Annotated in this window: 46 protein-coding genes and 1 pseudogene; 13 read left to right on the top strand and 34 right to left on the bottom strand. The window is 37.6% G+C overall.

Annotated features, from left to right (window positions below; all coding sequences use genetic code 11):
* Together DD627_RS05810 and DD627_RS05805 are read left to right on the top strand one after the other, a co-directional pair.
* Nucleotides 1-449: SDR family NAD(P)-dependent oxidoreductase (locus DD627_RS05810; protein WP_286984595.1), on the top strand; the 449-nt coding region annotated here is incomplete at its 5' end.
* A gap of 35 nt (nucleotides 450-484) precedes the next feature.
* Nucleotides 485-1,213, top strand: a complete 729-nt coding sequence (locus DD627_RS05805; protein WP_260275037.1) for an SDR family oxidoreductase — start codon at nucleotides 485-487, stop codon at nucleotides 1,211-1,213.
* Nucleotides 1,214-1,439: 226 nt separating this feature from the next.
* Here the strand turns inward: DD627_RS05805 and DD627_RS05800 are convergent, their stop codons facing one another.
* Together DD627_RS05800 and DD627_RS05795 are read right to left on the bottom strand one after the other, a co-directional pair.
* A complete protein-coding gene (locus DD627_RS05800; RefSeq protein WP_260275038.1) occupies nucleotides 1,440-2,159 on the bottom strand; it encodes a TMEM175 family protein in 720 nt (239 codons plus the stop codon).
* Between the two features lie 266 nt (nucleotides 2,160-2,425).
* A complete protein-coding gene (locus DD627_RS05795; RefSeq protein ID WP_260275039.1) occupies nucleotides 2,426-2,977 on the bottom strand; it encodes a sugar O-acetyltransferase in 552 nt (183 codons plus the stop codon).
* Between the two features lie 200 nt (nucleotides 2,978-3,177).
* On the opposite strand from DD627_RS05795, the gene DD627_RS05790 reads away from it, so the two are divergent.
* Nucleotides 3,178-3,393, top strand: coding sequence for a DUF378 domain-containing protein (locus DD627_RS05790; RefSeq protein ID WP_057784884.1), 216 nt, complete (start codon nucleotides 3,178-3,180; stop codon nucleotides 3,391-3,393).
* 402 nt (nucleotides 3,394-3,795) lie between these two features.
* Here DD627_RS05790 and DD627_RS05785 read toward each other — a convergent pair whose 3' ends face one another.
* Both DD627_RS05785 and DD627_RS05780 read right to left on the bottom strand, forming a co-directional pair.
* On the bottom strand, nucleotides 3,796-5,550 hold the full coding sequence (locus DD627_RS05785) for an ABC transporter ATP-binding protein (RefSeq protein ID WP_286984593.1): 1,755 nt from the start codon (nucleotides 5,548-5,550) through the stop codon (nucleotides 3,796-3,798).
* Nucleotides 5,551-5,579: 29 nt separating this feature from the next.
* Nucleotides 5,580-6,134, bottom strand: coding sequence for a MarR family winged helix-turn-helix transcriptional regulator (locus DD627_RS05780; protein WP_260266899.1), 555 nt, complete (start codon nucleotides 6,132-6,134; stop codon nucleotides 5,580-5,582).
* 190 nt (nucleotides 6,135-6,324) lie between these two features.
* On the opposite strand from DD627_RS05780, the gene DD627_RS05775 reads away from it, so the two are divergent.
* The 3 genes from DD627_RS05775 (at nucleotide 6,325) to DD627_RS05765 (ending at nucleotide 8,019) form a co-directional block, all read left to right on the top strand.
* A complete protein-coding gene (locus DD627_RS05775; protein ID WP_057784887.1) occupies nucleotides 6,325-6,645 on the top strand; it encodes an ArsR/SmtB family transcription factor in 321 nt (106 codons plus the stop codon).
* A gap of 21 nt (nucleotides 6,646-6,666) precedes the next feature.
* Complete coding sequence (locus tag DD627_RS05770) at nucleotides 6,667-7,275, top strand: CadD family cadmium resistance transporter (RefSeq protein ID WP_057784888.1); 609 nt, start codon at nucleotides 6,667-6,669, stop codon at nucleotides 7,273-7,275.
* A gap of 264 nt (nucleotides 7,276-7,539) precedes the next feature.
* A complete protein-coding gene (locus DD627_RS05765; protein WP_057784889.1) occupies nucleotides 7,540-8,019 on the top strand; it encodes a VOC family protein in 480 nt (159 codons plus the stop codon).
* A 292-nt stretch (nucleotides 8,020-8,311) separates the two neighbouring features.
* Here DD627_RS05765 and DD627_RS05760 read toward each other — a convergent pair whose 3' ends face one another.
* Both DD627_RS05760 and DD627_RS05755 read right to left on the bottom strand, forming a co-directional pair.
* On the bottom strand, nucleotides 8,312-8,629 hold the full coding sequence (locus DD627_RS05760; protein ID WP_260275040.1) for a DMT family transporter: 318 nt from the start codon (nucleotides 8,627-8,629) through the stop codon (nucleotides 8,312-8,314).
* Between the two features lie 141 nt (nucleotides 8,630-8,770).
* Complete coding sequence (locus DD627_RS05755) at nucleotides 8,771-10,090, bottom strand: MATE family efflux transporter (protein WP_260275041.1); 1,320 nt, start codon at nucleotides 10,088-10,090, stop codon at nucleotides 8,771-8,773.
* Between the two features lie 210 nt (nucleotides 10,091-10,300).
* Between DD627_RS05755 and DD627_RS05750 the strand changes: the two genes are divergently transcribed.
* Nucleotides 10,301-10,651 (top strand): DUF2200 domain-containing protein, encoded by a 351-nt coding sequence (locus tag DD627_RS05750; RefSeq protein ID WP_068805577.1) that lies wholly within the window; start codon nucleotides 10,301-10,303, stop codon nucleotides 10,649-10,651.
* Between the two features lie 106 nt (nucleotides 10,652-10,757).
* Entirely contained in the window at nucleotides 10,758-11,411 is a 654-nt protein-coding gene (locus tag DD627_RS05745; protein WP_260275042.1) for a TetR/AcrR family transcriptional regulator, read from the top strand.
* Between the two features lie 23 nt (nucleotides 11,412-11,434).
* Here the strand turns inward: DD627_RS05745 and DD627_RS05740 are convergent, their stop codons facing one another.
* From DD627_RS05740 to DD627_RS05655, 18 genes and pseudogenes are all read right to left on the bottom strand, one after another.
* A complete protein-coding gene (locus DD627_RS05740; RefSeq protein ID WP_198145813.1) occupies nucleotides 11,435-12,901 on the bottom strand; it encodes an FAD-dependent oxidoreductase in 1,467 nt (488 codons plus the stop codon).
* Between the two features lie 227 nt (nucleotides 12,902-13,128).
* Nucleotides 13,129-13,503 carry a nuclear transport factor 2 family protein gene (locus DD627_RS05735; RefSeq protein WP_057784895.1) on the bottom strand — a complete coding sequence of 125 codons (375 nt, stop codon included), beginning with the start codon at nucleotides 13,501-13,503 and terminating at the stop codon, nucleotides 13,129-13,131.
* Between the two features lie 95 nt (nucleotides 13,504-13,598).
* Nucleotides 13,599-14,072: a flavodoxin family protein gene (locus tag DD627_RS05730; RefSeq protein WP_260275043.1), complete on the bottom strand. Its 474-nt coding sequence runs from the start codon at nucleotides 14,070-14,072 to the stop codon at nucleotides 13,599-13,601.
* A 57-nt stretch (nucleotides 14,073-14,129) separates the two neighbouring features.
* Nucleotides 14,130-14,735, bottom strand: coding sequence for an NAD(P)H-binding protein (locus DD627_RS05725; RefSeq protein ID WP_057784897.1), 606 nt, complete (start codon nucleotides 14,733-14,735; stop codon nucleotides 14,130-14,132).
* Between the two features lie 30 nt (nucleotides 14,736-14,765).
* Nucleotides 14,766-15,602: a cation:proton antiporter gene (locus DD627_RS05720; protein ID WP_286984591.1), complete on the bottom strand. Its 837-nt coding sequence runs from the start codon at nucleotides 15,600-15,602 to the stop codon at nucleotides 14,766-14,768.
* A complete protein-coding gene (locus DD627_RS05715) occupies nucleotides 15,603-16,352 on the bottom strand; it encodes a cation:proton antiporter domain-containing protein (RefSeq protein WP_229923064.1) in 750 nt (249 codons plus the stop codon).
* 132 nt (nucleotides 16,353-16,484) lie between these two features.
* Complete coding sequence (locus DD627_RS05710; protein WP_260275045.1) at nucleotides 16,485-17,324, bottom strand: SDR family oxidoreductase; 840 nt, start codon at nucleotides 17,322-17,324, stop codon at nucleotides 16,485-16,487.
* Between the two features lie 30 nt (nucleotides 17,325-17,354).
* Nucleotides 17,355-17,771, bottom strand: a complete 417-nt coding sequence (locus DD627_RS05705; RefSeq protein WP_260275046.1) for a MerR family transcriptional regulator — start codon at nucleotides 17,769-17,771, stop codon at nucleotides 17,355-17,357.
* Nucleotides 17,772-17,893: 122 nt separating this feature from the next.
* Entirely contained in the window at nucleotides 17,894-18,451 is a 558-nt protein-coding gene (locus DD627_RS05700; RefSeq protein ID WP_057784437.1) for a DapH/DapD/GlmU-related protein, read from the bottom strand.
* Between the two features lie 41 nt (nucleotides 18,452-18,492).
* Nucleotides 18,493-19,857, bottom strand: a complete 1,365-nt coding sequence (locus tag DD627_RS05695; RefSeq protein ID WP_260275047.1) for an MFS transporter — start codon at nucleotides 19,855-19,857, stop codon at nucleotides 18,493-18,495.
* Between the two features lie 188 nt (nucleotides 19,858-20,045).
* Entirely contained in the window at nucleotides 20,046-20,879 is an 834-nt protein-coding gene (locus tag DD627_RS05690) for an aldo/keto reductase family protein (protein ID WP_057784435.1), read from the bottom strand.
* A 30-nt stretch (nucleotides 20,880-20,909) separates the two neighbouring features.
* Nucleotides 20,910-21,638 (bottom strand): RibD family protein, encoded by a 729-nt coding sequence (locus tag DD627_RS05685; RefSeq protein ID WP_068805565.1) that lies wholly within the window; start codon nucleotides 21,636-21,638, stop codon nucleotides 20,910-20,912.
* A 61-nt stretch (nucleotides 21,639-21,699) separates the two neighbouring features.
* Complete coding sequence (locus DD627_RS05680; protein WP_057784433.1) at nucleotides 21,700-22,335, bottom strand: NAD(P)H-binding protein; 636 nt, start codon at nucleotides 22,333-22,335, stop codon at nucleotides 21,700-21,702.
* Between the two features lie 182 nt (nucleotides 22,336-22,517).
* Nucleotides 22,518-23,189, bottom strand: coding sequence for a flavodoxin family protein (locus DD627_RS05675; RefSeq protein ID WP_260266912.1), 672 nt, complete (start codon nucleotides 23,187-23,189; stop codon nucleotides 22,518-22,520).
* A 188-nt stretch (nucleotides 23,190-23,377) separates the two neighbouring features.
* Nucleotides 23,378-24,028 (bottom strand): NAD(P)H-binding protein, encoded by a 651-nt coding sequence (locus tag DD627_RS05670; RefSeq protein ID WP_057784431.1) that lies wholly within the window; start codon nucleotides 24,026-24,028, stop codon nucleotides 23,378-23,380.
* A gap of 24 nt (nucleotides 24,029-24,052) precedes the next feature.
* A complete protein-coding gene (locus DD627_RS05665) occupies nucleotides 24,053-24,448 on the bottom strand; it encodes a MerR family transcriptional regulator (protein ID WP_057784430.1) in 396 nt (131 codons plus the stop codon).
* 138 nt (nucleotides 24,449-24,586) lie between these two features.
* Nucleotides 24,587-25,351: pseudogene (locus DD627_RS05660) on the bottom strand (aldehyde dehydrogenase family protein); the annotation flags it as partial.
* Nucleotides 25,347-25,496 carry a flavodoxin gene (locus DD627_RS05655; protein WP_260275053.1) on the bottom strand — a complete coding sequence of 50 codons (150 nt, stop codon included), beginning with the start codon at nucleotides 25,494-25,496 and terminating at the stop codon, nucleotides 25,347-25,349. The pseudogene DD627_RS05660 and the gene DD627_RS05655, both read right to left, overlap by 5 nt.
* A 268-nt stretch (nucleotides 25,497-25,764) precedes the next feature.
* Between DD627_RS05655 and DD627_RS05650 the strand changes: the two genes are divergently transcribed.
* Nucleotides 25,765-26,355, top strand: a complete 591-nt coding sequence (locus tag DD627_RS05650; protein ID WP_057784428.1) for a TMEM175 family protein — start codon at nucleotides 25,765-25,767, stop codon at nucleotides 26,353-26,355.
* 340 nt (nucleotides 26,356-26,695) lie between these two features.
* Complete coding sequence (locus tag DD627_RS05645) at nucleotides 26,696-28,021, top strand: replication-associated recombination protein A (protein ID WP_260275048.1); 1,326 nt, start codon at nucleotides 26,696-26,698, stop codon at nucleotides 28,019-28,021.
* A 55-nt stretch (nucleotides 28,022-28,076) separates the two neighbouring features.
* Here the strand turns inward: DD627_RS05645 and DD627_RS05640 are convergent, their stop codons facing one another.
* The 5 genes from DD627_RS05640 to rnz all read right to left on the bottom strand — a co-directional run bounded on the left by DD627_RS05640 (nucleotide 28,077) and on the right by rnz (nucleotide 33,159).
* Nucleotides 28,077-28,595 (bottom strand): adenine phosphoribosyltransferase, encoded by a 519-nt coding sequence (locus DD627_RS05640; protein ID WP_068805549.1) that lies wholly within the window; start codon nucleotides 28,593-28,595, stop codon nucleotides 28,077-28,079.
* On the bottom strand, nucleotides 28,596-30,941 hold the full coding sequence (gene recJ / locus DD627_RS05635; RefSeq protein ID WP_057784425.1) for a single-stranded-DNA-specific exonuclease RecJ: 2,346 nt from the start codon (nucleotides 30,939-30,941) through the stop codon (nucleotides 28,596-28,598). It abuts the gene before it with no gap.
* Nucleotides 30,942-31,048: 107 nt separating this feature from the next.
* Nucleotides 31,049-31,390, bottom strand: a complete 342-nt coding sequence (locus tag DD627_RS05630; RefSeq protein ID WP_057784424.1) for a lipopolysaccharide assembly protein LapA domain-containing protein — start codon at nucleotides 31,388-31,390, stop codon at nucleotides 31,049-31,051.
* A gap of 11 nt (nucleotides 31,391-31,401) precedes the next feature.
* The gene (locus DD627_RS05625) at nucleotides 31,402-32,217 is read right to left on the bottom strand and encodes an SDR family NAD(P)-dependent oxidoreductase (RefSeq protein WP_260275049.1); all 816 of its coding nucleotides are present in this window, start codon (nucleotides 32,215-32,217) and stop codon (nucleotides 31,402-31,404) included.
* A gap of 15 nt (nucleotides 32,218-32,232) precedes the next feature.
* Nucleotides 32,233-33,159: a ribonuclease Z gene (gene rnz / locus DD627_RS05620; RefSeq protein ID WP_260275050.1), complete on the bottom strand. Its 927-nt coding sequence runs from the start codon at nucleotides 33,157-33,159 to the stop codon at nucleotides 32,233-32,235.
* A 177-nt stretch (nucleotides 33,160-33,336) separates the two neighbouring features.
* On the opposite strand from rnz, the gene DD627_RS05615 reads away from it, so the two are divergent.
* Together DD627_RS05615 and DD627_RS05610 are read left to right on the top strand one after the other, a co-directional pair.
* A complete protein-coding gene (locus DD627_RS05615) occupies nucleotides 33,337-33,609 on the top strand; it encodes a hypothetical protein (protein ID WP_260275051.1) in 273 nt (90 codons plus the stop codon).
* Between the two features lie 14 nt (nucleotides 33,610-33,623).
* On the top strand, nucleotides 33,624-34,412 hold the full coding sequence (locus DD627_RS05610; protein WP_057784420.1) for a hypothetical protein: 789 nt from the start codon (nucleotides 33,624-33,626) through the stop codon (nucleotides 34,410-34,412).
* Nucleotides 34,413-34,553: 141 nt separating this feature from the next.
* Here DD627_RS05610 and DD627_RS05605 read toward each other — a convergent pair whose 3' ends face one another.
* From DD627_RS05605 to DD627_RS05585, 5 genes are all read right to left on the bottom strand, one after another.
* Nucleotides 34,554-36,566: an acyltransferase family protein gene (locus DD627_RS05605; protein ID WP_260275052.1), complete on the bottom strand. Its 2,013-nt coding sequence runs from the start codon at nucleotides 36,564-36,566 to the stop codon at nucleotides 34,554-34,556.
* A gap of 27 nt (nucleotides 36,567-36,593) precedes the next feature.
* Nucleotides 36,594-37,889: a GTPase ObgE gene (obgE, locus tag DD627_RS05600; protein WP_057784419.1), complete on the bottom strand. Its 1,296-nt coding sequence runs from the start codon at nucleotides 37,887-37,889 to the stop codon at nucleotides 36,594-36,596.
* 128 nt (nucleotides 37,890-38,017) lie between these two features.
* Nucleotides 38,018-39,811: an excinuclease ABC subunit UvrC gene (gene uvrC / locus DD627_RS05595; RefSeq protein WP_057784418.1), complete on the bottom strand. Its 1,794-nt coding sequence runs from the start codon at nucleotides 39,809-39,811 to the stop codon at nucleotides 38,018-38,020.
* 150 nt (nucleotides 39,812-39,961) lie between these two features.
* Nucleotides 39,962-40,705, bottom strand: coding sequence for an amino acid ABC transporter ATP-binding protein (locus DD627_RS05590; RefSeq protein ID WP_057784417.1), 744 nt, complete (start codon nucleotides 40,703-40,705; stop codon nucleotides 39,962-39,964).
* The gene (locus tag DD627_RS05585; RefSeq protein WP_057784416.1) at nucleotides 40,695-42,173 is read right to left on the bottom strand and encodes an ABC transporter substrate-binding protein/permease; all 1,479 of its coding nucleotides are present in this window, start codon (nucleotides 42,171-42,173) and stop codon (nucleotides 40,695-40,697) included. Before DD627_RS05585 ends, DD627_RS05590 begins: the two co-directional genes overlap by 11 nt.
* A gap of 188 nt (nucleotides 42,174-42,361) precedes the next feature.
* On the opposite strand from DD627_RS05585, the gene DD627_RS05580 reads away from it, so the two are divergent.
* The gene (locus DD627_RS05580; RefSeq protein ID WP_186806965.1) at nucleotides 42,362-42,511 is read left to right on the top strand and encodes an SPJ_0845 family protein; all 150 of its coding nucleotides are present in this window, start codon (nucleotides 42,362-42,364) and stop codon (nucleotides 42,509-42,511) included.
* The last annotated feature ends 156 nt before the right edge of the window (nucleotides 42,512-42,667 follow it).

Raw genomic sequence — 42,667 nt, 5'->3', positions numbered from 1 at the left:
CTAACTTGATTATAAAATTAGCGGGATTATTTTCATTCCCAACTCTTTCGTTTTATCATGGCTCAAAGTATGCCGTCGAAGGTATCAGTGAATCGTTAGCCAAGGAAGTTGCCGACTGCAATATTAAAGTAATGCTAATTGAACCGAGTGGCTTTCGTACAGACTGGGCTGGCCGATCCTCAAAGAAAATTTTGCCCCAAATTGCCGATTATCAACAATTTAAAGACTTCATAGAAAATAATAAAAATGGGGCGCATCACGAGGCTGGTGATCCAAACAAGGCTGCCGAAATTATTTACGATCAGGCAACTAATCATATAAATGATTTGCCTTTACGCCTCCCTCTTGGAAGGTTTGCTACCGACACTGCAATAAAAAAATATTCAGACACTTTAGCACAATTCAAGAAACACCATGATATTTCCGTATCGGCTGATCAACCAGAATAAAATAAATTAAAATTTTTAAGAAAGAGGCTCATATTATGGGAAAATTAGATGGAAAAGTTGCGATTATTACTGGTGCAAGCTCAGGTTTTGGCCGGGGAACTGCTCTTGTTTTTGCCGCAGTTGGTTGTAACCTAGTTTTGACAGCACGAAGAAAAGATCGACTTCAAGAAGTTACCGACATGTGTAAAAAGATGGGTGTTAAGGCTGTCTACTACGCTGGTGACGCTAGAGAAGAACAAACAGCAACCAAAACCGTTAAGTTAGCAATACAAACCTTTGGCAAAATTGACATTCTGGTAAACAATGCTGGAATTGGTCGTACGCTTTCAATCACCGATACCACAATGGCGGATTACGATTTAGTCATGGATACCAACGTAAGAAGTGCCTTTGCCTTCACAAAACAAACCGTCCCTACAATGGTAAAACAACATGATGGTCAAATCATTATGGTCTCATCTGTAACTGGAGTTGTGGGCCATGCTGATGAAACTGCCTACACTTGTAGCAAGTTTGCCCTGCGAGGCCTAGGACAAGCATTAGACAAAGAATTATTAGATAAAGGTATCAGAACCTGTGTTTTCTATCCTCATGCTGGTGCCACCGAATTTGAGGTTGGCTTTGGTAGAACCAAAAAAGGTGTTGCTAAATCTGGCTTTTTGACACCAGAAGATGTTGGCCAGGCTTTATTAAGTGTTTGCACACAAACTAAAAACTCACGCATCGTTGAATTACGATTAGCATCAAATAACGTCAAGTATTAAAGCAGAATGAACTATTGGGTACAGCGTTCTGTCCTCTGGTTTCAACCCTTGCTAATAGGGTTTACAAATTAAATAAGGAGAGGAAAGTTTTTTTGAATTCTTTCTTCTCCTTATTTTTTTAGCCTTTTCGATTCTGCTGAGAACGCACACTATAACCCCGTTTCATGTTACTAACATCCATCCCGCTATCCTTAAAAAGAACTCGCATTTCATGCGCCATTTCTTCTTACCAGTTGGGATTAGTTCGCCTTTGATGCGCATACTTTTGCCCAATTTCACGTTGTTTTTTCCGAAATTCACGTAAATCACCACTTGAAAACTGCAAATACTTATCCTGATTTGTTGGTGAAAGTTGCGTAACTTCTTCCAAATCTGAATGATCATCCCGATTAAACACAAATGAAATCAAAGGTAAGGTTAAATAACACCACAAAGCCCACTCAGGCTTAAAATACGCCAAGACTAAGACGATAACATTGATTAATCCTAAGAAATTGCTATGATTCAAATAGATTTTATCAAATATTTTTCGGATGTCATTCATATCACTGTATTTTTGATGAATGACCGCATAACTAACTAGCATAAATAATCCATTTACAATAAACGTCAAAATTCCATAAGCCATGACCGTGTGTCGATTAGTATCCACCGTAATTAATTTAGTGAACGTTGGTGTCAGAGATAGAAAAGCTAAGAAAATAAATTCTAAGATAAAAACATGATTGTTCATAGTCTGTGCATCATTAAATAAAACGGAATGCTGATACCAGATATTTGCGACAAAACAAAAGCTAATGAAAAAAATTCCGATGGCTTTACCAAATTGCAGATATTCCGTTAAAGAATCATGTTGAGGCATTGGTAATTCCAATACCATAATTGTAATGATAATTGCAATAACTGCATCGCTGAACGCATCAAGTCGTTCCTTCAGTTTTTCCATAACAAAAACTCCTCGTATTAATCCAATAAAATGATACATCAAACCTATCCAGAAAACTAGTTGTTACATAAGTCAATTTTTTTGTAGAGGCCGGGTCAAAAATTATATTTTTATTGCGTTTCATTATATCTTCCGAATATTATTTCTAAACCAAAAAAAAGCAGATTCTTTCGCCTAGTTACGACTAACAAACCAAAGTACGGATCATTTGTTAGTCTAAGCTATGCTCAGAATCTAACCGCCTTTTTCCCCACTCTCTATTAAAATTAGAGTGATTTAATCTTTTTGGCTGGCACACCACCAACTAAAACATTATCAGGAATATTCTTGGTCACAACTGCTCCAGCAGCAATAATCACATTATTACCAATTGTCACTCCTGGCATAATTGAAACTTTGCCACCAATCCAAACATCATTACCAATCGACACGGGAGAGGCTTTTGCAAGATACATACGGCGGCCTTCCGCTGTCATAGGATGATTAACCGTGTAAATATCGACATTTGGTCCAATCATAACATTATGGCCCATATTAACTGGCGCAATATCAAGGATTGTCAAATTGTAATTGCTTAGAAAATCTTCACCAACATGAATATTTTTTCCATAATCACAATTAAAATTGGCTTGAACCGAGACTCTTTTTCCTGTGGATCCAAAAATCTCTTTGATTTTATTTGTTTGCGCCTGTGGATCGGTTGCTGAAATTTCATTAAATTCTTGGCACAGTTTTGCCGCCCTGGCCTTTCGTTTGGCAACATCCTCGTCTAAAAAATAGCATTCTTCTCCAGCCATTAATTTTTCTAATTCAGTCATATCTTTCACCTCACAGATCAGAATACCACTTAAACTAAGGTTTAAGTCTAGCCTATTTTGAAAAGTCGTTTCTATTCTTTCAAGCTTGTTTAAAATAAAACAATTTTGAGTTTTTAACTTTATTTTTGCAACAAGAAATTGTTAAACTTAAGTTGTTCCATAAAGATCAATGCTAAAAAACAGAAAGGAGAGACTTCGTTATGAAAACTATTGATAGCATCGCACTGGGATTATTGATTGTTGGTGGTCTAAATTGGTTATTAGTTGGACTATTCAACTTTGACTTAGTGGCAACTATTTTTGGTGGTCAAACCGCCATCCTCTCTAAAATTATCTACATTGTCGTTGGAATTTGTGCATTATATGCATTGAAATTCTTCCCGCTGATTATGAATACTGTTAAGCGTGAAGGCTAAAAAGGGCTAGATTAGTGAAGTGCAAAAATTAGACGTTTGCATAAATTTTAAGTAACTACGGCTTGTTTCCGATAATGAATCGGCGATAAGCCTTTTGTTTTTAAAGAAATCCTTTCATAATTGGCCACAAATTAGTCCTTGGGTACGTTAAACTAAATATCGTTTGATAGTGATAAAGATTTTTCTTAGTTCTATATCTAAAATACATAAATTGATTACCTTCAAAAACTCGGCAGTTAGATAGCTCAGATCCTCCAATTATAACCTATTTTGTCTAATCTCAATCCCAGTTGAAATCTTTTCTTTACGGCTTCAATTCCTGGATTTAAATTAGTTAGCGATTCAGATTGTTGTGGCATGACTCAGCCTCCCCATCTTCAATAAGTTTGTTTTGAACCTAATTTAACCTGTAAACTGATTTTCTACATATTCGTGATATAACGGCAATGTTTTAATCAATTCTTGGTGGGTACCATGTCCAGTAACTTCGCCATTTTCAATAAAATAGATCTGGTTAGCATCTACAATCGTACTCAATCGATGTGCAATCACAAGTGTGGTTCGATTATGCATAAGTTTTTCTAATGCTTTTTGAACCATCATTTCCGATTCTGAATCTAAACTTGCCGTTGCTTCATCAAGCATTAAAATCTTTGGATCTCGAAGAAATGCCCGTGCAATGGCAATCCGTTGTCGTTGACCACCAGAGATTTTAACACCCCGTTCGCCAACTTGGGTATCCAACCCCTTTTCCATTTGAGAGACAAATTCCTTGGCATACGCCATTTCAAGGACATGCCAAAGCTGATCATCGGAATATTTTCCGTTAAGCCCATAAGTCAGATTGTATCGAATGCTGCCACTCATTAATTCTGCATTTTGACTAACTAAGCCAATTTGATTTCGCCAATCGGTTAAACTGATATCTGCAATTGAAACGTCACCAATCCTGATTTCACCAGAATCAGGTTGATAATAACGTTCCAGCAAGCTAAAGATAGTCGATTTACCACCTCCAGAAGGTCCCGCAAATGCAACGACCGTGTTTGGTCTTGCCACAAACGATACATCTTGAATAGCCGCCTTCCCTTTTTTATAGGCAAAATTCAGGTGACTCACCCTTAAAGATTTCCCCTGCGCATATAGTGGCTGTCCTTCATTTTGAACCTCCTCATCAACGGTTAAGAGCTCTTGAATACGGGCCGTCGAGCCACTGGCTTTAGCCATACTGGTGAAAAATTGTCCCATAGTCGCAAATGGACCAACCATTTGAACCAGATACATAAAAAATGAAATCAAAGTCCCAAAACTAATCGTTCCCTGGGCAACCCGACTAGCTCCATATACGAGAATCCCAATCATCATTCCCATCATCACCATTTGCATCACTGGTCCAGAAATAGAATCATAAATAGCTTCTTTCAACCCAATATTATAAAGTTTCTGGATTTTTTGATTTCCAGCGTTTTGCTCAACCGATTCGGCAGTGGAAGCTTTGACTAACCGAATCTCACCTAGTGTTTCGCTAACTTCACCATTAAAATCTGCCAAAGTGTCTTGACGCGCATGGGAAATTTTTCGTGCTTGATTCGCAATTGGCATAACGCACAAAATAACCAAAGGCACACCAATAAACATAATTAAAGTCATTTTCCAGTCCATTATTAGCATTAAAACTAATGCTCCAACTAATTGAAGAATTGAGGTCACCATGTTGGGAACCGAATTAGCGAGTAAATCCTTAACCTGTGAAGTATCATTTACCACCCTAGAAGAAATCTCACCAGATTTGGTTTCGTCAAAATAGTTTACTGGTAGCACCAGAATTTTACGCCATAAAAACTGCCGCAGGTTGTTCACAACATTTTCGCCGAAGAATCCTAAAACAGCACCTGATCCAGAACTAACGAGTGCACTCAAAACAAACAGGACAATCGTCCAAACAACTAATTGCATGTTAATTCCACTTTGCAACTGATTGATCAATCGTTGGGCAACTTTTGGCACAATCAATTGCATCCCAGTTGCAATTAGGCCAAGAAATAGCCCTAGCCCTAGTTGCCAAAACCGTGGTTTGATTTTAGCAATTAATTGCACAAAATTTTTAAAATTAAATTTTTGAGAGTGTCCCACAAGGTTTGTATTCATGTTTCGCATTTTGTTATATCTCCATTTATATAGTAATTTTAATCGTGATTGTAAAAATCAAAACCGTGCGGAAATCTAGGATGACCCATTCCCTTAAAGCTTCGTCTCGTGTTAAGAAAATCATTACGACGTTCTTCCCACTTTGGTTCCTTACTTTTTAAGTCACTAACTAATTTTTTTAAAGAATTACTTAGCTGTTGCTGGTCATTGTCTGACAATGATTCAAATAATGAATCAAAGAAATCGTTTTTAAGTTGCCGCGACTTGATGATCGATTCACGACCTTCATCAGTGAGTGAAATAAAAGTAACCCGTTTATCATCAGGTGACTCCGCTTTTTTGACCATGCCACTTTCTTCCAACTTGCTGACTAGCACACTGGCAGAACTAGGACGAATATCTAATTCCTCTACAATCTGTGAGTTCGTTAATTGATCTTTCTCCAACAAGAGCCGCATGACACGCTGTTGTCCTCGTTGATTAAATTGTGGATTATTCTCTTCTTGTGTGCTTCTAATTGCCGCTGCAACAAATACTTTTTGTTGAAATAAATGGCCAAATAAATTTAATAACTCTTGTGTATTTTTTTTCATGTTCAATACCTTCTTTTTTATTTAGTTAGTTTGTGTTACCAATTAACTAACAAAATACAGTCTAACTACTTAGTTAGTACATGTCAACAATAAACTAACTAATAAAAATTTTTTTTCATATTAAACGATCGCCAATTGGATTTGCTGTACACAACATATTAGGATACACTAATATGTAGGAGATGATCCCATGACTATTACCCAACAGAAATTGATTCATGCCTTAAATAATGAAGTTAGATTAGCAATTCTAGAAACTTTAAAATCGGGTTCCAAAAACGTAACTGAGTTGACGGAAAAAATTAATTCTAGTCAATCTAATATTTCTCAACATTTAGCCTGCCTTCGTGACTGCAAACTAATTACCCAGAATCGACGCGGAAAATATTACTATTATCAATTAGCTACTCCAGAAATCACCCATCTTTTAGCCGAAATGGATTTGGTTATTAAAAGTTTAAACTGGAAAAACAACGAGGTTTCGGTGGCTTGCAAAAGTGACATGCCCTAGTCCACATGAAAGGAATTTTGAATGTTAACATTAATTTTTTCTGGAGCGACTGCATACATTTCAACCAGCATTGATTATTTAGTTATTTTAATGCTCATTTTTTGCCGAGCAAGTTCAAAAAATGAACGGTTAACTGTGTATCTCGGTGATTTACTTGGAACCTCCGTTTTAGTAATAATTTCTCTTATTCTAGCCTTTGTCCTGCATTTTATTCCCGCTACTTGGCTGCTTGGAATTTTGGGACTTATTCCAATAATTATGGGCATGAAATTAATAGTAAATGGCGAAGAAAATACAGATACAGTTGTGAATCAAAAACTGAACGCACGGCGAGGTTTTCTCTTAAATGTAGCCATGATCACCATTGCCACATGCGGTGCTGATAACATTGATATTTATGTGCCTTTCTTTGTGACGTTGTCAGTTTCAGGTATACTGATCGTATTACTCACATTTACTGTAATGCTAACTATTTTTTGTTATCTTGGCTATTTGCTGGTAAAAGTTCCCGTTATTGCCAAAAGTTTAGAAAAGTATGGCCGATGGATTACTGCAGCTGTATATATTCTGCTTGGTCTTTACATCATGTTTGAAAGCGGTACTTTTAATAAACTGTTCTCAATTTTGTAACTATTTTTAGTGAGATTAAAACGGTCACCTAGGTATGTACAAAACTGCCTTGATGGCTTTTTTGATGTCAATTCGCACATTGAATTTTTAAGCGTACCTAAAAGTGATAAGGCTCTTTACTTATTTTTTGTATGAATGAATACTTGCTTCATCAAATTAATAATTAATTTACCTGCCAAGGAGGTAAACATTATGAATAAAAACTTAATTGGACTACATCATATAACAGCAATTACTTCCAGCGCACCAAAAATATGAAATTTCATGATCGAAATTTTAGGGTTACATTTAATTAAGAAAACAGTAAACCAAGACGATATTCGCACCTATCATTTATATTTTACAGATGACATGGTCAAAGCCGGCACTGATATAACGTTCTTTGATTTTCTTGGAATTCCTAAAGGTAAACAGGGTAAAAATGGAATTACCCGGCTCGGTTTCCGCGTTCCTAACGATAAAGCATCGGAGTGGTGGCAAGACCGTCTCGATAAATTTGAAATTAGCCATGATGAAAGTAAAACGCGTTTTGGTGCCAAATATTTTTATTTTTACGATTTTGATGATCAACAATACCAATTAGTTTCCGAAGAAAAGCCATGGTGTTGCTGGGGGAGATCCTTATCGACACAGCCCAGTGCCCGGAGAGTACGCAATTCGTGGTGGTTTAGGACCTTCGTTTGGCACCATAGACTATCCCGAAAAACTAAATCAAGTTCTTACCGAAGTTATGAGCTTTACTAAAATAGCCGAAGAAATAGGTAAAACTTTGTATGAGTTACACGACGGAGGTCACGGTTCGCAAATCATCACTGAGACAAGTGTCGTGCTCCCCGATCAATTCCAAGGGTTTGGTACCGTTCATCATCTGGATTTGTTGATCGCTTTTACTTTAAATCAGAATATTTTCGTCCTGGCCGAGGCATCCTTATTAGAAAGATCTTGTGTATGAATATGGAGCATATTTGCCAACTCTCTTATATAATGAAAGTAAACTTACACTATTCTCTTACCTAGATGGCAAGTAACTCATTTCTTACGCACTAGTAATTTTGATACCAATAATGCTGACAACTAGCAACCCAACAAATAGCCAAGTTAATGGTGTTAAACTATCATGAAATAAAATAACTCCTATCACAATACTACCAACCGCACCAATCCCCGTCCAAATTGGATATGCCAAACTGAGCGGTAATATTTTCGTGACTCTAGCGAGAAAGTAAAAACTTAATAACATTCCAATTACGGTTGCAATGGTAAAACCAACTTTAGTGAATCCCTGACTAAATTTCATGGTTGTCGCCCAGACCGTTTCAAAAAGTCTAGCAATTAATAATTCTATCCAAATCATATTTTCCCTCCAAAAAACGCAACCCTAAACTTCTTCAATTGACCTTACGAAGTTTAAAATTGCGTTTCTGCACCCGGTGGCACTTTTATTTTATTTGTGTATTCAGTGTAACATGTCAGCCGCCTAATCAAAAATAAATTGTTACGCTAAAATTTGTTTGTAGAGCCAAAAACCAATTCCAAAGGTCAAAATGTCGGCAACTGGTTGAGCCGCAATCACACCATTATAACCAAATATCCCTGCTAACAAGATAATGACTACTGCAAAAACGATTCCTTGACGTGAAATGGACATCACTAACGCTCCCATCGCTTTGCCGGCTGATTGAAAGATCGTTGTAAACACCAAAACGGCCCCAATAAATGGGGAAGTAATCAAAAGTAAACGCAACATGACCGTCCCCATTTTGATAATTGTAGTATTATGCATGAACAGCGCCATCAACTGTGGTGCAAAAATCATCAAAATAGCCGCACAGATTAAAGCGTACACAACTTCAACCATAAAATCGAATCTTACCACTGCTTTAAAACGAGCCTGAGCACCAGAACCATAATTGTAACCAATTAATGGCTGAGCACCAAAAGCAAATCCCACCATAATTAGCATCACAACCATGTATATTTTTAAAACAATTCCCATGGCCGCAATTGCAGTTGCCCCATAAGGCGCTAAGTAATTGTTTAACAGCATCACTCCAAAACTCTGCATAAAATTAGTTAAAGAGGCTGGAATCCCAATACTTAAAACATCCTGAACTGCTTTTTGGGGAATATGAATCTTTTTAATTGAAAGGGAAAGAATCTGACAATCTTTTACCATGAAATATACCAATAGCGAGGTATTCAGAATATACCCAATTACGTTGGCTAGCCCAACACCTAGTGCTCCCCAATGAAAGACAAAAAGAAAAAGAGGATCCAAAACAATTGTCAAAATGGTCCCAGAAAGTGTAGCCACCATTGATTTGGTGGCTAACCCTTCCGTTCGGATAATGTTACCTGGAACTAATGAAACAATGATGAAAACTGATCCTAACGCAAGCATTCGGTAAAAATCGGCCGCATATTGATAAGTTTGGGAGGTCACACCCATTAAACCAAGGATAGGACGTTCAAAAATCAGCATTAGAATTGTTAACACAAGACTAAACAGGATAGAGCTGTAAAAACAAAAGCTGCTTAGATGAGCACTATCTTCGTGCTGTTTTTTACCAAGCATTCTGGAAATTGCCGCACTCCCACCTAAACCGAAAATATCGCCAATGGCAAGCATAAACGAAAATAAAGGCGTTCCTAAAGCAATTCCCGCAACTAAATTTGCATTACCAGTTTGAGCCACAAAGAAAGTATCGACTAAATTATATATCATGCTTGCAACCATCCCTAAAACAACTGGAAGTGCAAGTTTCATATAAACCTTAGGTATTGGTGCATGCGCAAATAAATAGTCTAAATTCATAAATTCTTCCCCAGTTTCATAAAAAAATCCCCAGCCAAATTGGCTCAGTACCTTGCCAACTGTCTTGGGGTCACTTATTTTATTGTCTTTTTCAGGTTAACACCTCATTTTTCGTTTGTCCATTATTTTTGAAACCGTTTCAAATGCAGTTAATGCTGGAATATGTTAAATTTAGAGTGCCAAATTTGCAAACCCAGAGGGAGGTTTAACATGAACAATAACCGCTTATTTCAAATGCCGTTTAGTAAAATTTATGCTTTGTATAGTCAGAAAATCGGAAAAAAGGGACGTCAACAATCTGAACTTGATGCCGTTATTTTTTGGCTAACTGGTTATAATCCCAATACGCTCCAGCATGTCCTTGATTCCGACATTCCTTTAAAAAGCTTTTTTGAAGACTCACCAAATTTCAATCAAAATGCTAAGTTAATTACTGGATTAATTTGTGGGTATCGTGTGGAAAATATTGAAGATCCCTTGCTTCAAAAAATTCGTTATCTTGATAAGCTTGTCGATGAACTTGCCAAAGGTAGAAAGCTAGACACTGTTTTGCGGAAATGATTTTCAAATTTGAATTTGGTGAAATTTAATTGGATAATCGGATTCAAATATTGTAGCATGGGAACGGAGCCTTAAAAGCAAAATCACAGGAATTGAGTTGAATGACATGAACACAAATGTTTTTTCGAATTATCGCAACTGGCTGGACGCACAAAAAATACCTAAGGGGAAGAAAGCCGTTTTACTTTCTGCTTTAACCCTCTTCGCAGAATTTGGCTTTAATGGCACTTCAACTGCTAAGATTGCTCAAACTGCAGGCGTTAGTCAGGCTACAATTTTTAAATATTTCAAAACCAAACAAGATCTACTAATCGCAATTTTGCAACCAATCATCCAAAACTTCTTTCCGGTTTATCGCGATGATTTTTTGGCCGAATGGCAGAATTTTAATACTCTGCGTGAATTAGTTCATTTTATCATTCATGATCGCTATCGTTTCCTAAAAGAAAATTCAGATGCATTTACAATTCTTTTGTCCGAAATGTTGACCAACCAAACGATTCGTCGGTTATTTCAAAAAATACTTCAGTCTTCTAAACCAATCTTCGTCAAGCAATTTCAAAAAAAACTCCTTCAAAATGGTGTGCGCAAGGATCTAGACAGTTTGGCCGTCTTTCGAACCCTTTTGGGTCAACTGCTCACCTACTTTTTACAGCAGAAATTTGCCCCCCAGATTAAGGTTAATGAAGAAAACGATCTAAAAGAGATTGAAGATCGAATTATTCGCGCAATCAGCGACCAAAAAAGAGAAGCCAATTGACTTCTCTTTTCATTTTGTATTTTTTATTTTCCTAAATACTTGATGACAGATTTTCCTGCCAAACGTCCCGAATTCCAGGCAAACGCACAACTAATACCTTCCAATGTTGGATAAGAAGTGTCATACATACCACTTGCATCATTACCAGCAACGTAAGCACCCTTAATTGGCTGCTTATTTACTTTTAAGGCCTCCATTTTGGCATTTGTTTCAATTCCACCAATTGTACCTAAGGAAGTTGAACGGGCTTTAAGGGCATAAAACGGACCCTTTCGAATCGAGAAACGCAGATAATCAGATGATTTATAAAAATCAGGATCTTCTTTTTTGTCGACATGCTCATTGTACTGTTTAATCGTGTTTTCAAAATCCAGTTCCGACACGTGCAATTGCTGCGCCAAATCTTGTAACGATTCCGCACGCCACCCGGCTTCTTTTTGAATCGCTTCTTCCAAATCAGCATCAATTTGTGGAAATGGGCCGACTTTATGGGTCATCACTTGATGATCTAAGCTCTTAAAAGTGCGTTCAAACGAATCTGTCCAATCAAGTGATTGCGCTGAAATATAGTCAACAAACTGTTGATCTAGAATAATGTAATAGTAGCCGCCTGCCGTATAGGTTGCGTTGCCCCATAAAGCAAAATCGTAGCAGACACTTTCATCTACAAATCGGTTACCAGCGCTATCAACCCACAAAAATGGTAAATTTGTTAGTGAAAAAATTGTCCCGTTGTGCCATTTATGATTTTGTGGTGAAATCACCGAAGCCGCATGATTTTCAAACACCCCCATATGGCGAGTGTCTGCCCCTAACTCGGCCAGCATTTTGATACCATCACCAGTTGCCTTACGTTCTCCCATGCTATATAGATTATCAGGATTTATGGCTAAATATTCTTTGACGAGATCCGGATTGCCAATAAAACCACCATCAGCCACGACCACTGCGGAACAATCAATCACAAAATCGTGTTTATCTTGGTGAACCTGAACACCTACTATGTTGCCATCCTTTTGAATAATCTTAGTACCTGCTGTTTTAAGTAAGAGTTGCCCACCATGATCCTTAAACCTGTGGATGAGGCGATCAAACGCAGCAAATTTATCAATGTATTGGTGGTAAACCTTTGGATGCTGTTGATGGACCTCTTGTGTATTATTTACAAGTTCAGTTTTTAATCCTCGCTCATCAAGCCAGTCAATGGTAGATGCTGATTCCTTTAGGATAGCTTTTGTTAAATTCAAATTACTGCGATAATGGGTGTAGCTCACCAGCTCTTGATAGGCTTGTTTGAGGGAATATTGCACACCCGCTGCCCTTTGTTGACTACTTTCAACTGCAAACAGTCCCTGAGCACCAAACATCCCAGCCCCACCAAATTTATCACCTTTTTCAAGCATGATAACTTGTTTTCCTGCTTCCGCTAACGTTACACCAGCAGCAATCCCAGCAGCACCAGCGCCAACAACCACAACATCCGCTTCCATGATTTAAAAATCTCCTTTTCAAAAGCAATTCAGCAATTTCTTTTTCGATACATCTAATTAAGTTTACCAAAGTTCAATGATGAAAGCGATTAATTACAACCCACCTGGTCTCGAAACAGTTGATAAAGTCAGAAAATCACGGCAAACCGACACTAAAAAAAGCCTTAATCTAGAGAGTGAATGAACAGCTTCACTCCCAAACTATCAAGACTTTTTTAAATCTAGTTTTAATACATGGCTGCATTAATATTCATGATTTTCCAGTCATCAGCAAATTTTTCTACGTGCAAGGTCAACTGAAGTGGCCATATATTTCGCCCACCATGAATACTAGCATCGACTCGGCTTTGACCAATTAGATCTGCCTGATGATCATTTTTCATCTGAACTTCTACATTTTCTTCAGTTGAAGAAAAATAGTTCATTTGTTTTGTATCAATGTCTTGTAACCATTTTTGTTTACTCTGGACCATTCCCGTCATATGGACTAAATGGAAATTAGCATCTAGTAATACGCCTAATTTCTTAGTATCTCCGGCCACCATATAACGATTATGGTCTCGGTATAATTGGACAATTCGTGCTTCTTCATCATTACCCATCTATTCTGCCCCCCCTGAAATATCCTTATTGACAAGGTCCGCCATGCAAAGTCTATAAAATAGTTCAATTGATTTTGACTTTCCGTTTCAAAAAATTAGAAATTTTCTGACCAGTCCACAACCGCTTTTTCAGCTGTATCCCAATCGCTGCCGGTCAAGCCCAAACCCTTTACCACCTGAGACGTTCCAACAAGATGCTTGAAATCTTTTTCATAGGAATCAGCCGAACCTGTATCCGTATAAAAAGGCGCTAATTTGGTTTTTGAAGGTGTAATTTGTTGCAAGAAACTACGAACTGGCGTTGAAACTTCACCAGACCAAACTGGCCCACCAACCAAAACTAAATCATAATTACTTACATCTGGCAACTCGCCAACCAGTTTTGGTAATTGATTTGTTTCCAACTGTTTTTTGGCCCGATCTGAAGTATCAAACATATCAGTCGAAAATGTACCATCTGCTACCTTCATTGCAAAGACTTTTCCATTTGTCACTCTTTGAATAATTTTTGCCAGTCTCTCAGTATTACCAGACCAAGAATAATAGGCAATTAACATCTTTTTTGCCATCTTTTGTCTCCTAAATGTTTTTAACACTCTAACCGAGTTATCAATATCCTAAACTTGTTACTTACGATTAATCCCCAAACTATCTCGTGAGCCTAATTTTTCATCATGAGCTAAACGCACAACCAAGTCCGCAATACTCTTTCTTGATACATCGTGGCCACCAAATGGCTCACCTTTTTTTGTCACTTCATAACTTGTATCATTACCATTATCGAACCATCCTGGTCGAATAATTGTGTAGTTTAAATCAGAAGCCTCGATCACATCTGCTGCATCTCGATAATTCTGTAATACCGGATTAGAAGCCAAATTGCCACTAGCACCCACGGAAGCGGGAATTTCATTATAAATTCCCATCGAAGTAATAAACAAAAGGCGTTTTACGTCCGAATGATCCATTGCATTCACCAAGGAAGAGGCCATTGAACGTAAGTTACCACTTAAAGCAGCAAATACGGCATCTTGTCCCTTCAAAGCCTCAAGTAAAGTGCTTGTATCTGCCACACTGCCAGTTAACGCCGTTTCGCGCTCCTCATTTATGTGTCCTAAACGACGAGTATTTCTCGCCATTAAAGTTAATTTATCGGTTGTATTCTCTAAAAAGTAATTTCTTGTGACACTACCAACTGAACCAGTTGCACCAATAATTAAAATATTTGCCATTTTAAATTTCTCCTCTTTACTTTATAAAAACTAAATAACCTGATTTTGTGGATCTAATACCAACGATTCAGATAACAAAATTTCACTAAATAAATCATAAATATATTCGGAATTAACCATGTGATTTTTAGCAAAATCATAAAGAAAATTACGTTCTTCATCAAATGCTTGCATCAAGGCCCGTCGTTGTTCCACACTTTGGATACTTGTCAAAGTGGACTTGTCAGTGGTCACAGAACGCCATTGATTGAAAAATGCTTTTAACGTATTTTTTTGCACCTGATCACGCAAATCATAAATCACGATTTCGCGTACTTTGTTACTCAAAGTCATCGTTTCCACATGCTGAACGCCAACAATTACCATTTCATTTCGTAAGATCTTTAACTGAGTTGTCTTATTTAAAGTATCTGCATCTAAAGGAAGAATTACTTTAAAAACGATCGTCGGAATTAACATGCTCAAAATAATCACAACCGTTTCAATAAGAACTATTTCGTTAAAAAGAGATCGCGAAACCCCATTACTTAACACAGAAAATGTCATGGCTAACGTCACTGTCCCATGAACCCCGCCAAGGGCAAATAACAGTGCAGATCTGTTTGTCCGATCCGAAATAAAAAAACGACCATAGATAAAACGCACAATCAATAATAAAACGTAAACCAGAACGCCTATCGCCAACCAACGCAAGGAAATCCCAATACTGCGGCGCTGTTCAAAAATAATTCTCTCCAAACTAAGTCCCAACACTACAAAGACAAAACTGTTTAACACACTATTGGAAAAATTAACCAGCTGTAAACCCAGATGCATCTGGCGTGGTGATGAAAATCGACTCCGCGTTGTTTCGCTATTATGAATCAATCAAGCAGTCACGACCGCAATAATTCCAGAAACGCCTACTTCTTCTGCAATGAAATAGATACAAAATGGCGTTAATAGGTAAATTAGGGTTTGCGATGAAATCACATTGACTGATGATCGAACTAAAAATTGACGAAAGGCCATCACAATCAAGCTTAGAATTCCGCCCAAAATAATTCCACCGCCTGCTGAAAATAAAAACAATAACACATTTTTTCCAAACGCGACCTGACCGGTTTGTAACCAGAGGAAGGCAGCTTGCAAGAGAATTATTCCGGTCGCATCATTAAATAAAGATTCTAACTTTAAACTTTTTCTTATCCCACTTTGAATGGTTCGTCCCTCAATCACTGAATCAAAAGCTGTGGCATCAGTTGGAGTACTGATGGCAGTCACGATCAATGCCAATGGAATCGCCAAAGCAAACACTTGATGAACCACAATTGCCACTATAATTGCCGAAACGGCTGCTAAACCTACAGCCGTTCCCAAAATATTATTAATCTTTTTTCTTACCAACAAAGCCGGTGTGGCCTGGCCTTCGAAAAACAATAATGGTGCAATAATAAAAATCATAAAAATTTTATCATCAAAGCTCAAAATCAAATGATTTGTAAATGGAATTATTCCCAAAATAATTCCCATGACCAAATTAATATACGTACTTGACACATGACTGACAGTTTTGGCAATAATATCGCTAATTGCAACAGCAATCAGAACAACAAAAGACGACAACATTAATGACATTCAACAAACTTCCTTTCGGTCCTCAAACCAGGCTAAATTCCACCTTCAGTATATCAAGTTTTAAACTATTTTAGAAAAATTTGCCAAAAATCATCAATTTAATCCAAATCGTTATTCAAATTTAGCAGTGGTCTACTCGCCATCTGGAAAATCAGTTGATGCTGCCAAATCCTTTTGTTTTTTGTAATCATCCAATCGCTTTGTTAGCACATCAATTGTGTTTTGTACGGCCGCTGATCCAAGCATCATCCGTAAAGGAGCAGGATTTTGATCTACACTCTCAATAATTCGAGTTGCCATTCGTGCTGGATCTCCAGGTGCTAAACCATTAGCAAGGGCCAACATTTTTTCAAATGAACGAGCCGGATTTCCCTTATATGCTGGCATTGCTTTGGCTACTTGAGCACTTCCATATCTAAATTCCGTACGAGCACCACCCGGCTCTACGATTGTGACACCAATATTGAAAGGTGCTACCTCTTGGGCCACTGATTCTGCAAATCCTTCAATCCCAAATTTTGATGCATGATACATTGAGTTTCCTGGAAAAGCAACTTGACCACCATATGAAGAAATTTGAATAATTCTTCCATGTTTTTGCTCGCGCATTTTTGGTAAAATTGAACGAATCATTTGGATCGATCCCAATAAATCTGTTGAAAGGATTTTATTGACTTCTTCATCACTAAGCTCTTCTGCTGCACCAAACAATCCATACCCAGCATTATTAACTAACACATCAATTGTGGCATGTTCTTTAGAAACTTTGCTGACCACATTATGAATGGCGGTTACATCAGTAACATCCAACTTTTCATAAGAAAATGTCTCAGGATACTGAGCAATTAAATCCTTAATTTTTGCCGCATTTCTAACCGTCCCAATGACTGTATTTCCAGCTGCTAACAATTGTTTTGTTAATTCTAATCCAAATCCGCTACTTACGCCTGTAATTAACCATGTTTTACTCATCATAAATTTCCACCTATCTTTTAATATTTTTTACTTATCCTGATCCAATTTTTCCTGATGCTGCCGTTCAAGGGTGCGCAATTCTTCTTCACTTGCTTGTACATGATCATAAAAATGATTCAATTTAAAATGCAAATGATCAATAGCAGCCTGAAGATCATCACGTTTTTCTTCCATTTCGGCCATTTGCTCGTTTAATAAAGCAATTTGTTCTTTTGTATTGTCTTCTTGATTATCAAATAATTGAATGTACCGGCGGAGATTTTCAATACTCATCCCTGCCGCTCGCATTTGTTTCACAAAATTAATGCGGCGAATAATTCGTTCATCAATTTCACAATTACCAGCCTCGCTTCGATCAATCGCCGGAATTAAAGTTTCCTTTTCGTAATACCTAATTGTGGCCGAAGAAACACCTGTTTTTTCACTGGCTTCTTTAATGTTCATTTTAATCCTCCTTTTAAATTGATTCTTATGTTCTTAAGAACTGTCTAAAGCATAACTCTTAAAGTGCACTTGAAGACAAGCCCCAAAACTTGATTTTTTGAATTTTTTTAAACAACTGCGCTTTAGTTCAATTGTTTAATGACCTTTGCTGGAGTTCCTACCGCAATACAATTATCAGGAATATCTTTAGTTACAACTGCTCCAGTCCCAATAATTGAGTTTTCTCCAATTGTTACCCCAGGTAAAATGCTCACACGGGCACCAATCCAAGCATTTTTCTTAATATGAATTTCACCAGTTTTAATCACTCGAATATTTTTGGGCTCATGGTTGACCGTATAAAAACCAACACCCGGTCCCATCATGACACCATCATCAATGGTAATAGTGCCAACTGACATCATAGTTAAACTATGATTAGCATAAACATTTTTACCCAAGTTTACTCGATTAGCACAATCTACATGAAATGGTGGCGTAAAATAAGTGCCATCTTTCATTTGACCATGAAACATTTCGTTCTCTAGATCTTTTAAATTCTGCTTTTTAGCAGGATCTGTCATATTAATTAAATGACAATAATGATCATCACGATCAATTTCACCATGAACTTCCTTTTGATACTGTTCGTTTCGAATATCGAAAGATTTTCCGTTTCTTAATTCTTCAAAAACACTCATAATAACGCTTCTTTCTATTTTAAAATCAATTTATTGTTAATTTAATTTTTATTCTTCTTTGGCACAATCATAATAAACGTAAGGATTAAAGCAATCACAAGAAAAGCAAAGCCTCCTCGTAGTGCCCAGTCTGTTCGGATTACCAAGCTGTTGGAGTTTGCAACCACAGAACTCAAAACGACTAAAAGTGCTAAGCCCAATGAGCCACCTACTTGATGGGCCACATTCACAACTCCTGATGCTGCACCAGCATCTCTTGCATTAATCTGAGCAATTCCTGCAGTTGTTAAAGGACTCAAAACTGCCCCTTGACCTGCCCCAATTAAGATCATCGGTAAAGCAATTGCAAGCACATAATTACTGCCATTGCCGGCAAAACTCGGCCAAAACATGCCAATAATTGTTAACACTAAGCCTCCAACAAGTGTCATCCCATTACCAAATTTAGCGGTTAGTTTTGAAACCTGCAGTGCACTAATAAAGTTAGCAATTGTCATTGGGAAGAAACCTAGACCAGCCATCAAGGGTGAAAAGCCATAAACTTCTTGTAAAAATTGAGTGATGAAGAACCAAGAGGCCATCATGGCACCGAGGAATAACATTCGGGCTAAATAAGCACCAGCCCGTTCAGAATTCTTAAAAACTCTTAATGGCATGATTGGTTGAGCAACTTTGGCTTCTCGCCAAATAAACAGACCCAATAAAATAACGGCCGCAATAATCCAATCCCAAGCTGTAGAACTTTCAGAAACTAACAAAATCCCATAAACTAAACTAATCATACCGAGCAGTGACAGCAAAGACCCAATACCATCAAAAGATCCTTTTTGTGACTTGCTTGACCGAACTGCTTTTGTCGCCCAGATAAACATTACAATGGCAATTGGCACATTTACGAAAAATGCATATCGCCAACTCAATAAACTTGCGAACAAACCGCCGATTACTAATCCAAGACTTGCACCAATTCCAGCAACGGCCCCGTAGTCGGCAACTGCTCTGATTCGTTTTTCCCCTGCAGGAATACTATCCATCAATAAGGCTAAAGTTGATGGTGCCAAGGCTGCAGCACCAGCGCCCTGAAAGCCACGAGCAATGATTAACCACATTGGACTATTTGCTAAGCCTACTAGTAAAGAACCTAATCCAAAGATGACTAGTCCAAAATTAAAAATATGTTTTCGCCCAATAATGTCACCTAAACGACCACCTAGGAGTAATAAGCCACCGAAAATAATTGTGTACGCATTTTGTACCCAGGTTAAATTGGCGGTTGATAAATTCAAATCAGTCTGGATTTTTGGTAATGCCGTAATCACAACTGAAACATCCAGAACCGTCATAAAATAACTCACCAAAACGATCGATAAAATTGAAAATTCGTATTTTGTAAATTTACTTTGCATGTTTGCATCTCCTCATATTCTTGTTTGACTACAATTAAGAAGTATAAAGGGTTGTAGTAACTGCAAGGCAAGCCTTTTTTCAAAAAAGTTTCATTTTTTCTGAAAGAAACCGAAACTCAGGATTTTAGACAAGAAAAAAAACCGAATAATGATTATTATTCGGGCCTTTTATACACAATTTTCAAGTTTTATCTAAAATGCCATGTAACAGAAGTATCTTTCATTTTTCGCATTGCATCCATATCAGCATCAGATATCTCAAAGTTCAGTTTTGTATTGCTTTCAATATGCGTCTTACGAGTGGCTTTGGGAAGCGGCACAATCCCATTTTGAATACAGAATTGAATTGCGAGTTGAGGTAAGTCAACGTCATACTTTTTCGCCATTGTCTTTAGACCTTTATTGTTTAATAAAGCTCCCGTGGCTAGTGGAGAATAGGCTTCAACTAAAATATTATGACTCTGGGCATACTTGGTAATGGCGTCTTCCGTATATCCCACATAGTACTGAATTTGATCAACCATTGGTTTAATCTCTGAATGATTAAGAATATTACTTAAATCATTCGCGTCAAAATTTGAAACGCCAATAGCTTTAGCTCTACCAGATTTGTAAATTTCTTCCATTGCCTTCCAAACATCACGGTTTTCCAAATCATAATTGCCGCCTGTCTGACTCCAAGGTTGAGGAGCATGGACAAGATACAGATCAACGTACTCTAAATCAAGATTACTTAATGAAGTGTTAAAATCATTTAAAGTCCCTTGGTAAGACTTAGTTTCAGCCGGTAACTTCGTTGTGACAAAGACATCATCACGCTTCATACCAGACTCCTTAACTGCTTCACCTACTTGTTTTTCGTTTCCATAAACAAGTGCAGTATCAATGTGCCGATAGCCTACACTTAAAGCATCTAAAACTGCTTGTTTTGTTTGAGAAGCTGGGATTTGCCATGTCCCAAATCCCACTTTTGGAATCGTTGTGCCATTAGTTAAGTTAAAAGTATCTGTTAATTTTGTCATTTTTTACCTTCTTTATATAACATAGAGTGCTTACTGTTTGTCAGTATTGTTTACTAAATAACGTAGCCAAACAGTATTGCCTTTTGTTTCTACACCTTTTAAAGTAAATGAAACGGGTGTTGCTTTGGACAATCCTTCACGAGCTTCGAATAAACTTGGCGTTTTGCTCGATCCATCTGCTGCCGGTGTCAAAACCAAACTTATCTCATCACACAATCCCTGCTGAATGAAAGACCAATTTAAAACGCCCCCACCACCTAACATGACGGTTTCCATATGAAATAAATTCTTCAACTTGTCGAGAGCTAGTTTAGCATCCAGTTTATCCTTACCTGAAATAATATACGGTATATTTTTATGCCTTAAAAACGCTTTATAGGCATTACTAGCTTGACCCGTAAGAACTTCTAAGACTTGTGCATGGGTCGTTTGATAAACTAATTCATTTGACTGCCAAGCTAAGCGGCCATGAGGATCAATAGAAATATAATACTTGTCAAACTTAGTCGGAATAACAAAGTCCCCAGCCGGAACCTGAGGCGCATTTTGATCAAGGTCCGGTTTTTTATAAAATGTAAAATTATCATCTGTAGTGGTTCGCCCTGAAAGCCAGCCCTGATGTTGATAATAGCCATTTTTTTCAAATGCTAAATGATAAAATAGTTGACCAGGTTCTGGTCCTGCTGCCCCATGATAAGGCCCACTAATCTTTCCATTTAACGAAGTTGCCATATGACAAAAAATATAAGGTCGGTCCATTTTTATTTTTCTCCTTTTATATTAAAGCTTTGAAAACTACTAATTGCTATTTTGAAAACACTTAATAAAACGAGGGCTTATCCCATTCTGTATCTGGTTCTACAACACCAATATTTTGCTTACTATATTTAGTTGGCTCCTGAATAATTTCGGTAACTAGTTTAGCAATTGCCTGTCGTGTAACTTGAGTACCTTTTAGTGGCTCGCCCTTGGGAACAATTTCAAATGCTTCGTTACCATCCTGATCATACAACCAAGTCATCCGCAAAAAAGTATAGTTCAACCCACTGTTATCAATCACGGCAGCAGCATTCTTGTAAATTGTATAGTCTCCCATCATGTTGGCATTCCATTCACCAAATTTACCGGCAACTTCATCATAAATACCAAGCCCACCCGCAACAATTAGCCGCTCTCCGCCAACTTTTTTCATGATTTTTACGACCAATCGATTGGTCTTCTCAAACTGAGAAGTTGCCAAATAGACAATGTCTTGCCCAGTAATTGCGCGCACAAGCTCATCACTATTACGCCAGTTACCTTTGATAATTGTGACGTTGTTAGTCTTCTGATATTTTTTCAAGACTTGTACATGACTTGAAAATAACGTTAATTGAATTTCAGGAAAAGACAATAATCTTGGAATCAAATACTGACTTATTTGGCTGGAAGCTCCTAATAAAACGACTTTTTTCATGATGTATCCTCCATATTTACAATTTAAGCTTTACAAATCCAGTTTAAATGCAACTTTGTTATACGTCTAATGCTTAATCTGAATCAATCTATGCTCATAAGGCTGATCTGTCGTTCAATTAGTACGTAAATCCAATAAAAAACTTTTCACAAATAAGAAAAGTTTTCGTCTATACCTTCATTTTATTTATTAATTTTTGCTATCCATTGTGCAACTTGTAACTTAGACCGATCAACTTTATTTCCATCAACAACCAACGCTTGGGTAAAAGTGTTTTGGCTGGCGCCTTGTTCGCGCAAAATTTCTTGAATTTGTTGAACACTGTCGCCTTGGCCATACCCACCTTCACTCATGAATGGCGCAATTCTTTTACCCGAAAGCAGTTGACCAAAAGTTGTTAAAAATGAGTTCATTGGGTGTGATAAATGCATTGCCCAAATCTGATAACCTAAAAAAATTGTGTCATACTGACTTAAATCCGGTAGTTGCATATTCAGCTCTGGATAATTATTATTTTCTCGTTCCAGATTTGCGCGTTCCAGTGTTTTCTGATAAACACCAGGGTAGGAATTTTTTACGACAACCTCTAAAATATCAGCTGAAGTTTTTTCTTCGATCATACCGGCAAGCAATTCAGTACTTCCCGACCGTGAAAAATAAATAATAAGTTGTTTTGCATCCTTAGTTAGTTTCCGAACTGGTTGATTTTTGTTGTTTGTATCTTGACCATCAGATGGTGTCCCATAACCATTTTGCCATTCACCGTTTGTTCTTCCTAATTGCGGTGCATATATTGGCTGGCCGTCAATTTTACCAACAACTTTTTGCGTCGATCCTTGTTTTTTTATTTGCAAATTTTATTCCTCCATTTTCTGAAATTCATGTCCACTAAACCCACACATTATCAAACTAACTTTTTATTATGGACCTTATATCTCACTCCAAGGCAATATCTATTAGTTACATATTTGTGCAGAAACAAGAAAAGAGCAACAAATTTTCCCTAGAGAAATTTACTACTCTTTAAAAGAACTTCTTCTATTTAATAAACCGGACGATCTGAACCCTGAGTTGCTGGATCGGCAATTCCCAAACTATCTTTTGATCCAAAAGTTGGATCAGCCACAATCTTCAAGACCACATCAGCAATACTTTGCCGTGATCCTGAGACACCATTGTACTGGTCATTTTTGTGTGTCACCACATACTTCACTTCATCACGATCATTCAACCATGGTAAGCGCAACGTTGTGTAATCTAACCCTGATTCGTCAAGAAGTTTATCTGAATTAATTGCGGCCGGTAATCCACTCATGACACTTTGACGATTCCAGCGACCAAACTCACCAGGAACTTCATCATATAATCCCAAAATATTTGTAAAGACAACTCGTTGCACATTATTGGCCTTCATTGCTGCAATCACATTTTTAGTCCACGCATTGTTGCTAGTATGATCAACAACTGCTACAAAGACCATATCTTGTCCAGAAACTGCCTTGTTCACATCATTTTCGTTATCAAGACTACCTTCAACCACAGTCACACGTGAATTATTTGCCAAATTACTCAACCGAGAACTATTCCTTAAAAATAAGGTTAGTTCGACATCTTTAAAAGCCGATTCACTTAATACACGGTCTTCAACGATTCGGGCAATCTGTCCATTTGCTGCCATAATTAATAATTTCATTTTTGTTTTCTCCTCGTATTTTATTTATTGAATGTTTCCGTCATATGCTAATTTTTCTCTTTCATAATTAAGTGTATGATCTTCAAAATGATCAATCTTATAATCAAGATACTTAATCGTCTTTTCAATTTTCTTACGTTGATCTTCTAAATCTTGCCGTTGATCAACCAACAATGACTTACGTGATCCGGCCGTTTGTTTCCCTTCACGATACAACTTCACAAACTCAATTAGGGCTTCAATCGACATGCCAGCATTTCGTAAAGCTTTGATATAGAAAACCCAGTTCATGTCGCGTTCACTATACTCACGGTAACCACTGTCATTTCGTTTAATTTCTGGTAACAATCCTAACCGCTCCCAATAACGGAGCGTATCTTTGGTTAAATCAAACTGTTTACTGACACCATTGATATTCATATTTTCTCCTCTTCCCTCATTCTTTTCTTCATCTCTTTGTTATTCTAAACCTTCGTGTGAACTCTAAGGCAAGAGAAAAACGAAAAGTTTCCCACAAATTTGTAAGAAACTTTTTTTCGAACACAATATAAGTTTTAATTATTCAGGATCAGTTGCAACCAATCCACCGGCCAAATTATCCATATTTGGTTTATCAGCCGTTACAATCAACTGTTCATTAACAAAGGCATTTAATCCTAAGCTACTCATTTCTCGGCCATAGCCAGAATTTTTTACACCGCCAAACGGTAAGTCGGGTAGAGAAGTCATGAAGTTATTCACGAAAACCATCCCTGTTTCAATCCGACTAGCTACTTTTGTTCCACGTTTAGGATCACCACTGAAAACAATCCCGCCTAAACCTAAATCGGAATCATTAGCTAAATCAATTGCTTCTTGCTCACTATTAACTTTATAAACCTGAGCTACTGGTCCAAACATTTCTTCAGAATATGCCGGATTATCTTTTTTAATGTCAGTTAAAATAGTAGGTTGGAAAAATTGACCGGGCAAATCAATTTTTTTATTACCATAGTAAAGCGTTGCCCCGGCTTCAATAGCCTCATCAACTTGACTTTGTAACTTATCTTTTGCCCGTTTAGAATTCATTGGTGCTAAAGTTGTTTGACTATCCATTGGATCTCCAGGTTTCACATTAGCAAAATTTTCCTTCAACTTTGCTAAAAATTGATCATACAAATTGGCCGCCACGATAAATCGTTTTGACGATGTACATACCTGACCTGCGTTGTAAAGACGAGCTCGCCAAGCAATATCCGCTACACTATCTATATCAGCATCATCTAATACCACAAATGCATCAGTACCGCCCAGTTCCATGGTGTTTTTCTTCAAGTTTTCACCTGTAGTCGGTTGGATACGGCTTTTCTGGTTGTAGTTGATAAATTGCAGCTCCAGTCTTTTTTTGCAATTTTTCAGCTGCAGATTTTGTATTACCTGTTAATGAAAAATAAATAATTAATGAGCCTTCATCAGCAATAATCGACACCTCCAATATAAAAATCTTTATTTTTTTGTATTATTGTTTTGGCTGGTATGCACTAAAACTTAACCTGGTGAAGTTTCTCTGTCACCATTCATTTTAGATGTTGTCATAAATATCGTTAAACCTGCCTTTCATATTCAACAAGGTCATCATAAACCTTCGTGTGTACTCTAAGGCAAGAAAAAGATTCGTTTTTTTGAAATAAGATTTCTTCAGAACATGTTATACTAAAAAAATATGCAAGAAAATATGAGATAAAGAAGGTTTTACTTTGAATAAAGAACGCTTGGCAGCTTTTACAGATGCTGTTCTCGCCATTATTATGACTATTTTAGTTTTGGAACTGGAAAAGCCAAAAACTGTTAATTTAGCTGGCCTATGGGCGTTACGCGCTAACTTTTTTGCTTACACACTATCGTTTTTTTGGATTGGTTTAATGTGGACCACGCACCACAATAATTGGCACAAAGTAAAGAGTGTTTCTAACGCAACCGTTTCTTATTCCTTAGTCATGTTATTTTTAGCTTCATTCTTTCCATATACCACAAGTTTAGTAGCATCCAATTTTAACAACGTCACAGCCCAGGCACTTTATGGCATTATCGTATTAGCTGTTTCGTTTAGTAACATGGCCATTTCTTATTCTTTAAAAAAAGTAAATCCTGCTGCTCATTTTGGCTGGTTGTATGCCTTACCCAACTCTTCAATTATTTTGGACGTTGCAATTAAATTAGTTGGGCTGATAATCACATTAACATTTTATGCACCGGCAATGATTTATGCTATTTTCATTGATATATTTATCGTGGGTTATGCAACTAGACAATCTAGTAAAAATCAGTTTCACTTAAATAAAATCTAATGGTACTAATGATTGCAAAAAGCGATTAGTTTTATAAAAATAATAAAACTAATCGCTTTTTCACTCATCATGTTTTGCATTCATACAAATTTAACTATAGTTCAATCTCACTGAATCCCGAAAAAGCACAACTTCAAGGAAAGTTTAGGCAAGGCATATTTACTATGTTAAACCCTTCAGACTCTGGACAATCAATTATGTATCCTAAACGTTCAATTAAAAAATTATGACATATACTCATAATCAATATTTATTGAAAGTAAAGCTTTTGTTTATCTTTTCTCCAAACACAGTGGTAAATTTAAAGTATCAAGTCAAATTCTTATGAAAGGCATTTATTTTGAAACAAGAATCTTTATTTGCGTCAGAAAATAATCAAAATAGCCCACTAGCCAACCGGGTACGGCCACAAACTCTTGAAGAGTTTACGGGTCAAACTCATTTACTAGGCAAAGGAAAAGTATTACGTGAAATTATTGCTCAAGATCAATTACCTTCAATTATTTTTTGGGGCCCGCCTGGCGTTGGAAAAACAACATTGGCACAAATTATTGCCAACCAAACTAAATCTCATTTTGTTACTTTTAGTGCTGTCACAAGTGGGATTAAAGACATTCGCAAAATTATGGAAGAAGCCGAAGAAAATCGGGAGCTCGGTGAGAAAACAATTGTTTTTGTTGATGAAATTCACCGGTTCAATAAGGCCCAACAAGACGCTTTTCTTCCATTTGTGGAACGAGGAAGTATTACTTTAATTGGAGCCACAACCGAAAACCCATCGTTTGAAATTAATTCCGCTTTATTATCGCGTTGTAAAGTTTTCGTACTTAAAGAATTGAGTACTGCCGAAATCAGCAGTTTGCTTCGCAAAGCTTTAAATAATGCGAATGCTTTTCCAAACTTAAAGGTACAAGTTGACGAGAATACTTTGACTCTTATTGCTCAATTTGCAAACGGTGATGCCCGTATTGCTCTCAATACTTTAGAAATGGCAGTTCTTAACGCCGATCATCAGAATAAGTCGGTCATAATTAGTGAAAACAACTTGAATCAGTTTATTAACACAAAATCACTGCGTTATGACAAGCATGGTGAAGAGCATTACAATATTATCTCAGCTCTTCATAAATCGATGCGAAACAGTGATGTAAATGCAGCAATTTACTGGCTATCACGCATGTTAGATGGTGGTGAAGATCCGCTTTACATTGCTCGACGCTTAGTTCGATTTGCGAGTGAAGATATTGGTGTTGCCGATACCAAGGCACTTGAACTGACCATTAACGTTTTTCAAGCCTGTCAATTTTTAGGAATGCCAGAATGTGATGTTCATTTAACTGAAGCAGTTGTTTACCTATCGTTAGCTCCGAAATCCAATGCCATTTATAAGGCTCGCTTGGCTTCTAAAAAAGATGTCAAAAAAACCGGCAATGAGCCAGTCCCTCTTCAAATTAGAAATGCACCCACCAAGTTAATGGACAACCTTGGATATGGCAAGGGTTACCAGTATGCCCATTCAGAAAAAGACAAATTGACCAATATGAAGACCATGCCCCCGGATCTGGAAGGCCATGAATACTATTCGCCAACTGAAGAAGGTAATGAAAAACGATTTAAACAGCGCTTAGAATATATAAAAAATTGGCATGCTACTCATGACAATTAATTAAAAAAGGATTTGCAACATCGAAAACCAATGTTGCAGATCCTTTTTCAACCGCTTAATATTGCATAAGTGAAAGCATATCATAATTTTTAATTTTATCACGCCCATGTAAATCTGTTAATTCGATTATGAAAGCTGTCCCTACGACAATTCCACCGAGTTTTTCAACTAGATCAATCGTCGCTGAAATTGTTCCACCCGTTGCAAGCAAATCATCCGTAACTAGAACCCGTTGGCCTGGCTTAACAGCATCTTTATGAAGATAAAGAGATGAGGTCCCATACTCCAAAGAATAAGTTGCCTTAACTGTTTCGCGAGGCAACTTGCCCTTCTTTCGAGCTGGTGCAAAACCAACGCCTAATTCGTATGCAACCGGACAACCCACGATAAAGCCTCGGGCTTCAGGACCCACAATCATCTCAACGCCCTTATTACGAGCATAATCAACGATTTGATTGGTCGCTTGCTTATAAGCTTTTCCGTCACCCATTAAAGGTGAGATATCACGGAAAACGACACCCTTTTCTGGATAATCTGGAATACTTGCTACATAATCATGTAAATCTATTGCCATTTATTCAGCAACTCCTTTGTTTTTATCTGCCAAACACGCTTGCATCCAAGCAGTCAGAGTAGCAGACTTGCTGTACAATAATTTTTCTTGTGTTTCAATTTGTTGTTTTCTCAATTGATAGGTCGGAGCCACACTCAACTTCTGCGGCTTGGGATTCGGAATAGACGAAACACGACCGCTTTCTATTTTAACAAATTTCAACTCAAAAAACACCTGAATTAGAAAAACTATCATGTTTTGATCAATATGCAAGTGCTTAACTACATCCGGCAATTGTTTCTTCAAGTCTATGTCTTGATGATTGGCAAAAAACTTGAACACCTTAGCACTCTGTTCTCGGGTTGGCATCCCATCCAAATAGGCATTATTTTGCTGATAGAAATAAACCGTCAAGGCATCTGGACTTTGTTTTGAAAGCCAATCTGCAAACTTTGTGATTGAGTCTGGGCAATCAACCAATGTCAAGTTGCCCTTCAGGCGCAAGTCAAAATTTTCTTGATCTTCTAAAACTGCTACTTGAACTTCTGGTTTCAAATAGGTTTGCACTTTTTCATAACTTTTTTTGTGGAAGAAAACATAGGTGGTCTGAGTTGCAAACATCTTAACACTCAAACGAGTTGTTCGTTTATCAACAATCGGTACAGCGTTAATCAATAAATCTTTTATCATGATTTGGGGCTTAGTTTGATTTCGCCAGGTATTTAACTCCAAAGTTCCCACAACTCGCACATCTTCAGGCAGTGCCTGTAAATATGGCATGAGCTTACCTTCTTTAAAATCAATTGCGTCTATTTTTTGTTTGACCCCTGCTAATTGAAATTTCAAATGATCCTGATTAGCACCAATTTGCTTTACATCAGTAACCTTTTCAGAATCAATTTCAAATTCTGGAATTGGATTATCGGTTCCAAATGGTCCTAACTTAGCCAAATCTTTAATCGCTGGAACAGTGATTTGGTCAACTTTAACCACACCATCAATGGGCAATGGCGAAACCTGATTTTTATCTAGATCGGCTACTGTTGCTGCCTCTTCTAAAGTGGTTTGTAGAGCCGCCACATTCTCTTTAGCTATCGTTAAGCCAACTGCCATATGATGACCACCAAAATTAACATATAACTCACGATTTGTATTCAAAGCCTCAAACAAGTTCAGAGCTTCCACGCTGCGACCGGAACCCTTTAAATTTGTGTCGGTTTCACTGCCACTTAAAACTAAAGTTGGTTTACCAGTAGCTTCTACTAATCGACTCGCCACAATTCCTAAAACTCCCTGATGCCAGCCAATTCCGGTAATCACCAAAGTCTTACGCGCAAGATTTTCTGGAGATTTCGCTTGCAAAATGGCTTCATTGTACACCATATCAACTAATTGTTTCCGTTGATCATTTACAGAATCAATGTGTTTGGCAATCAACTCCGCCTTTTCGTCATCGAATGTCGTCAGCAATTCAACTGCTTCTCCTGCGTTACCAATTCGACCAACCGCATTTAAACGCGGAGCCAGTGTGAAGCCAATATCTTGTTCATTGATTTGTCGGTTTTCTAACCCACTCACCTTGAGTAACGCACTGAGACCAACACGTTGACCTTCACTTAAAACTTTTAAACCACTAGCTACTAAGAAACGGTTTTCATCAGTAAGTGATACCAGATCCCCAACTGTCCCAATGGCAACTAAATCTAGAAATTCTTCTGGCACCTCATCCAACAAAGCTGAGGCCACCTTAAACGCAACTCCAACTCCAGAAAGATCTGAAAATGGATAGTGTGCGCCAGGATAGCGTGGATGCACAATGGCAGTTGCGTTGGGTAATTTTTCAGGCAACTCATGATGGTCAGTCACCACAACATCCATCCCGTGTGTCACTGCGTATTCAATCGGTTCGTTCCCCGCAATACCATTATCGACAGTCACCATTAAGTTCACGCCATTTTCAACAAATTGTTGATATTCAGCCATGTTGGGACCGTAGCCATCCTTAAAGCGATCTGGAACGAAATAATCAACGTTTGCACCCAATTCATTTAACGTTTCAAACATAATCGTGGTACTGGTTACCCCATCAGCGTCATAATCGCCGTACACCACAATTTTTTCATTCTTTACAATGGCAGACTGAATGCGATCCACGGCTTTTTGCATGTCATGCAACAAAAATGGATCATGGATAGCTTCCGGATCCAGTGTTAAAAACTTTGTTGCCTTCTCGGGCGTATCATAGCCCCGATTAATTAAAACCTTTGCCGCAATTTCACTTAACTGGCAGGCATCCATAATTTCTTTAATTTTGTCTGATGACACATCGCTTTTCGGCAATTGCCATTTGAACTTTGATTTCAGCACGATTCCACTTCCTAATCAATAAAAACAGAGTGGACGAAAGTTGATCCCTACAGAGATACTTGCTTTCGCCCAATTTTTAGTATTCAATTCTCACAATCTCACAGAAACTAAAGCTCTTCAAGATTATGATTTTTTTGCCCATTTTCGTTACTAACATTGTTTACACGTCGTTTTAATGATTCATTTTCTTCACGGAGGTCATCAATCTTTTTGGTAGCAACATCCATTTCCACTCGTTGTTGTTTTTTTTGTGCCATCACTGTACCCATTGACACTAAAAAAGTGATCAATGCTCCGGCAACTAAGGAAACTAAAATAACCAAAACAAGTGGCCAGTGCACCGTGGTAAATAATAAACTCAAAGGAACTTCATTCACATTGACGACAGCGAAAAGCGCCACCAACAAAACTAAAATTAAAATGATAATAACTCGCCATTGATTCTTCATATCTATATTCCTTACTTTCGATTAAAAAAAGAACTACTTGCCAACAAATCACCAAAGTTTGGGAAAAGCTCGTACCCACGATGAATAATTTCCATGTAGGTCGGTGCATTGATTTCACGGCGTCGATAGCCAACTGCCTCAACAATTTGATGAGCAACTTTTTCTGGCGACAAGGCAAGTAACTTAACAGCGTCAAAATAATGACCACTTGGATCCGCACGCTTAAAGAAGTTTGTATCCATTGGTCCTGGATTAACGGTTGTCACCTGAACACCTAATGGCCGTAATTCAAGGCGCAAAGCATTTGAGAAACCAATTACTGCAAACTTAGTAGCAGAATAAGCAGTCGATTTTGGTGTTGAAATCTTTCCCGCAACGGAAGCAATGTTAAAGATTTGTCCCCGGCCCATTTTAATCATTTGTTGCGCAATTTTTTGAGTCACATACATTAGCCCTAAAACATTCACTCGAAACATTTTCTCAACTGGTTGCATCTCAATATCTTTGAAAGGTTCAAACAAGCCAAAACCTGCGCTATTAATCAAAACATCAATTGATCCAATGTCTTGCAAAACGTGCTCTAGTTGGTGATCAATAGCTTCAGAATCTGAAACGTCAAGCTTGACCACAAACGCGTCAGCTTGCGAAATTTCCTTACATCTCTCAGCCACTTTGCGAAGTTCTTCCACATTACGTGCACACAAAACGACACTAGCCCCACGTTCTGCCATTTCATAAGCAACTAATTTACCCAAACCACTTGAAGCACCGGTAATCAAAACCAACTTACCTTCGAGATTACGCAACTCTTTTAACCGCGCTAACATATGATCACTCCTCAATTATCTAAGTGGAATATTAATAACATCAAAATCGTGAACAACTTTTGTCGCTTTAAACACTGTTTGAGCTTGCTTTTGCAGTTCATTGGCCATTTTACCAGTATATCGCGCCGAAATATGTGTCAAAATGAGCCGATGAACATTAGCTTGTTTGGCAATTCCTGCCGCCTGCACATTTGTTGAATGATAGTAATTACGCGCCAGTTTGCTCTCATTTTTAGCGAAGGTACTTTCATGAACTAATACGTCAGCATCCTTTGCAAGGACCAAGCTATTCTTGGTTTTTCGAGTATCACCCAAAATGGCAACGATTCTTCCCCGTTGCGGTTTGCCAAGAAATTCTTTGCCATCAATCTCTCGACCATCTTCAAGTGTGACTTTTTCGCCACGCTTTAGTTGCCCATAAACTGGCCCTGATGGTATGTGAAGCTGTTTAAGTTTTTCAACCTGCAATTGTCCTGGATGTGATTTTTCAACAATTCGATAACCGACACTTTCAATACGGTGGTCCAATCGCAAAAAAGAAACTTTAAATTTATTATCTTCAAAAATCGCGCCCTCGTCTCCTAGCTCAACAAAGCGAATTGGATAGGAGAGATGTGAATCTGAAATGCGCATTGCCGTTTGAACGAACTGACGAATGCCTTTGGGTCCGTAAATAATTAATTCTGATTCGCCGCCTTGAAAAGAACGACTACTTAACAATCCTGGTAGGCCAAATAAATGGTCGCCATGTAAATGCGTAATGAAAATTTTGTCAATTTTTCGAGGTTTAATATTGGTGCGCAAAATTTGTTGTTGCGTGCCCTCACCCACGTCAAAAAGCCAGATCGAATTACGCTCATCTAAAAGCTTCAAAGCCACACTTGTCACATTTCTAAATTTACCGGGAACACCTGCTCCGGTTCCTAAAAATTCTAATTCCATAACACGTCGTTCCCCATTTACTCTTGTTTATAAATCCTACCTAAATACCATACCACAAAACTGCCCTGATTTGCTATGGCAACCCTCTTAGTTTACACTTCATATGGTATCTGTAATCAATTATAATTAATTTTGTAACAAATAAACCAAATTCAAACGATATAATGGAGAATACAAATGCGATTAGTCGATTTTAATTTATCAGTGGCCGAACTTGATCCACATTTACAAGTGTATTTTGTTCAGGATAAACGTAATTTTCCGGTCGAATCTTTAAGAATTGAAGACAACTGGTTAATTATGGTCGCCGGTAAAAAAGCCTTAACGTTGGATCAATTTAAGGCTAGAGCTCAAACAAGTAGTGGTGCTGCCCAACTTGCGTTTTCAAAAAATGGCCCCCATAAGTTATTTGGCTATCATTTACGTAGTGGTAAGTTAATTTTAGGATAAAGGATGAAACCAACATGAAAAAAATTGTCATATTTTTACTACTCAGCACAACATTTTTAACCGGGTGTGGAAATTCAACTCACGAAACACGCTATCAGGACAAAGGAAAAGTTACTTTCAAAAATCAAAATAAAAATGTCCATAAAAACAGCGGTTCAATTAGTAAAGAAAGTAGTGCCTCCGCTTCCAGTGCATCTGCTTCTTCGACAAACAATTCCACAAATACCAAAGAATCATCAAGTTACACAGTTCCAAAAAACATTAAAAAAAGCGCCAGGTATGTTGCCCATGGTGATTTAAACTTGCCTAAGCAGTTTTCTTATGATTCTTTTGGGACAAAGTTAACCCTTGATAAGATCAAAAAAGTTGATCAAACCATCATCAACCGGCCGCTCCAATTTCAAATCAAACAGGTTCGTTTGATTAAAAACGAAGCCAAAACGGCAAAGGCTAAAAAAATGGTTTCCACGGCGTTTAGCAATACAGGTATTGGTTCTACCTATTACACTTTACAAATTAAATACACGATCAAAAACGAAAGTAACTCTACAATAATTGTTGGCGGTCTTAATTATGTCAAGCTTTCTGCTAATTATGCTGGTACACCGATTAGCAATATGGTTGATAGTTCTGCTGGCAAACAAATTAGGGCAGGAAAAACAATTAACACGACGGTAGTTACTTTGGTTCCAAATAATCTCGCAAACAGACTACACAGTTGTTCCATTCAATTTTCAAGCACCTATAGTATCAGTGGCAAATCCCTTTCTAAAGATTCACTGGTTACAAAAATTCCATTTTAAATAAAAAAGTTGCAGAATCTCTGCAACTTTTTTTGTGTATACGTATTAATTTTTGAAACATGTTCAAGCATGATAGTAATTAAGCCTGGGGTTTAGCGAAGCCCAAAAAACTCAATATTTTACTTTTCCAAACTCTCGAATTTAGTCTTCACTACCGTACTTAACAATTGCTTTTGTCACAAGCGTTGTATATTCTTTGCTACCTTCAATATTAGGATGGACATGATCTCCATAAAACCATCCGGTTTGTTTCAGGCTTGCATCATACCAATCAATCACATGAATATTTTTGTAACGCTTTGCGGAATTGGCAATCGTCTTATTAACCGTCGATTCCCAATTCTGAGTAGGAACATGCACATTTACCCAGAATATTTCCCGTTTACTGCCAACCACGGACACAATTGTCTTTAACTGCTGAGTTGTAAAGGCACCATTAGTGCCCAAATTTATTAGAACATTACTACTCAAGTTACCTTGGGCGGCCAACTGTTTTAATAAACTTGTTGCTTGCCAAACTTGTCTACCAACCTTTGCCGAAATATAGGCATTAGGAAATACCTCCTGCAAATCATCAGAAGTATCAGCCATGATGGAATCACCGACCCCGGTCACTGACATTTTTTGAGCCAATTTTACTTCAGAAGGCTCCAACTTGTACTTTGTTTTGATTTTTCTTTCCGCATCGGTTAGCTTGATGGCTTTTTCTTTTTTAATACTGGCCAACTGTGCCTCTCGCTGCTTTTTCTTTAATTTAGCTAGTTTTTGTGCTTCTAAAGCTTTTGCATTTTGTTTTGATGACTTTTTCTTATTTTTTGTAATATTCAATTGTAAGGCACTGTGGTGATTGCCATTTTTGCCAGAACCACTAACAACTCCAACACTAGCAACTATCAAAATCAGAATCACAGGAATTGCAATGTACCGTTTGTTGCCAAATTTTGAGTCTCGTCTAACCAAATTTCTCAAGAAAATAAAAGGATTCCCGAAATTGAAATGAGCTAATGGCACTTCAACAAAGCGATAGGAAAAGTCACTTATGATCACAATGATCACGGCTTCCATCAACGCATTCATCAACGGATGAACAGCAATATTTACTACTGCTTTTTCATAAAAAATCATGACAGGAAACTGATATAAATAGATTCCGTAACTTCGTTTACCAATCCAAGCAAACAATGGATTACTAAACCAATTACCAAATTTGGTTCCCGGATGTGCAATTACAGCAATTAAAATCACAGAGAATATCGAAAATAACAACATCCCACCATGATAGGCAAAATTTCCGGTTCCACTTAATGTCAAACCCATCCAAATGATTACTGCTAGTGACCCAAGTCCTAAAACATTGAGTACCCAGCGACCATTTTTATTAAGCTTTGGATTCAAATGAGTCGATGGCCAGAGAAAAGCCAATGCAGCTCCCAATAAATAGGGAGTCATCCGTGTGTCCGATCCGTAATAAACGCGATTAGTATTGGACGGATCATAGAGAATAAACATCAGAATCGCTGAAACAATTGCCAAACCGTTTAAAATACCCAAAATATGGCCCCGATTTTTAAAGGTAATTAACAAACCGATAAGCACAATGGGCCAAATAAAATAATACTGGCCAATTACTGATAGATACCAAAGATGGGTAAATGGTGATTCACCGTTATATCTATCAAAGTAGGATTGACCATTACCAATTTGCCACCAATTATAAACGAAAAGTAAATTAGTCCACACAATACTACGAATATTTTCCAGTAGGTTGCGAGCAAACAAAGTCATATAAGCTGTAGTTGCGATTAAAACAACCACCAAAGTTGGGTAAAGCCGTTTAACCCGTCGTTTATAAAATGATAGTACCTTAATTGAACCATTTTGATCCCACTCTTGTACAAACAAATCAGTAATTAAATAACCAGATATGGCAAAAAAGATGGATACACCTAAATACCCACCCTTAACGTCATACGGTAAAAGATGGTAAAGAATAACACCCAATAATGCTAAGGTTCTAAGCCCATCAAAACCACTAATATAACGACTATTCTTCAGTCTTTTCCCCTGTTCTTTTTTTACTGATTGATTATTTTCATGGGTTGAACCACTGCTTCTCCCGTTTTTGCCAAGAGAATTTTGTTTTTCATAATCCATACACAATTCCTCTATAAATAAGTTAACCTACTCAACAAATTCAAACGTAAAATCAAGAATTCGGACAGTATCCCCATTCTTAATACCGGCCTTGCGAAGAGCATCGTCAACTCCCATACCACGCATTTGACGCGCAAAACGAATTAAACTGTCATCATGTTCGGTATTCGTCATCTTGAATAACCGCTCAAGCTTTTCACCAGATAATACCCAAGTGCCATCCTCATCTTGTTCAATTTTAAATGCCTTTTTAGGTGTATAAGCATACGTGACGTCATCGTCTGAAACAACTGGCGTTTCAATTGGATCTGGTGTTGTTTCAAGAACATCAGCTGTATGTTGCATTAATGGCTGAAGACCTTTATGTGTGACAGATGAAATCGGAAAAATATCTGGAACTTCATTTGGACCAACAGATTTTTGTAATTTTTCACGGAACTTCTTTAAATTTTCTTCTGCATCTGGCATGTCCATTTTAGTAGGCACAATAATTTGCCGACGCTTGATTAAATCGGGATCATATTTGCTTAATTCTTGATTAATCTTTTCATAACTTTCAAACGGATTTTCTTCCTCTACGCCACTCATATCAACCAAATGTAGTAAAACTTTTGTTCGCTCTACATGACGAAGAAATTCAAAGCCTAGGCCAACTCCTTGTGAAGCACCTTCGATTAATCCCGGGATATCAGCAATGACAAAGTCGCGTCCGTCATCAAGTTGAACCATCCCTAAATTTGGAACCAACGTTGTAAAGTGGTATTCAGCAATCTTTGGTTTGGCACTTGTAACAACTGAAAGTAACGTTGATTTCCCTACTGAAGGAAATCCTAACAAGCCAACATCAGCTAACAAACGTAATTCAAGTTGCACACTGATTTCTTGACCAGGTTCCCCATTTTCAGCAATTTCAGGTGCGGGATTTTTGGGACTTGCAAAATGCATATTTCCGCGACCGCCGCGACCACCTTTGGCAATAACCAAAGTATCATCGTTATCCACTAAATCACCAATCACGGCGCCAGTTTCTGTATTTTTAACAATGGTTCCCCCTGGAACACGAATGACCAAATTTTCTGCACTCCGGCCAGTCATTTGTTTATTCATACCATTACTACCAGATGCAGCTTTGAATTTACGCTGATAACGAAAATCCATCAAAGTTCTTAATCCGGAATCCACTTTAAAAACTACGTCGCCACCGCGGCCACCATCGCCACCAGCAGGCCCGCCGTTGGGAACAAATTTTTCGCGACGAAAAGCAACTACTCCATTACCACCGTTGCCAGCTTTGATATTAATTTTAACTTGATCAACAAACATATTTTTCTCCAATACTGTTTAGCGTGACTTTTTCTAATCTAATACTCCTATTTTAGCAGATATCAGTCTTATTTTATAATGATTCTGAATTCTTTTTGTTTCAGATTAATCTATGCGGCTATTTCCATCTATACTTTGCTTTTAATGGATCCACTTAGGGAAATTTTAATCGTTTTTGCCACATTCTCCGGAATGCCCAACTCACGCATGTCATCCACACTTGCTTCTGCAATTCGTCGCATCGATCCAAATTTACGTAAAAGTTTATTTCGCGTTTTTGGTCCGACCCCAGCAATATCATCTAGCCGTGAACTCAAGGAGTGCTTCGTGTGCACCTGTCGATGAAAAGTAATAGCAAACCGGTGCACTTCATCTTGAATGCGTTGAACCAAATAGAAGCCTTGGCTCTTTGGATCTAACAATACATGCTTGTCTTGTGGACCAAAAAGCAAATCCGCCGTTTTATGTTTATCATTTTTAACCATTCCAGCAACTGGAATCTGAAGATTTAATTCATTTACCAGCACATCTTTGACTGCATTTAACTGGATATCCCCACCATCCATTAATATCAAGTCAGGCATGCTCTGATGTTCCTTTAAAAGCCTTGTGTAGCGTCTTCGTATCACTTCACGGGTACTTGCTGCTTCATCCGCATGATCCACCGTGGTGAGCTTGTACTTACGATACATCTTCTTATCCGGTTGACCGTCTGTAAAAACAACCATTGCTGAAACAAGATCTGCTCCTTGAATATGAGAATGATCAAAAGCTTCAATTCGATGTCCAGTCGGAATTCCAAGAGCATCCGTAATTTCTTTCATTGCCCCCACTGTCTTAGAATCATCAAGTTCAAGCAACCGAAACTTCTCTTCCAAAGTGATTTTGGCATTTTCCTGAGCTAAATTCATTAAATCACGTTTTTGGCCTCTCTGAGGTGTGCGAACAGGAATCTTCAAGATATCACTGATAACCTGGTTTTCAATGCCGGCTGGCACAAGAACTTCGTTTGGAAGCAAATTATTCTTTTGATTATAAAATTGCAGAATAAAGGTGGTCAATTCCTCGGTTGCCGTACTAACAACTGGAAAAAGTCGTTTTTCACGCTTCATTAAACGTGCTTGTCGAATAAAAAACACCTGAATTGAGAGCCATCCCTTATCCATGTAAAAGTTGAAAAGATCTCTTGGTGTATGATCATTGGAAATGATTTTTTGCTTTTCAACCGTTACTTCAATATAGTGAATCTGATCACGAATATCAGCCGCCCGTTCAAACTCTAAATTTTGAGAAGCCTCATCCATTTGAGTAACGAGATGCTTTTTCACAGTCTTCACATTTCCATTCAAAAACGATTTAATGCGGGTAATTTGTTTTGCATATTCTTCTTGCGGAACTGTTTTAAAACAAGCACCCAAACACTGCCCCATATGATAATACAAACATGGTCGGTGCTGAAATCCTGTACACCGGCGTAAAGGATACACTTTTTGCAAAAAGTGTAATGTTTCTTCTGCCGCATAAACATTAGGATACGGGCCAAAATAATAAGCGCCGTCTTTTTTTACATCCCCAGAAATCAACATCTGTGGGTCTCTTTCATTGGTAATCTTAATGTACGGATAACCTGTTCCCCGTTTTAGCTTGATATTAAAGTACGGTTGATATTTTTTAATTAACGTAATCTCTAGTAAGAAAGCTTCCTTATCACTAGATGTGACAATATAGTCGAAATCGGCGATCTCAGAAACTAAACGGGCTGTTTTCCCGTCATGAGAGCTTTTAAAATATGAACGGACACGATTTTTTAAATTTTTTGCTTTTCCTACGTAAATAATCTGGCTATTAATATTTTTCATTTGATAACAACCAGGTAAATCTGGTAGCAAAGCTAACTTATGCTCAATGTGCTCTGATGCCATCCGATTTCACCTCCTAGTGTAAAGAACTTGTAATATTATAACGCCTTTCATGGCTTAGGGCAACAATAAAGCCAAACGTACATTCGCTTGTAAAAAAACAAAAACATACCATAAGATTTTACTCTTATCGTATGCTTTAAACCGACAATTTTATTGAACCAATACCTTTGACAAAAAATCTTGAGCACGTTCACTTTTTGGATGATCAAAAAATTCTTCAGGGGTTCCCTTTTCTTGAATGTACCCACCGTCCATAAACCAAATCTGATCGGCTACTGACCGTGCAAACCCCATTTCATGGGTAACAACAACCATCGTCATACCAGCTTTAGCCAGCTCTTGCATAACCTTCAAAACATCACCAACCATTTCTGGATCTAAAGCAGATGTCGGTTCGTCGAACAACATTACTTCAGGTTCCATTGCAAGTGCTCGGGCGATTGCAACCCGTTGCTGCTGACCACCTGATAAGCTACTTGGATAAACAGCGCCCTTATCAGACAAACCTACTTGAGCCAGTAATTTCTCGGCTGTTTTTGTGGCATCTTCATCTGATAAATTCTTAACCTTCATAGGAGCCAATTTAATATTGTCAATTACTGTCATATTAGGGAAGAGATTGAAACTTTGAAAAACCATCCCCATTTTTTCACGGAGTTCATCTAGTTGCTTTTCTTTAAGATTAGTAAGATCCGTGCCTTCAAATAGCACATGACCATCACTTGGCTGTTCTAATAAAGTTAAACAACGGAGAAACGTACTTTTACCTGCTCCAGATGGTCCAATGACACAAATAACTTGCCCTTTTTCAACAGTTTCAGAAATATTTTTTAACACTTCGGTTTCATGATATTTTTTATTTAATTTTTGAATGTCTAGAATTTTAGTTGGCATGTTTCATTCTCCCTTCAAAATAACCCAAAAGTTTCGAAAGACCAAACGTAACAACAAAGTATAACAGCATTGCCACAACAATAGGCGCAACTCCACGATAAGTATCAGACTGAACGATCTTCAATTGATAAATCAAATCAGTAACACCAATAATTGAAACAATTGAGCTTTCCTTGATTAATGAAATGAATTCATTTCCAAGTGCTGGCCAAATATTTTTTATGGCCTGTGGTAAAACAACATAACGCATCGTACCTTGTTTGGAAAGCCCTAGGCTCCTAGCCGCTTCCGTTTGCCCTTTATCAACGGAATTAATTCCTCCACGAATAACTTCGGCAACGTACGCACCACTATTAAGAGATACGGCAATAATCCCTGAAGTTAAAGCTGGCAAATTAACGATTAATCCAATTCCAAAATAAACAAACATAATTTGAACCATCAAAGGTGTGCCTCGCACAAATTCAATGTATGCTGTTGACACTAGTTTTAATAATTTGTTTCTGCTTAAACGCATAAATGCTAAGATAGTTCCTAAGATAAAACCAAAGAACACAGAAAACGCGGAAATAAGTAAGGTATAACCAATCCCTTTAGCAAAGTATTTCCAATAGTGAGTCATTGATGTATCGACTGTATTGGTCTTCATATGGGTTCCGGCTTCTTTTAAGTAAACTTTGTTGATTAAATCTTTCTTATTAATCTTGGCCAAGCTTTTATTTACGGCTGCAGCAAGGGTAAATGAACCCTTTTGGAAGGCCACTGCTGAACTACTTTCGTTAGAGCTCAAATTAAAATTACCATTAATCAAACTGAGTTGTGGATTGTTTTTGACGTATGCTTCAGCACTTGGTTTTTCCATCACAATTCCGTCAATTTTATTGGTTTGCAGGGCTAAAATTAAATCAGCACCTTTATCGAATCCTTTTACAGTCACATTAGAAATTTGTTTTTTTGCCATGTTGTACTGCATGGTTCCGGTTTGTGCGCCGACGGTTTTACCAACAAATGACTTTTTGCTCTTGTAGATACCGGCATCCTTTTTATTAATAACGATATCTTGACCACCCTTATAATAAATATGCGAGAAGGTCACGTTCTTTCGACGAGCAGCGGTTGGATTCATCCCAGCCATAACCATATCAACCTTACCCGTTTGGAGGGCAACAAGTAAGGAATCGAAATCCATGTTTTTGATCTTAAGTTTTACGCCGAGATCTTTTGCCACCTGCTTGGCAATGCTGATATCCATTCCCACATCAATACTCTTGCCATTTTTAGTGGCTTGAAATTCATAAGGAGCATAATCAGGACTGGTTCCTAAAACCAAAACGCCTTTCTTCTGAATCTTTGCCAATGATTGATCGTTTGAACTCGTCTCAGAGCTAGCAGCGTTGATACTTCCAAATGGCAATAGGGTAAACAACAATCCAACAATTGTAATAATTTCTAAAAACTTTTTTTTCATAATCGCAACTCCCTGCATCAAATAGAATATATGAAGTATAGCTTCTTTTGATTATTTATGCAAGCTTTATTAGAAATAAATTTGTTTTATGCACGTTTCGAACGCTATATTCGCTTTTAAATGTATATTTCTTAATTTGCTGACAGATGATATAAAATCTGTTATGATAGGCGCAAGGAGTGATGAGAATGGGTTTGAAAATTAAACAAGAGATTAACCTTGAAAAGATGTTAGATAAATTTGTTGCACCTGTAGAAGACAAAACTACAGCAGACAAGAAGAATAAGTTTCTGAAACGCAACACCGAAACAAAGAAACCTAAAAAGCAAAAAAAATGAGCGAATTTTCGACAACTTGCCGAAATTCACTCATTTTTTGTTTACTCATCTAAAGGTCGAAAGTATCAAAATTATTATATCAGTGTGTTGATCGCAAAAATTAGACTTAGTCTGGAAGCAAATGGGCTCAGTAGTGTCGTTTATCTTAGCGGGTTT

It is taken from the genome of Pediococcus sp. (assembly GCF_003533255.1).
In the GTDB taxonomy this organism is placed as follows: Bacteria; Bacillota; Bacilli; order Lactobacillales; family Lactobacillaceae; genus Pediococcus; species Pediococcus parvulus.
Note: the sequence above shows the minus strand (reverse complement) of the source record. Positions and strands in the feature narration are given on the sequence as shown.

What these genes read in the sequence shown, in the direction of transcription:
- DD627_RS05805 (WP_260275037.1), top strand. Translation starts at nt 485, where the DNA reads ATGGGAAAATTAGATGGAAAAGTTGCGATTATTACTGGTGCAAGCTCA.
- DD627_RS05800 (WP_260275038.1), bottom strand. Translation starts at nt 2,159, where the DNA reads ATGGAAAAACTGAAGGAACGACTTGATGCGTTCAGCGATGCAGTTATT.
- DD627_RS05795 (WP_260275039.1), bottom strand. Translation starts at nt 2,977, where the DNA reads ATGACTGAATTAGAAAAATTAATGGCTGGAGAAGAATGCTATTTTTTA.
- DD627_RS05790 (WP_057784884.1), top strand. Translation starts at nt 3,178, where the DNA reads ATGAAAACTATTGATAGCATCGCACTGGGATTATTGATTGTTGGTGGT.
- DD627_RS05785 (WP_286984593.1), bottom strand. Translation starts at nt 5,550, where the DNA reads ATGCGAAACATGAATACAAACCTTGTGGGACACTCTCAAAAATTTAAT.
- DD627_RS05780 (WP_260266899.1), bottom strand. Translation starts at nt 6,134, where the DNA reads ATGAAAAAAAATACACAAGAGTTATTAAATTTATTTGGCCATTTATTT.
- DD627_RS05775 (WP_057784887.1), top strand. Translation starts at nt 6,325, where the DNA reads ATGACTATTACCCAACAGAAATTGATTCATGCCTTAAATAATGAAGTT.
- DD627_RS05770 (WP_057784888.1), top strand. Translation starts at nt 6,667, where the DNA reads ATGTTAACATTAATTTTTTCTGGAGCGACTGCATACATTTCAACCAGC.
- DD627_RS05765 (WP_057784889.1), top strand. Translation starts at nt 7,540, where the DNA reads ATGATCGAAATTTTAGGGTTACATTTAATTAAGAAAACAGTAAACCAA.
- DD627_RS05760 (WP_260275040.1), bottom strand. Translation starts at nt 8,629, where the DNA reads ATGATTTGGATAGAATTATTAATTGCTAGACTTTTTGAAACGGTCTGG.
- DD627_RS05755 (WP_260275041.1), bottom strand. Translation starts at nt 10,090, where the DNA reads ATGAATTTAGACTATTTATTTGCGCATGCACCAATACCTAAGGTTTAT.
- DD627_RS05750 (WP_068805577.1), top strand. Translation starts at nt 10,301, where the DNA reads ATGAACAATAACCGCTTATTTCAAATGCCGTTTAGTAAAATTTATGCT.
- DD627_RS05745 (WP_260275042.1), top strand. Translation starts at nt 10,758, where the DNA reads ATGAACACAAATGTTTTTTCGAATTATCGCAACTGGCTGGACGCACAA.
- DD627_RS05740 (WP_198145813.1), bottom strand. Translation starts at nt 12,901, where the DNA reads ATGGAAGCGGATGTTGTGGTTGTTGGCGCTGGTGCTGCTGGGATTGCT.
- DD627_RS05735 (WP_057784895.1), bottom strand. Translation starts at nt 13,503, where the DNA reads ATGGGTAATGATGAAGAAGCACGAATTGTCCAATTATACCGAGACCAT.
- DD627_RS05730 (WP_260275043.1), bottom strand. Translation starts at nt 14,072, where the DNA reads ATGGCAAAAAAGATGTTAATTGCCTATTATTCTTGGTCTGGTAATACT.
- DD627_RS05725 (WP_057784897.1), bottom strand. Translation starts at nt 14,735, where the DNA reads ATGGCAAATATTTTAATTATTGGTGCAACTGGTTCAGTTGGTAGTGTC.
- DD627_RS05715 (WP_229923064.1), bottom strand. Translation starts at nt 16,352, where the DNA reads ATGTCATTAATGTTGTCGTCTTTTGTTGTTCTGATTGCTGTTGCAATT.
- DD627_RS05710 (WP_260275045.1), bottom strand. Translation starts at nt 17,324, where the DNA reads ATGAGTAAAACATGGTTAATTACAGGCGTAAGTAGCGGATTTGGATTA.
- DD627_RS05705 (WP_260275046.1), bottom strand. Translation starts at nt 17,771, where the DNA reads ATGAACATTAAAGAAGCCAGTGAAAAAACAGGTGTTTCTTCGGCCACA.
- DD627_RS05700 (WP_057784437.1), bottom strand. Translation starts at nt 18,451, where the DNA reads ATGAGTGTTTTTGAAGAATTAAGAAACGGAAAATCTTTCGATATTCGA.
- DD627_RS05695 (WP_260275047.1), bottom strand. Translation starts at nt 19,857, where the DNA reads ATGCAAAGTAAATTTACAAAATACGAATTTTCAATTTTATCGATCGTT.
- DD627_RS05690 (WP_057784435.1), bottom strand. Translation starts at nt 20,879, where the DNA reads ATGACAAAATTAACAGATACTTTTAACTTAACTAATGGCACAACGATT.
- DD627_RS05685 (WP_068805565.1), bottom strand. Translation starts at nt 21,638, where the DNA reads ATGGACCGACCTTATATTTTTTGTCATATGGCAACTTCGTTAAATGGA.
- DD627_RS05680 (WP_057784433.1), bottom strand. Translation starts at nt 22,335, where the DNA reads ATGAAAAAAGTCGTTTTATTAGGAGCTTCCAGCCAAATAAGTCAGTAT.
- DD627_RS05670 (WP_057784431.1), bottom strand. Translation starts at nt 24,028, where the DNA reads ATGAAATTATTAATTATGGCAGCAAATGGACAGATTGCCCGAATCGTT.
- DD627_RS05665 (WP_057784430.1), bottom strand. Translation starts at nt 24,448, where the DNA reads ATGAATATCAATGGTGTCAGTAAACAGTTTGATTTAACCAAAGATACG.
- DD627_RS05640 (WP_068805549.1), bottom strand. Translation starts at nt 28,595, where the DNA reads ATGGCAATAGATTTACATGATTATGTAGCAAGTATTCCAGATTATCCA.
- DD627_RS05630 (WP_057784424.1), bottom strand. Translation starts at nt 31,390, where the DNA reads ATGAAGAATCAATGGCGAGTTATTATCATTTTAATTTTAGTTTTGTTG.
- DD627_RS05625 (WP_260275049.1), bottom strand. Translation starts at nt 32,217, where the DNA reads ATGTTAGCGCGGTTAAAAGAGTTGCGTAATCTCGAAGGTAAGTTGGTT.
- rnz (WP_260275050.1), bottom strand. Translation starts at nt 33,159, where the DNA reads ATGGAATTAGAATTTTTAGGAACCGGAGCAGGTGTTCCCGGTAAATTT.
- DD627_RS05615 (WP_260275051.1), top strand. Translation starts at nt 33,337, where the DNA reads ATGCGATTAGTCGATTTTAATTTATCAGTGGCCGAACTTGATCCACAT.
- DD627_RS05610 (WP_057784420.1), top strand. Translation starts at nt 33,624, where the DNA reads ATGAAAAAAATTGTCATATTTTTACTACTCAGCACAACATTTTTAACC.
- DD627_RS05605 (WP_260275052.1), bottom strand. Translation starts at nt 36,566, where the DNA reads ATGGATTATGAAAAACAAAATTCTCTTGGCAAAAACGGGAGAAGCAGT.
- obgE (WP_057784419.1), bottom strand. Translation starts at nt 37,889, where the DNA reads ATGTTTGTTGATCAAGTTAAAATTAATATCAAAGCTGGCAACGGTGGT.
- uvrC (WP_057784418.1), bottom strand. Translation starts at nt 39,811, where the DNA reads ATGGCATCAGAGCACATTGAGCATAAGTTAGCTTTGCTACCAGATTTA.
- DD627_RS05590 (WP_057784417.1), bottom strand. Translation starts at nt 40,705, where the DNA reads ATGCCAACTAAAATTCTAGACATTCAAAAATTAAATAAAAAATATCAT.
- DD627_RS05585 (WP_057784416.1), bottom strand. Translation starts at nt 42,173, where the DNA reads ATGAAAAAAAAGTTTTTAGAAATTATTACAATTGTTGGATTGTTGTTT.
- DD627_RS05580 (WP_186806965.1), top strand. Translation starts at nt 42,362, where the DNA reads ATGGGTTTGAAAATTAAACAAGAGATTAACCTTGAAAAGATGTTAGAT.